Origin of the sequence: Pseudomonas sp. IT-P258 (assembly GCF_949767825.1) — a bacterium.
Taxonomy (GTDB): domain Bacteria; phylum Pseudomonadota; class Gammaproteobacteria; order Pseudomonadales; family Pseudomonadaceae; genus Aquipseudomonas; species Aquipseudomonas monachiensis.
In genome coordinates, this window is record NZ_CATKPU010000019.1 from 1 (window position 1) to 56,084 (window position 56,084).

Annotated in this window: 52 protein-coding genes and 3 pseudogenes (1 of these 55 running past the window's edge); 33 read left to right on the top strand and 22 right to left on the bottom strand. The window is 60.9% G+C overall.

All coding sequences use genetic code 11. The features are described from left to right. Positions 1-352: 352 nt before the first annotated feature. Complete coding sequence (locus ACM6G4_RS06535) at positions 353-1,108, top strand: hypothetical protein (RefSeq protein ID WP_056727421.1); 756 nt, start codon at positions 353-355, stop codon at positions 1,106-1,108. 340 nt (positions 1,109-1,448) lie between these two features. Then, positions 1,449-2,165, top strand: a complete 717-nt coding sequence (locus ACM6G4_RS06540) for a class I SAM-dependent methyltransferase (RefSeq protein WP_414913301.1) — start codon at positions 1,449-1,451, stop codon at positions 2,163-2,165. Between the two features lie 130 nt (positions 2,166-2,295). Here the strand turns inward: ACM6G4_RS06540 and ACM6G4_RS06545 are convergent, their stop codons facing one another. Both ACM6G4_RS06545 and ACM6G4_RS06550 read right to left on the bottom strand, forming a co-directional pair. Next, on the bottom strand, positions 2,296-3,135 hold the full coding sequence (locus ACM6G4_RS06545; RefSeq protein WP_414913302.1) for a 5'-nucleotidase, lipoprotein e(P4) family: 840 nt from the start codon (positions 3,133-3,135) through the stop codon (positions 2,296-2,298). Positions 3,136-3,303: 168 nt separating this feature from the next. After that, positions 3,304-3,612, bottom strand: coding sequence for a hypothetical protein (locus ACM6G4_RS06550; RefSeq protein ID WP_414913342.1), 309 nt, complete (start codon positions 3,610-3,612; stop codon positions 3,304-3,306). Between the two features lie 292 nt (positions 3,613-3,904). Between ACM6G4_RS06550 and ACM6G4_RS06555 the strand changes: the two genes are divergently transcribed. Continuing rightward, positions 3,905-4,357 (top strand): cupin domain-containing protein, encoded by a 453-nt coding sequence (locus tag ACM6G4_RS06555; protein WP_414913303.1) that lies wholly within the window; start codon positions 3,905-3,907, stop codon positions 4,355-4,357. Positions 4,358-4,370: 13 nt separating this feature from the next. On the opposite strand, the gene ACM6G4_RS06560 is transcribed toward ACM6G4_RS06555, so the two are convergent. After that, entirely contained in the window at positions 4,371-5,258 is an 888-nt protein-coding gene (locus ACM6G4_RS06560; protein ID WP_414913304.1) for a LysR family transcriptional regulator, read from the bottom strand. A gap of 215 nt (positions 5,259-5,473) precedes the next feature. Here ACM6G4_RS06560 and ACM6G4_RS06565 point away from each other — a divergent pair, with 215 nt between their 5' ends. The 6 genes from ACM6G4_RS06565 (at position 5,474) to ACM6G4_RS06590 (ending at position 12,420) form a co-directional block, all read left to right on the top strand. Then, on the top strand, positions 5,474-6,874 hold the full coding sequence (locus tag ACM6G4_RS06565; protein ID WP_414913305.1) for an MFS transporter: 1,401 nt from the start codon (positions 5,474-5,476) through the stop codon (positions 6,872-6,874). 156 nt (positions 6,875-7,030) lie between these two features. Next, on the top strand, positions 7,031-9,034 hold the full coding sequence (locus ACM6G4_RS06570) for an aminotransferase class I/II-fold pyridoxal phosphate-dependent enzyme (RefSeq protein ID WP_056727409.1): 2,004 nt from the start codon (positions 7,031-7,033) through the stop codon (positions 9,032-9,034). Between the two features lie 27 nt (positions 9,035-9,061). Beyond that, complete coding sequence (locus ACM6G4_RS06575) at positions 9,062-9,844, top strand: transporter substrate-binding domain-containing protein (protein WP_223541814.1); 783 nt, start codon at positions 9,062-9,064, stop codon at positions 9,842-9,844. Positions 9,845-9,985: 141 nt separating this feature from the next. Further along, a complete protein-coding gene (locus tag ACM6G4_RS06580) occupies positions 9,986-10,699 on the top strand; it encodes an ABC transporter permease (RefSeq protein ID WP_056727405.1) in 714 nt (237 codons plus the stop codon). A gap of 18 nt (positions 10,700-10,717) precedes the next feature. After that, positions 10,718-11,416 (top strand): ABC transporter permease, encoded by a 699-nt coding sequence (locus ACM6G4_RS06585; protein ID WP_056727404.1) that lies wholly within the window; start codon positions 10,718-10,720, stop codon positions 11,414-11,416. Then, a complete protein-coding gene (locus ACM6G4_RS06590) occupies positions 11,416-12,420 on the top strand; it encodes a DMT family transporter (protein ID WP_414913306.1) in 1,005 nt (334 codons plus the stop codon). Before ACM6G4_RS06585 ends, ACM6G4_RS06590 begins: the two co-directional genes overlap by 1 nt. Here ACM6G4_RS06590 and ACM6G4_RS06595 read toward each other — a convergent pair. Beyond that, positions 12,376-12,861, bottom strand: a pseudogene (locus tag ACM6G4_RS06595) (TetR family transcriptional regulator C-terminal domain-containing protein); the annotation flags it as partial. The gene ACM6G4_RS06590 and the pseudogene ACM6G4_RS06595 overlap by 45 nt on opposite strands. 171 nt (positions 12,862-13,032) lie before the next feature. Between ACM6G4_RS06595 and ACM6G4_RS06600 the strand changes: the two are divergent. Further along, positions 13,033-14,049 (top strand): succinylglutamate desuccinylase/aspartoacylase domain-containing protein, encoded by a 1,017-nt coding sequence (locus ACM6G4_RS06600; RefSeq protein ID WP_056727399.1) that lies wholly within the window; start codon positions 13,033-13,035, stop codon positions 14,047-14,049. A 389-nt stretch (positions 14,050-14,438) separates the two neighbouring features. Here the strand turns inward: ACM6G4_RS06600 and ACM6G4_RS06605 are convergent, their stop codons facing one another. Both ACM6G4_RS06605 and ACM6G4_RS06610 read right to left on the bottom strand, forming a co-directional pair. Then, positions 14,439-14,798 (bottom strand): DUF6124 family protein, encoded by a 360-nt coding sequence (locus tag ACM6G4_RS06605; protein WP_409078707.1) that lies wholly within the window; start codon positions 14,796-14,798, stop codon positions 14,439-14,441. Positions 14,799-15,181: 383 nt separating this feature from the next. Then, positions 15,182-15,550 (bottom strand): type 1 fimbrial protein, encoded by a 369-nt coding sequence (locus ACM6G4_RS06610; protein WP_414913307.1) that lies wholly within the window; start codon positions 15,548-15,550, stop codon positions 15,182-15,184. A gap of 263 nt (positions 15,551-15,813) precedes the next feature. Between ACM6G4_RS06610 and ACM6G4_RS06615 the strand changes: the two genes are divergently transcribed. Next, on the top strand, positions 15,814-16,272 hold the full coding sequence (locus ACM6G4_RS06615) for a hypothetical protein (RefSeq protein WP_414913308.1): 459 nt from the start codon (positions 15,814-15,816) through the stop codon (positions 16,270-16,272). 83 nt (positions 16,273-16,355) lie between these two features. Here ACM6G4_RS06615 and ACM6G4_RS06620 read toward each other — a convergent pair whose 3' ends face one another. The 9 genes and pseudogenes from ACM6G4_RS06620 to ACM6G4_RS06660 form a co-directional block, all read right to left on the bottom strand. Next, complete coding sequence (locus tag ACM6G4_RS06620) at positions 16,356-17,546, bottom strand: MFS transporter (protein ID WP_414913309.1); 1,191 nt, start codon at positions 17,544-17,546, stop codon at positions 16,356-16,358. Positions 17,547-17,641: 95 nt separating this feature from the next. Next, positions 17,642-18,040 carry a DUF5329 domain-containing protein gene (locus ACM6G4_RS06625; RefSeq protein WP_414913310.1) on the bottom strand — a complete coding sequence of 133 codons (399 nt, stop codon included), beginning with the start codon at positions 18,038-18,040 and terminating at the stop codon, positions 17,642-17,644. Positions 18,041-18,190: 150 nt separating this feature from the next. Further along, positions 18,191-19,161: pseudogene (locus ACM6G4_RS06630) on the bottom strand (IS256 family transposase); the annotation flags it as partial. Positions 19,162-19,258: 97 nt separating this feature from the next. Continuing rightward, positions 19,259-20,026 (bottom strand): phosphonate ABC transporter, permease protein PhnE, encoded by a 768-nt coding sequence (gene phnE, locus ACM6G4_RS06635; protein WP_414913311.1) that lies wholly within the window; start codon positions 20,024-20,026, stop codon positions 19,259-19,261. Next, entirely contained in the window at positions 20,023-20,850 is an 828-nt protein-coding gene (locus ACM6G4_RS06640) for a PhnE/PtxC family ABC transporter permease (RefSeq protein WP_414913312.1), read from the bottom strand. The genes phnE and ACM6G4_RS06640 overlap by 4 nt, the downstream gene beginning before the upstream one ends. After that, complete coding sequence (locus ACM6G4_RS06645; RefSeq protein ID WP_056727380.1) at positions 20,844-21,641, bottom strand: phosphonate ABC transporter ATP-binding protein; 798 nt, start codon at positions 21,639-21,641, stop codon at positions 20,844-20,846. The genes ACM6G4_RS06640 and ACM6G4_RS06645 overlap by 7 nt, the downstream gene beginning before the upstream one ends. Further along, the gene (locus ACM6G4_RS06650; protein WP_056727378.1) at positions 21,638-22,489 is read right to left on the bottom strand and encodes a putative selenate ABC transporter substrate-binding protein; all 852 of its coding nucleotides are present in this window, start codon (positions 22,487-22,489) and stop codon (positions 21,638-21,640) included. The genes ACM6G4_RS06645 and ACM6G4_RS06650 overlap by 4 nt, the downstream gene beginning before the upstream one ends. Positions 22,490-22,769: 280 nt before the next feature. Further along, positions 22,770-23,948, bottom strand: a complete 1,179-nt coding sequence (locus tag ACM6G4_RS06655) for a trans-sulfuration enzyme family protein (RefSeq protein ID WP_414913313.1) — start codon at positions 23,946-23,948, stop codon at positions 22,770-22,772. Continuing rightward, the gene (locus ACM6G4_RS06660) at positions 23,945-25,321 is read right to left on the bottom strand and encodes a pyridoxal-phosphate dependent enzyme (RefSeq protein ID WP_056727372.1); all 1,377 of its coding nucleotides are present in this window, start codon (positions 25,319-25,321) and stop codon (positions 23,945-23,947) included. The genes ACM6G4_RS06655 and ACM6G4_RS06660 overlap by 4 nt, the downstream gene beginning before the upstream one ends. Positions 25,322-25,595: 274 nt before the next feature. Between ACM6G4_RS06660 and ACM6G4_RS06665 the strand changes: the two genes are divergently transcribed. From ACM6G4_RS06665 to ACM6G4_RS06690, 6 genes are all read left to right on the top strand, one after another. Then, complete coding sequence (locus ACM6G4_RS06665; protein WP_414913314.1) at positions 25,596-26,957, top strand: flavin-containing monooxygenase; 1,362 nt, start codon at positions 25,596-25,598, stop codon at positions 26,955-26,957. After that, positions 26,957-27,367, top strand: a complete 411-nt coding sequence (locus ACM6G4_RS06670) for a RidA family protein (RefSeq protein ID WP_003201555.1) — start codon at positions 26,957-26,959, stop codon at positions 27,365-27,367. Before ACM6G4_RS06665 ends, ACM6G4_RS06670 begins: the two co-directional genes overlap by 1 nt. Positions 27,368-27,377: 10 nt before the next feature. Continuing rightward, a complete protein-coding gene (locus ACM6G4_RS06675) occupies positions 27,378-28,052 on the top strand; it encodes a DUF1028 domain-containing protein (protein WP_414913315.1) in 675 nt (224 codons plus the stop codon). Further along, positions 28,045-29,214: an acetylornithine deacetylase gene (argE, locus tag ACM6G4_RS06680; RefSeq protein ID WP_414913316.1), complete on the top strand. Its 1,170-nt coding sequence runs from the start codon at positions 28,045-28,047 to the stop codon at positions 29,212-29,214. Before ACM6G4_RS06675 ends, argE begins: the two co-directional genes overlap by 8 nt. 35 nt (positions 29,215-29,249) lie before the next feature. Continuing rightward, positions 29,250-30,290 carry an ABC transporter substrate-binding protein gene (locus ACM6G4_RS06685; protein WP_056727367.1) on the top strand — a complete coding sequence of 347 codons (1,041 nt, stop codon included), beginning with the start codon at positions 29,250-29,252 and terminating at the stop codon, positions 30,288-30,290. 240 nt (positions 30,291-30,530) lie between these two features. Then, a complete protein-coding gene (locus ACM6G4_RS06690; RefSeq protein WP_056727364.1) occupies positions 30,531-31,598 on the top strand; it encodes a GGDEF domain-containing protein in 1,068 nt (355 codons plus the stop codon). Here ACM6G4_RS06690 and ACM6G4_RS06695 read toward each other — a convergent pair. The 4 genes from ACM6G4_RS06695 to ACM6G4_RS06710 all read right to left on the bottom strand — a co-directional run bounded on the left by ACM6G4_RS06695 (position 31,595) and on the right by ACM6G4_RS06710 (position 35,753). Then, the gene (locus ACM6G4_RS06695) at positions 31,595-31,954 is read right to left on the bottom strand and encodes a cupin domain-containing protein (RefSeq protein WP_056727362.1); all 360 of its coding nucleotides are present in this window, start codon (positions 31,952-31,954) and stop codon (positions 31,595-31,597) included. The two genes, ACM6G4_RS06690 and ACM6G4_RS06695, sit on opposite strands and share 4 nt — an antisense overlap. Before the next feature lie 13 nt (positions 31,955-31,967). After that, complete coding sequence (locus ACM6G4_RS06700; protein WP_414913317.1) at positions 31,968-33,365, bottom strand: NAD(P)/FAD-dependent oxidoreductase; 1,398 nt, start codon at positions 33,363-33,365, stop codon at positions 31,968-31,970. A 70-nt stretch (positions 33,366-33,435) separates the two neighbouring features. Continuing rightward, a complete protein-coding gene (locus tag ACM6G4_RS06705; RefSeq protein ID WP_223541798.1) occupies positions 33,436-34,719 on the bottom strand; it encodes a nucleotide disphospho-sugar-binding domain-containing protein in 1,284 nt (427 codons plus the stop codon). 101 nt (positions 34,720-34,820) lie between these two features. Beyond that, on the bottom strand, positions 34,821-35,753 hold the full coding sequence (locus ACM6G4_RS06710) for an FCD domain-containing protein (protein WP_414913318.1): 933 nt from the start codon (positions 35,751-35,753) through the stop codon (positions 34,821-34,823). Positions 35,754-35,952: 199 nt separating this feature from the next. Between ACM6G4_RS06710 and ACM6G4_RS06715 the strand changes: the two genes are divergently transcribed. The 11 genes and pseudogenes from ACM6G4_RS06715 (at position 35,953) to ACM6G4_RS06765 (ending at position 46,877) form a co-directional block, all read left to right on the top strand. Then, positions 35,953-37,008, top strand: coding sequence for a spermidine/putrescine ABC transporter substrate-binding protein (locus tag ACM6G4_RS06715; protein WP_056727355.1), 1,056 nt, complete (start codon positions 35,953-35,955; stop codon positions 37,006-37,008). Between the two features lie 82 nt (positions 37,009-37,090). Then, positions 37,091-37,951 carry an ABC transporter permease gene (locus ACM6G4_RS06720; protein ID WP_056727353.1) on the top strand — a complete coding sequence of 287 codons (861 nt, stop codon included), beginning with the start codon at positions 37,091-37,093 and terminating at the stop codon, positions 37,949-37,951. Then, positions 37,948-38,754 (top strand): ABC transporter permease, encoded by an 807-nt coding sequence (locus tag ACM6G4_RS06725; RefSeq protein ID WP_056727350.1) that lies wholly within the window; start codon positions 37,948-37,950, stop codon positions 38,752-38,754. The genes ACM6G4_RS06720 and ACM6G4_RS06725 overlap by 4 nt, the downstream gene beginning before the upstream one ends. Beyond that, positions 38,747-39,826: an ABC transporter ATP-binding protein gene (locus ACM6G4_RS06730; protein WP_414913319.1), complete on the top strand. Its 1,080-nt coding sequence runs from the start codon at positions 38,747-38,749 to the stop codon at positions 39,824-39,826. Before ACM6G4_RS06725 ends, ACM6G4_RS06730 begins: the two co-directional genes overlap by 8 nt. 32 nt (positions 39,827-39,858) lie before the next feature. After that, on the top strand, positions 39,859-41,142 hold the full coding sequence (locus ACM6G4_RS06735) for a nucleotide disphospho-sugar-binding domain-containing protein (RefSeq protein WP_414913320.1): 1,284 nt from the start codon (positions 39,859-39,861) through the stop codon (positions 41,140-41,142). Next, positions 41,135-41,503 carry a cupin domain-containing protein gene (locus ACM6G4_RS06740; protein WP_414913321.1) on the top strand — a complete coding sequence of 123 codons (369 nt, stop codon included), beginning with the start codon at positions 41,135-41,137 and terminating at the stop codon, positions 41,501-41,503. The genes ACM6G4_RS06735 and ACM6G4_RS06740 overlap by 8 nt, the downstream gene beginning before the upstream one ends. A gap of 181 nt (positions 41,504-41,684) precedes the next feature. Further along, a complete protein-coding gene (locus ACM6G4_RS06745; RefSeq protein ID WP_414913322.1) occupies positions 41,685-42,029 on the top strand; it encodes a cupin domain-containing protein in 345 nt (114 codons plus the stop codon). A gap of 5 nt (positions 42,030-42,034) precedes the next feature. Then, positions 42,035-43,108: an aminoglycoside phosphotransferase family protein gene (locus ACM6G4_RS06750; protein WP_414913323.1), complete on the top strand. Its 1,074-nt coding sequence runs from the start codon at positions 42,035-42,037 to the stop codon at positions 43,106-43,108. Next, complete coding sequence (locus ACM6G4_RS06755) at positions 43,089-44,597, top strand: aldehyde dehydrogenase family protein (protein ID WP_414913324.1); 1,509 nt, start codon at positions 43,089-43,091, stop codon at positions 44,595-44,597. Before ACM6G4_RS06750 ends, ACM6G4_RS06755 begins: the two co-directional genes overlap by 20 nt. A 39-nt stretch (positions 44,598-44,636) precedes the next feature. Beyond that, positions 44,637-45,101 (top strand): annotated as a pseudogene (locus ACM6G4_RS06760) (NTP transferase domain-containing protein); the annotation flags it as partial. A gap of 297 nt (positions 45,102-45,398) precedes the next feature. Then, positions 45,399-46,877 carry an aldehyde dehydrogenase family protein gene (locus tag ACM6G4_RS06765; protein WP_414913341.1) on the top strand — a complete coding sequence of 493 codons (1,479 nt, stop codon included), beginning with the start codon at positions 45,399-45,401 and terminating at the stop codon, positions 46,875-46,877. A 471-nt stretch (positions 46,878-47,348) separates the two neighbouring features. Here ACM6G4_RS06765 and ACM6G4_RS06770 read toward each other — a convergent pair whose 3' ends face one another. Beyond that, positions 47,349-48,308, bottom strand: a complete 960-nt coding sequence (locus ACM6G4_RS06770; protein ID WP_056727338.1) for an efflux RND transporter periplasmic adaptor subunit — start codon at positions 48,306-48,308, stop codon at positions 47,349-47,351. Positions 48,309-48,311: 3 nt separating this feature from the next. Then, positions 48,312-48,683 (bottom strand): DUF3302 domain-containing protein, encoded by a 372-nt coding sequence (locus tag ACM6G4_RS06775; RefSeq protein WP_056727334.1) that lies wholly within the window; start codon positions 48,681-48,683, stop codon positions 48,312-48,314. 151 nt (positions 48,684-48,834) lie between these two features. On the opposite strand from ACM6G4_RS06775, the gene ACM6G4_RS06780 reads away from it, so the two are divergent. Both ACM6G4_RS06780 and ACM6G4_RS06785 read left to right on the top strand, forming a co-directional pair. Continuing rightward, positions 48,835-49,497, top strand: a complete 663-nt coding sequence (locus ACM6G4_RS06780; protein WP_223541792.1) for a VIT1/CCC1 transporter family protein — start codon at positions 48,835-48,837, stop codon at positions 49,495-49,497. A gap of 77 nt (positions 49,498-49,574) precedes the next feature. Continuing rightward, entirely contained in the window at positions 49,575-50,657 is a 1,083-nt protein-coding gene (locus ACM6G4_RS06785) for a sterol desaturase family protein (protein ID WP_223541791.1), read from the top strand. A gap of 168 nt (positions 50,658-50,825) precedes the next feature. Here the strand turns inward: ACM6G4_RS06785 and ACM6G4_RS06790 are convergent, their stop codons facing one another. After that, entirely contained in the window at positions 50,826-51,266 is a 441-nt protein-coding gene (locus ACM6G4_RS06790) for an Lrp/AsnC family transcriptional regulator (protein WP_007975212.1), read from the bottom strand. A gap of 139 nt (positions 51,267-51,405) precedes the next feature. Here ACM6G4_RS06790 and ACM6G4_RS06795 point away from each other — a divergent pair, with 139 nt between their 5' ends. The 3 genes from ACM6G4_RS06795 to ACM6G4_RS06805 all read left to right on the top strand — a co-directional run. Continuing rightward, complete coding sequence (locus ACM6G4_RS06795) at positions 51,406-54,453, top strand: aminotransferase class III-fold pyridoxal phosphate-dependent enzyme (protein WP_414913325.1); 3,048 nt, start codon at positions 51,406-51,408, stop codon at positions 54,451-54,453. A 171-nt stretch (positions 54,454-54,624) separates the two neighbouring features. After that, the gene (locus ACM6G4_RS06800; RefSeq protein ID WP_414913326.1) at positions 54,625-55,413 is read left to right on the top strand and encodes an ABC transporter substrate-binding protein; all 789 of its coding nucleotides are present in this window, start codon (positions 54,625-54,627) and stop codon (positions 55,411-55,413) included. 63 nt (positions 55,414-55,476) lie between these two features. Then, positions 55,477-56,084, top strand: partial view of an amino acid ABC transporter permease gene (locus ACM6G4_RS06805; protein WP_104448064.1) — the 5' portion only. It continues 40 nt past the right edge of the window; 608 of the gene's 648 nt are visible here — the first part of the coding sequence; the start codon lies at positions 55,477-55,479; the stop codon falls past the right edge of the window.

The window sequence follows — 56,084 nt, forward strand, 5'->3', positions numbered from 1 at the left end:
CCCGCGGCTTCAACGTACAACGAAATAAAAATTCGATACAGGGCTTTTGAGCGTAGTTGTGTTTTTACACACTCTGGGCCGGTTGAATCCACAGTCGTTTTCTGCCTGTCGTGACAGGCTGAAAACTGTCCGCGGCAAGCCAATTGCAGTCCTCCGCGAAAAACTACAATCGAACAGCGGTTTTCGAATATGCCTATAAATCCCTAGACGGCTCACTCCGACGGCATTTGATTGTAGATAAGAATAGGAATTTCAACTGACAACTGTGGCTTGCGGAAAAAATGCACTTCAGAAAAATGCAAATTAACCGACATAGCAGGGGGAGCTTTATCAATCATGCCAAGGAACATCCATGCGATACCCACTTAAATTCGGTGCAATTGCAGTAACAATCGCATTCATAGCGGGGTGCGGTCCGAAACCACCTGGCTGCGACAACGAAACGGTAGCAAACATTATCGGCGATGATGTCAAGAGCCAGATTCGGCAAGTACTCATCGACAACGCTAGACCTATGGTAGGCGGGCCGAAGGTAGACGAAACGGAAATTCAATCCATCCTGTCGGAGTTCAAACCCAAATTAATAAGCACGCGTACCACCAAGGTCGATGCTGCGATCAACAAAAGTTATTGTGCCGGGAAAATAGCTTTCGATGTCTCGAAAGATGCACTCTCGCGCGCGACAAAAGGAATGGACCACAACAACCTCGATAGCTCAATGAATTTGCTACTCATGGGGGTTTGGACGCATTCTCCGAATGGAGATTTCGACGCATATGGAGCCAAAGCAGGTATTAAAACCGGAGAGCGTGAATATGCTCAGGACATCGAATATACCGCACAGCCTACAGATAATGGCGATCAAATGTATGTCGAGTTCAGTAAGTCACCGACCGTTACATCCTTTTTAGCGCAGCTGTCGTCAGCAGCCATCAACGGGAACCGACCTCCGAGACTAGCTCAACCAGTACCAGTTGCTAACAGCACAGACCCCGATAAATGCGTCGAAGGTAAGGTCGCAGAATTCCGTAGGAGCCAAGGTGAGGAAGCCCCTGTGATGAACGATATGCTCGAAGAATGGGAGCAGGATTGTGCTAATGGCCGGTAACTTTTCTAGCCGGAGACAAAATCGTATCGGTTGAGTCTGCACGAAAAGAGACTTTGAGGATGATCGCCCAATCTATTGGGTAATTGTCGAGAGAAAAAAAACCTCCGCACGCTCAGCGTGTGGAGGCTTTTTCCAATATGCGTTGATACCGCTTTCTTTTAGCGGTCTGCATCATCCTTGATTTAGGTTGACTGACTTCCTCAGGGCGTGAAGCGGACTGTCGCTTGGGCGAACTCTGAGCGGTTTGGTATTCTCGACAGGAATTCAATATATGAAATTAATGAATTTCTATTATCGCTGTTTATGACCTAAGTTGATTCAAGGACATGGAGAACCGCCCTTGAAATCATTAACACTCAACTCAGCTGAAAAGTTCGATAACACACGGGCCAATGAGTACGGACGACAGAGCCGAATTGCACTGGCAGGTTATGACGCCTGTCAGGACTTGGTGGCGTGCATGCTCGCGGCAAGCCTTGGAAATATGGGCTCGGCAAAAATACTGGTAGTCGGCGCTGGCGGTACGGCGCAGGAGATAATCGCGATGGCCAGGCTTGAGCCGGGCTGGCATTTCACCGCAGTTGATCCATCTGAGCCGATGCTTGAAACCGCGAAACAGCAGTTAGCCGTAAACAACGTGCTCGAAAGAACGGACCTGCATCTGGGGCACGTTGAAGACTTGGCGGCAGATGAGTCCTACGACGCAGCCACTTTGATCGGTGTACTCCATCATCTCGACGGGAATGATGCCAAAGGACAAATTTTACGATCCATTCGGGCTCGTCTGAAACCGGGGGCTGCGCTGATTGTCGCCGGCAATCAATATGCCTATGCCAGCCAGCCGTTACTCCTCGCCGCCTGGGGGCAACGCTGGCGGCAGCACGGAGCCAGCCCGGATGAAGTGAAGGTCAAGCTTGGTAAAATTCTTCAAGGAGCTGACCCTCCACATTCTGAGGCGGCGGTGCAGAAGCTTTTGCATGACGCGGGTTTTGGGGACGCTACGCGTTTTTTCAGCAGCCTGTTCTGGGGTGCTTGGTTGACGTGTAAATCACTCTGAACAGCGATGTGATAGGCCGTTGCTGGCCGATTATGGCTGTCGCGACCGAGAAAAAGTGAGAAAGCCCGTCTCGTTATGGGGGCGAAACGATGGTTGTCGCCCCCTGAAGCCTTGACCGGATCTAGCCCTGTTATTGCTTCAGCTGCCAGGCTGTAGAGCCGGCCGCGGCCTTGAACTTCGCGCGGTTTTCCGGCGTGGCCGGTGGTTCCGAGTCGCCAAAAATCGCTTTGAGCCAGTGGCCATCGGTCGGGTTCGGGAAGATGATGAACTTGCGACCGAACTGCTCCTTGTCTTCGATCATGAGGCTATTGCGTTGTTTAACGTCAGCAACGTAGTACTTGCGCTTGAAGTCGTTGAGGTTGTCACCCAGCATCACCACGACATTGTAATCCTTGGCGATCTCTGATTGACGTGGCTCCTTGTTGGAGCTTTCACGATAAACCGTCAGGTGTTTATCATCGGCAAACGGAAGATTGTTTTTCCGAAGATTCGCCAAAGCGTATTCGAAGGTTTTTTCGCCCTGGTCACGGCTGGTGACGTAAAAAACCTCAACACCCTTTGATTGCGCATAGTTCAAGAAATCCACCGCGCCAGGCGTGGCAACCGGACCATTGTCGGCCACCCATTTATCCCATGCGGCGTCGTCGAAAAACTCTTTGTCGGCATTGATCATATAGCCCCAATAGCTGTTGCTACTGAGCACGGTGTCGTCGACATCGCTGATGATCGCTAACGGTCGGTCGCCCGCTTTGTGGGCCTGGAGGGCTCGATCCAGCTGCATTCTTGCTACGTTGAACCCTTGATAATAAAGCGCTTCAAACTCGGCGGCGGTTTGCTTCCAGGCAACGGCAGCCGTTAAAAGATTTGAAGGTGGGCTGGCGACGTCCTCGGCAAAGCTGGGAGTCCCATGAAGCATCAGCAGAGAGAGGAACAAGGGGGAGATTAGGATTTTCTTTGTTTTTATTTTCACATTCGAGCCCTTAGAACACGGATTGAACAACTGTGGAAAATGCTGCCAAGGTGTTCTATATCAGCCCGTGTTTGAGCTCAATGCGGGTGTCGCATTTCTAGATCATTCGGGCGTAATTCCTGTCATTTATCTGTAATAAATTTGCAATGAGCTGAGTCAGCACCCGTGTCAGGAATACTTGCGAGTGACCGAACGAGCGCTTTTTGGCCGATTCTGTTGAAAAAGTCGGTTCTTCCAGATCGTCTGCATACTGACCGCTGACAATGCCTTTTTTTGCGCGCCGCTACGCGAAATCTGAGCCGGGAGTCCTCCGCTCAATGCAAAGATTTTAATCTCAAGCGTGTACTTTTCTACCGTGAAAACCATGGCCGACTTTTCAACAGAATAGGCCGATCCGTGCTGCTCGACCCAGTTCGACAGTTCCAGGATGGCAGCTTCCAGGGCGAGCAGGGAAGGGAGTAGGTCAGAGTTTGGCATCGCGAATTCTCCGTGGAGATTTCAACGTAGCAACGGGCAATAGTGCATGAAGGGACTGGTGTTCGGTCGGCAGGACGCCGGAGAGGGGGGTACGCAGATATAAAGCTGTCATTGATGGTATGCCCTCGGCTGTGGGTTTGTATCCGCAGGTATCCGCAACGCCCGCCGTTACCCGGGCATACAAAACCGCCGTTTCCCGACACCCGGGCGATACACGGCGGCCTTCCAATGGAACCACCGGCATCGCGCCACTTTCGGCGCGACCTGGCGTGGTTCAACTGGAGGAAAGACAATGTTGCGTACCCACACCCGTCACACCCTCGGCAAGCTTGGTCTGGTCCTGGCAGCCGCCGGGCTAGCCACCTTCGCGGGTTTCTCTCAAGCCCAGGAAGCTCAGCCGGCCCCGGCGATGAAAAGCTGGCAGCAGGGCCTGCATCGCACCGACCTGGTACGTGAAGACCTGGGTGCCGCCAACCGCGAAGTCCTTCAGGTGCTCGTGGACTTCGATCCGGGCGTGACGTCGCCCAGACATGCTCACTCCGGTGTCGAGGTGGCGCACGTGATCAGCGGCACCTTCGAGTATCAACTGGAAGGGCGGGCACCGGTGACGCTCAAGGCCGGTGATTCGTTGTACATCCCCGAAGGCGTTGCCCATGTGGCGAAGAACGTGGGCCAGGGTAAGGCTTCGGAGCTGGCGACCTACATCGTGAACAAAGGCGAGCCGCTGCTGATCCTGAAGGAGTAGGCGGGCTACCGGGTCATTGCGAACTGCAAACCTCCCACACACAACCGCGCAGCCAGCGATGCGCCGGGTCGGCATCCATGCGCGGGTGCCACAGCATCGAAACCGTGATCGCCGGGGTGGGGAACGGCAGGGCAAAGCAGTGCATCCCCTGGCACAGGTTGCCGACGTGCCGCTGCGGTACGCTGGCGACCAGGTCTGAAGCCCGCGCCAATGCAATCGCCGAAGAGAAGCCGGCGACAATGGTGGCGATGTCCCGCCTCAGTCCCAGCTCGTTCAAGGCGTCGTCCATGACGCCTTTTTCGTGGCCCCGGCGCGAGACCAGGATGTGCCGGGCGGCGGCATAACGGACCGCTGTCATCTCGCCGCGAGCCAGTGGATGGCCCTTGCGCACGATGCCCACGAACCGGTCGCGAAACAGCATCCGGGTCCGCACTTCCGGGCTGGTGGATTCGCCGATCACACCGGTTTCCAGGTCCACAGAACCTTCGCGCAGCAGGGTGCTGTCCTTGTTCAGCTTCTGCACGAAACTCAGGCGCACACCAGGTGCGTCCTGATGGAGGCGGGCGATCAGGGGCGGTCCGAAATTTTCCACGAAGCCATCGCTGGTGCGCAGGGTGAAGGTGCGCACCAGTTGGTTGAGGTCCAGTGCCTCGGCGGGGCGCAACACGGCTTCGGCGTCCTGCACCAACAGGCCGACGCGCTCACGCAGCTCCAGCGCCCGGGGCGTGGGAACCAGTCCGCGCCCGGCCCGCACCAGCAGCGGATCGCCGGTGGTTTCGCGCAACCGCGCCAGCGCCCGGCTCATGGCCGACGGGCTCAGGTGCAAACGCTTTGCCGCGCGGGCCACGCTGCCTTCTTCGAGCAAGACGTTCAGGGTGATCAACAGATTCAGATCGGGCATCGAATCAATTCCTGTGGGAGCGGGCTTGCTCGCGAAGGCGGTGTGTCAGCCAACGTTAATGGTGAAGCTGACGGCCTCTTCGCGAGCAAGCCCGCTCCCACACTGGGTTGTGGGTAGGTGGCGTTATATGCATGTATACAGTGCAAATGCTGCGTCTTCCGCCATGTTATGGCCAGGCTTAGGCTCGGGACAACCCTTTGCGGAGTCGCGAGAAAATGAAGTCCATATCGATCCGGGGCGCCTTGGCCAGCCTGTCGTTATCCATGCTGCTGTCGTCCCTGGGCACCAGCATTGCCAGCGTGGGTTTACCGACATTGGCCGAGGCGTTTTCAGCGTCGTTCCAGGCCGTGCAGTGGGTGGTGCTCGCCTACTTGCTGAGCATCACCGCGCTGATCGTCAGCATCGGCCGGCTCGGCGACCTTCTGGGGCGGCGGCGCTTGCTGCTGATCGGCATTGCGCTGTTCACCGTCGCCTCGCTCCTGTGCGCCCTGGCGCCCAATCTGTGGCTGCTGATTGCCGCCCGGGCCTTACAGGGCGTCGGCGCGGCCACCATGATGGCGCTGACCATGGCGCTGGTGAGCGGGGCGGTGCCCAAGGAAAAAATGGGCAGCGCGATGGGCGTGCTCGGCACGATGTCGGCGATTGGCACCTCGCTCGGCCCGACCCTTGGAGGTTATTTGATTGCCAATCTGGGGTGGCAGGCAATTTTTCTGGTCAATGTGCCGGTGGGTGTTTTGGCGATGGGGCTCGCGCTCTACTTTTTGCCGAGTGATCGCAGTGAGAAGAGGGCGGATCGAGCGGGCTTCGATGTGCCCGGCACGCTGGTGCTGGTTCTGATGCTGCTGGCTTATGCACTGGCGATGACCATTGGGCGTGGCACCCTGGGGCCGCTGAACATGACGCTGTTGCTGGCGACGGTTTTCGGGCTGGGCGTGTTTGTATTCGTCGAGCACACGGCCGAGTCGCCTCTGGTTCGATTGACGATATTCCGTAACTCGCGGATGAGCGCGGGATTGGTCATGAGCATGCTGGTGACCACCGTGGTCATGGCGACCATGGTGGTAGGGCCGTTTTACCTCACTGGCGCACTGGCGTTGGATGCAGCGAGTGTCGGGCTGGTGATGTCGACGGGGCCGTTGGTGGCGGCGCTGGCAGGCGTGCCGGCGGGCCGGTGGGTCGATCGTTTGGGCACGTATCGAGCCAGCACGACTGGATTGATCGCCATGTTGACCGGCGCTTGCATCCTGCCGGCCTTGCCAATGACGTTCGGTGTGCCCGGCTACATCGTGCCGCTGGCTGTCATTACCGCCGGTTATGCGCTGTTCCAGGCGGCCAACAATACCGCCGTCATGCTGGAAATCGAGGCGCGGCAGCGAGGTGTTGTGTCCGGATTGCTCGGCTTGTCGCGCAATCTCGGATTGATCACGGGCGCCTCGGTCATGGGCGCGGTGTTCGCCTTCGGCACGGCCAGCGGCGATATCCTGCAGGCGCAACCCGAGGCAATCGCGCAGGGGATGCGGTTGACGTTTGCGGTGGCTGCGGGGCTGATTCTCGTGGCCCTGGTGCTGGGCGCGATCAGCAAAATCGTTTCACGTCGCTTGATTGCGCCGTGCTGAAAAACGGCGCGACTGTCGTGAAAACGACCTGTTTGCGCTGAACGCGAAGCCTTGCGAGTTTTCTATTGAACGAGTGTTCAGTCTGGACTATGTTGGGGCCACCTTCCCCCGGCTGGTTGCGGGCTTGCGTTTCTTCAATTCGAACGAGGCACTGGCATGCGGTTTTCACCCTTTGTTGAACGGATCAGTGGCCAAGGCGTTGCCGCCTGGGATATCCACTACGCGGCCAGCGCGGCACAGCGCAAAGGCGAGGACGTGATCATCCTCAGCGTCGGCGACCCGGATTTCCCCACCCCCGATTTCATTACCGATGCCGCGATCCACGCCTTGCGTGAAGGCGATACTCACTACACCGAAATCGCCGGTCGCCAGGCCTTGCGCGAGGCCATTGCCGGCCGCTACAGCCAACTGATCGACCGCGAACTGCAGGCGTCCAACGTCATTCTCACGGCCGGTGCGCAGAACGCCTTGTTCGCCACCTCGATGTGCCTGCTCGGTGCCGGCGACGAAGTGATTGCCTTCGATCCGATGTACGTCACCTACGAAGCCACGCTCAAGGCGTCCGGCGCCACGCTGGTGCGGGTGCCCTGTGCGGCGGACTCGGGTTTCCGCCTCGATGCCGCCGTGCTGGCCAAGGCCATTACCCCGCGCACCCGGGCGATTTTCTTCTCCAACCCGAACAACCCCACCGGGGTGGTACTGGGGCGCGAAGAGCTGCAAGCCATCGCCGAACTCGCCATCGCCCATGACCTGTGGGTGGTGGTGGACGAGGTCTATGAGAGCCTCGCCTACGAGCGTGAACACTTGAGCCTGGCGGCGTTGCCGGGCATGGCCGAGCGCTGCGTGGTGATCGGCAGCCTGTCCAAATCCCATGCCATGACCGGTTGGCGCATCGGCTGGGTCGTGGCCAATGAAGCCCTGGTCAATCATGTCGAAACCCTGGTGCTGAGCATGCTGTACGGCTTGCCCGGGTTTGTCATGGAAGCGGCGCTCAAGGCCGTGCAGTCCCATGACGACGTCACCCACGGCATGCGCGAGATCTATCGTCGGCGCCGCGACCTGGTGGTATCTGGCCTGGCGGATTGCCCGGGCATTAGCGTGCTCAACCCTGATGCCGGCATGTTCGTGCTGGTGGACGTGCGCGGCACCGGCCTGACCTCGCTGGAGTTCGCCTGGCGCCTGCTGCGCGAGGCCGGTGTCTCGGTGCTCGATGCGGCGGCATTCGGTGAGCCGGCCCAGGGGTTTGTACGGCTGTCGTTCACCTTGAGTGACGAGCGCCTGGCCCAGGCCTGCCAGCGCATTCGCGGCTTCGTCCAGGTGCTCAACGGTGAAGCGCCGCGGCCGGTGATCGGCACGGTGACCAGCACCGCCACCGTCGAACCGGTCGCCGCCAAGACCATGATCGAGGTCGATGGCCTGCACAAACGCTTCGGCAATATCGAAGTGCTCAAGGGCGTTTCCCTGACCGCCCGCGAGGGCGACGTGATCTCCCTGATCGGTGCCAGCGGCTCGGGCAAAAGTACCCTGCTGCGCTGCATCAACATGCTCGAAGTGCCGGACCAGGGGCGCATCCTGGTCGATGGCGAAAGCATTCACCTCAACCAGAATCGTCCCGGCGCTCCGCTGGTGTCGGACGCCAAACAGCTGGTGCGCATCCGTTCCAGCCTGGGCATGGTGTTCCAGAACTTCAACCTCTGGCCCCATCGCACGGTGCTGGAAAACCTTATCGAAGCGCCGACCCAGGTCCTGCGTGAAAGCCGTGCGGAGGCCACAGAGCGGGCCGAAGCCCTGCTCGAACGCGTAGGTCTTGCGGCCAAGCGCAACGAGTACCCGGCGTTTCTCTCCGGGGGACAGCAACAACGGGTGGCCATCGCCCGGGCCCTGGCCATGCGGCCCAAGGTCATGCTGTTCGATGAACCCACCTCGGCACTCGACCCGGAACTGGTCGGGGAAGTGCTGCGGGTGATCCGCTCCCTCGCCGAAGAAGGCCGGACCATGATCCTGGTGACTCATGAAATGGCTTTCGCACGCGATGTCTCATCCAAAGTCGCCTTTTTGCATCAAGGGCTGATCGAGGAAACCGGTTCGCCGGACGAAGTGTTCGTACACCCACGCAGCGAGCGTTGCCGGCAATTCGTCAACGCTCATCAGACTCGCTAACTCATCATAAAAAGACGGGAAAACAACATGGGAAATCGACGTTTTGCAAACTGGTTGACCGGTGCGGCCTGCGTAATGCTGGTCGGCATGAGTGCTGCTCAGGCGCAACCGATCAGGTTCGCGGTGGCAGCGGAACCCTATCCGCCGTACACCGAAAAGCAGGCCAACGGCGTGTGGAAAGGTTTTGAAGTCGACCTGATCCACAAGCTGTGCAGCGAAATGAAAGCCGAGTGCGAGATCAAGGAAGTGGCGTGGGACGGCATCATTCCATCGTTGCTGGCGAAGAAGATCGACGTGATTTTCTCGTCAATGTCGGTGACCGAGGAGCGGGAAAAACAGATCGCCTTCAGCAAGGCTTATTACGACTCGGTGATTGCCGTCGTCGGCCCGAAAGAAGCATCGGTGAAGAAATACCCGGATGACCTCAAGGGCAAGATCATCGGCGTGCAGAACTCGACCGTGAGCGCCAGCTACCTGAAGACCTACTACGAAAAAATTGCCGACGTTAAGTACTACGACACCCAGGACTCGGCCAACGCCGACCTGATTGCCGGGCGCATCGACCTGATGATGGCCGACGGCACCGCCATGGCCGCGTTCATCAAGACCCCGGATGCCAAGGACCTGGCCTACCTCGGCACCGTGCCTTATGACCCGATCTTCGGCAAAGGCGTGGGCGCCGGCCTGCGCAAGGACGACACCGAACTCAAGGCCAAGCTCGACAAGGCCATCCAGGAATTGCTGGCGAGCAAGGACTACGACGAGCTGTCCCAGAGCTACTTCGGCACCAGCGTCAAGCCTGCGTTCTGACGACGGGTTAAACGTAGATCCCCTGTGGGAGCGGCTCGCGAAAGCGGCGTATCAGATACATAAATGTTGACTGACACACCGCTTTCGCGAGCAAGCCCGCTCCCACAAGGGACAGTGCAGGACCGCTGACTGGAGACTGAAATGCCGGCAATGTTCGATCTGATCAATTTCACCGAGCAGGGATGGGGCAGTGCGCTGTTGAAAGGGCTCTGGATGACCCTGCAGATTTCCGCCGGGGCCTTTGTGCTCGGGCTGGCCATCGGGCTGGTGGTGGCGTGCCTCAAGCTTGGCGCGCCGAAGCCGATTGCAGCGCTGATGCGTGGCTACACCACCTTGTTCCGGGCTGTTCCGGAGTTGCTGCTGATTCTGTTGCTGTACTACGTCGGCTCCATGCTCCTCAATTCGCTGATGACCCATCTCGGCTACGGCGTGGTCGATGTCAGCGGTCCGCTGGCGGCCATTGTGGTGCTGGGGTTGGTGCAGGGCGCCTACGCCTCGGAGATTTTCCGCGCGGCGATCCAGGCGATTCCCTTCGGCCAGATCGAAGCGGCCAAGGCGTTCGGCCTCAACGGTTTCGGCCTGTTCCGCCGGGTCACGCTGCCGATCATGGCGCCCTATGCCATGGCCGGGATGGCCAACCTGTGGATCAACCTGATCAAGGACAGTGCACTGATCAGCGTGGTTGGCACCAACGAGCTGCTATACACCGCCAAGCAAGGTGCGGGGTCGACGCGCCACTATCTGTTGTTCTACCTCACGGCTGCGGCGCTGTATTACGCAGTGACGCTGGTGTCCAACTACCTTTCGGGACGGTTGGAGCGACGCATTCGTCGCTGGATGCCTCTTGTTGACTGAACCGGCAGAGAGAATGAAATGATTCCAGCGTGGATAGTTGAATACGCGGCACTATTGGGCCGGGGGCTGCAAACCACCCTCACGATTTTGTTGATCGCCAGTGTGTTGGGTTATGGCCTGGCGGTGTTGGTGGCGCTGGCGCGGATCTCGAAAAACAAGGTGATCGCCAAGGTCAGCCTGTTCTACACCAGCGTCACCCGCGGCACGCCGTTGCTGATCCAGATCTACATTTTCTACTACGGCCTGGGCAGTCTGTTTGCCCAGTTCCCGCTGATTCGCGGCAGTTTCCTCTGGCCCTACCTGCGCGATGGTTACTGGTACATCGTGTTTGCCCTGGTGGTGTCGGTGGGGGCTTATGTTGGCGAAGTGATTCGCGGTGGCCTGCTGGCGGTGCCCAAGGGTGAAATGGAAGCGGCGTCGGCCTTCGGCATGACGGCGCGCCAGTCCTTGCTGCGGGTGCGCTTGCCCCGGGCGATGCGCTTGCTGTTACCGACCCTGGCCGGGGAAACCGTGATGCTGCTCAAGTCCACGGCGCTGGCCTCGACCATCGCCGTGATCGATCTGCTCGGCGCCGCCAACGTGGTCCGCGCACAAACCCTGCAAGTGTACGAACCCTTGTTGCTGGTGGCCGGCGTCTACGTCTGCCTGACGTTCCTGATCGAGGCGCTGTTTGCCTTTGCCGAGCGGCGCGGGACGCCCGTACGCAGGTCGGCCTGATGAGTTCTCCAACCGTTGACCGCTCGCTGCAAGGCATCGGCCTGTGCACTTTGGGCTATGCGTTCCTGGCGTTGCAGGATGCGGTCATCAAGTGGCTGGTGGCCGACTATTCGGTGGTCACCATTCTGTTCTGGCGCGCCGCGGTGGTGGTCGTGGCGGTGCTGCTGGTGGGGCGCCTGCGCCTGATCCAGCGAGCCTGGCGCTCGCCGAGCCGGCGTCTGCTGGTGGTGCGCGGGTTGCTGTCGATTGTCGCCTGGGTGCTGTACTACACGGCGGCCCGGGACCTGACCCTGGCCGAGATGACCACCCTGTATTTTTCCGCGCCGATCATGGTCACGGTGCTGGCGGCGGTGATACTCAAGGAGCGCGCCGGCGGCTGGCAGTGGTTCAGCCTGATCATCGGTTTTGTCGGGGTGGTCATTGCCTGTCGTCCCGACAACATGACCGATCCGTTGCCGATCGTCCTGACCCTGCTGGCGGCGATGTGTTGGGCATTCACCTATATCCAGCTGCGTCAGGTGGATGAGCAGACCTCGGTGCTGGAGCAGATGCTGATCACCAACGTGGTGTTCGTGATTTGCATGGCGGTCGCCTTGCCCTGGACCCACACGCCATCACCGACGCCGGCCTGGCTGGGCATGCTCGGCGCCGGCCTGGTGGGCGGCATCGGTCAGTTCCTGTTGTTCGCCAGCTTCCGCCGCGCCACCGCGACCTTGCTCGCGCCGTTCGAATACACCGGGCTGATCTGGGCGTTTGCCCTGTCGAGCCTGATCTGGGGCACGCTGATGGACATGTCGCTGATGATCGGCGCCGGGCTGATCGCGGTCAGCGGCACCCTGGCGATGATCTTCGGCCGGCACCCGTCACAGGACGTCGTCGGTGCTGAATGCTCCGTGACGCAGCCCCTTTATCCAGCAACGGCAGATGTGCAGGCCGTTGGCGGCGCTGAAGGTCTCGGGGTTCAGGCACCACTCGAGCCAGAGACCGTCGAGCATCGCCGATAAGCCGATGGCGGCCAGGCGCGTGTCGTGAATCACGAAACCTTCGCTGGCGGCCAGCCCGTCGAGCAACTGGCGGATCAGGTCGAGGTAGGCGCGGTAGCTTTTTTCGTGGGACTGGCTGACGTGTTCGGAGTGACGGATCAGGCTCCAGAACACCACCCACACGCCGAGCAGTTTCGGGTCCATGACCCTGGGCGAGAACGAGCCTTCCAGGAAAGCATCGATCTTTTGCGCCGGTGTCTGGGCCTGTTCGATTTCCTGGAGCAGGGCGGTGGTCAGTTCGCTGGCGAGCCGCTGGTAGGTGTCGGCGATCAGTGCCTCGATGCTGCCGAAGTGATGGTTGAGCAACCCCACGGAGACCCCGGCCTCGGTAGCAATACGCCGCACGGAAATCCCGGCGTGACCGTCGCGGCCCAGGCAGCGCAGGGTGGCGGCCACCAGCATTTCGCGACGGTCTTCGGGTTCGGCGCGGCGGTTTTTCGGGGCATCGGTTGTCACAAGGCTGTCCTTGGGTGAGGTTCCACGATGCCGAGCTTAGTTGAACGTCTGTTCAATCACCAGCTTCGGCAGCAGCGATACAACGTTTTTCAAGGTTCATGACGGGAGGGAAAGCCAATGCCGCAGGATATTTCGTTCAGTGTTCGCAACAACAACGGTGACGCCGTGCGGGTCGGTGCCTGGCGCTATGCAGGCGACGGCAGCGGGCCAAACGTACACCTGCAGGCCGGCGTACATGCCGATGAAATCGCCGGGATGCTGGTCCTGCACCTGCTGATGCAACGGTTGCAAAACGCCGAGGCCCAGGGCCGGCTCAAAGGCAACATCACCGTGGTGCCCCAGGCCAATCCGCTGGGCATCGGGCAGTTTCGCCAAGGGCGGATCCTTGGCCGTTATCACGACGCCACCGGGCAAAACTTCAACCGCGCGTTCGACCAGTCGGCAGCCATGGAACGACCTTCGACCTGCGTCCAGCAATGGCAAAAGCAACTGGTGCAACTGGCTGCCCCGGCCGATGTGATGCTCGACCTGCACACCGATGACGAGGCCTTGCCGTACCTCTACGTGCACCGCAGCTTCTGGCCCCGTGGCCGCGAACTGGCGGCGGCGATGAAGATGGACGTGGCGATCATCTGGGATGACGGCGGCGATGGCTCCTTCGAGGAAACCATCATTGCCCCGTGGATACGCGACGGAGCCACTGCGGGGCGCATGGCGGCGACCCTGGAGTTGCGCGGGCAGGGCGATGTCAGCGACCGTTTTGCCGAGTCGGATGCCGAAGGGCTATACAACTGGCTGTGCGGTTGCGCTGTCATCGATGAATCAGTGGCGCCCACGGACTGGCCCGTCGAAGCCGTGGAAATGGGCCACATGGAAACCATCATCGCCCCGCAACCGGGCGTGCTGATCTTCGAAAAAGAGCTGGGGGATTTCGTCGAGGAAGGCCAGCGCTTTGCGCGGATTCTCGGACGCCCGGGCGACCCGTCCACCGAAGTGGTGCTGCACGCCGAACAAGCGGGACGCCTGGTGACGCGCTATCGCGATCGCCTGATCCCCCAGGGCATGGGCGTGGCGAAATTCACTGGTAGCCGGGTGTCGAGAAACTGGAGTGGCGGGTTGCTGGACCCGAACTAGAGATGGCCCAGCCAACATCAATCACACAAAACCTGTGGCGAGGGAGCTTGTCGGAACACTGCACCGTCCCGCTGGGTCGCGTAGCGGCCCCAGCTCTTCACCTGAAAAGCAGGGCCTGCTGCGCAGTCCAGCGGGAGCAAGCTCCCTCGCCACAAGGGCGGTGTTAGCTACAGAGTTAGCGTCTGCCAATGATTCAATGCGATGTATGTGTTGTTGCGCTAATTGAGCCTGCCGACATTTGTGGCGAGGGAGCTTGCTCCCGTTGGGCTGCGAAGCGGCCCCCCGCTTTTCTTCAGTCAGACGGTGCAGTCAGGTTTTGCGACGGCTTCGCCGCCGAGCGGGGGCAATGCCCCTCGCCACGGGGGTAGTGTTAGTCACAGATTCAGTGTTTATGCGGGCGGGTCGATTTGGTCCAGCACCCGATTCGCCGTGATCTCCGCCAACATCACACTGTTGGAAATCCCCAGCAGGGCATTGCGTGATCCGCCGTCCAGATGATCCACCAACTGATGCACCATCACATCGACCGAGGCCAGCGTTTCGACCAGATAAACCACCAGGGTTTCGGTCGTGGCTTCGGGGTCAACGGTAAACAGGTGGCTGGGTCTGCGCGGCGTGGCTTTGATGTCGGCAGTCGAGGGGAAGTGGAAGGCGAGCGCACGTTCGGCGGCCTCGTTGAGCGTTTTTGAATCGGGTTCGTACGGGGATGTCGGATCGGTGTCCGGCGGGTTGGGGGTGACTTTGAACATATGCTTGCTTCTCTGATTGGGTGCCAACCCTCTTGCTGCTAAACGAGAAGGAGGCAGCTGTGCGCAGGTTAGCAGACCGGGGAAGCTAGCAAAGCCGGCGCGCCCGAAGGCGCCCTGCGCACAGCCACCATCAAATGCAGGCATGGGAATACCTGACTGACAGGAGCATGTGCACCTTGCTTACAACCCCGGGCTGCTAAACCCGACCACTGATGGGCAGTGGCGTGGAAACGATAGAGACCAGGGGCAGGGCGCACAAGCCGGCGGATTCTGGCGTAACCGTAGGCAACGACGCAAGGTCTTGTAGCTCTCAGGAAATAACCTACAGCCTCTTTAAACAAGTGCTATTGCTCAGATGCAGACGCTCTGCGCGCGCCCCGTGATCAAGGCATGCTGAGGGTAACCAGATAGTCTCCGGAACGGATCGGTAAGCCTGCGTCATCCATCAACACAAACCGTTGATCGTAATATCGGCCTTCCCGACCACTGTCAGCGAGCAGTTTTACGTTGACGCTGGATTGACCGACAGCGCTCACACTGGCGGTTGGTGCGATGCTGTTTGCCTCAATCCCCATCGCACGACTCTGGGCAGGGCATTGGTAAAGTCCGAATGTGCCATCCGTCCCCACGCGTGACTGACAGCCCGGCTCGACAATGCTGCCTTGAAACCTGATGGTGCCCGGCGCCGCCAGGCACGCACCACTGAGGGCGAACAAAAGACTCAATCCCGCTGCCATACGTTTGCCGTTCATGCCTGACGCTCCTTGATTTGTAAGGTCTAGGTCGTCAACGAAGGGTAGTCGCTTGAGGCTTTTGTTGTATCGCCGTGTATCAAGGCACCACATCTTCGTACAGCCATACAAAACCAGCGCTTCACGGATACAGCCGGGATACACCACCGAGGCCAAATAGACCTGGCAAAGCGAGGTGCACAACGCACCCCGCAACCAGGTTTATCAACCCTTGTGGTACGACCAATAACGGTCCCGCCGCGCAAATGATCCGGAGTATCAACATGACTCGTATCCAGTCGAACAAAACCCGTATTGGCCTGCTCGCTGTTGCACTGGTCGGCGGTATCAACTTCACGTCCTTGGCGTTTTCCGCCGAGGCCTTGCCTCAGGGCTACCAACTGGCTTCCGCGGAAAAGACCAGCGAAGGCAAGTGTGGCGAAGGCAAGTGCGGTGCCGAAGCCAGCGCGCAAAAGACCCAGGCCGAGGGCAAGTGCGGTGAGGGCAAGTGCGGCGATGCATCTTTTGCGCGTACCGACGCCGATCATGACGGCCGCGTGTCGCTCAAGGAACTGCTGGCGGTGGCGCCCAAGGGCACTGAGGAATTCAAGGCGATGGACACCAACGGCGACGGCTTCCTTTCCGAAGGTGAGGTGTACAAGTTCCGCACCAACCAGTTCATCTCCAACGGCAAGAAAGTACCGACCGAGCTGTTCACCAAGTTGAGCCAGGCTAAAGACTGATTAGCCGCAAACAAAAAAACCTTCCTGCGGTGATGCGCAGGAAGGGTTTTTTGTGGGCAGTACTGTTTACTTTTTGTTTTTGCTTACTGCTTCTTGAATAACAGTAAGAGCAGAGCTGTTGTGGCAAGCAGCGCCCCCGTGAGGAAAGTGCTGTCTGCCCCCATGTTTTGCCAAAGCCAGCCCGCAAGTACGCTGGCGATCAGCATGCATACACCACTGACAAGATTAAAAATGCCGAAGGCCGTACCCTTGAGCTCCGTGGGAGCGTTATCGGCTACCAGCGAGGCAAGAATGCCTTGGCTGAATCCCATATGAAGCCCCCACAAGGCAATGCCAAACATCATCGTAATGACAGAGCTGGACTGAGCCAGCAGCAGATCCGCCAGGACGAGTAGTCCCATCCCCACACAGAGCAGTTTGGTGCGACGGATGCGGTCAGATAGCCAGCCGACAGGATAAGCGGACAACGTATAGAAAAGTGCCATCACCACCATCACCAGTGGAGTCCAGGTGATCGACAGGCCTGCCTGCTGTGCCCGCAATACCAGAAACGCCTCGCTGAAACGGGCGAGCGTAAACACCCCTCCAACAATGACGACCCACCAATACCCATAGGAGAAGTCACGCAGGACTCTCCAATGAATTGGAGATAGAAATTTTTGTGCACTGGGGCTGTGTGTGGGCTCTTTTACGCTTGTGACAATGAGAGCCACCGCCATCGCTGCCGGAACAACTGCAAACCACAGGACAAGCTCTATGTCTGCAAGCCATAACATGAGTACGATGGCCAGGGCAGGGCCAAGAACAGCCCCTACGGTATCCATTGACTGCCGCAGTCCAAAGCAGGCGCCACGAATTTCTGGTGGCGACACATCTGCGATTAGAGCATCTCGTGGTGCTCCACGAATGCCTTTGCCAATTCGATCCAGAAAGCGGGCGGTGAAGACCACTTCAACGGAATGAGCCAGAGGAAAAAGTGGTTTGGTCACAGCGGCTAAACCATACCCGAGCAACAGCAATCCTTTGCGCCGCCCCATATAGTCGCTGATAGCACCAGAAAATACCTTGACGAGCATGGCAGTCGACTCGGCAATACCCTCGATCACTCCGACGGCCAATGCACTCGCGCCCAATGTTGTAACCAAAAACACAGGCAGTAAACTGTGTACCAGCTCGGATGATAGATCCATGAATAGGCTGACAAAGCCAAGAGCCCAAATCGTGCGCGGAATACGAAAAAGCTCAGCGTTGGTGTTTGACCTTCCGCTACTCATATTTTCATCCTGTACTCATCGGCATCAAGACGAGACTGAAAAATCGGTTTAGTCGTGCGTGCAGGCGAACCAGGTTTGCGTCAGAGCGGCAAAAATCAATGGAGCTGCCGTTGCCTCTGTAGTTCCGTCTTCAACCAGGTGCTTGCCGGTTGTGCGCCTTCTGGACATCGCACCTCATAGGCGCGGCCAGTCATACTGCTTCTAGTGGCAGCAAGCTCGATGAAGTCTTCTGCACTGTTCACCCTATTCTTGCCTTCGAGATAATTCAGCTTCTTCTCCAGATGCGCCCGAGCCCGGGGACCTGGGAATTCGTCCCCATTACGCACAAACCGACATTCACTATGCTCGACAAAGTCCAGCAAGCCCTTTATCTCTTGTGTGGCTTGAGGTGTGGCTTGAGCCTGCGCATTGGTTACGATTGCGATAAGGCCGATACCAGCGGCCATCATCCATTGGCTGATGGGCCTGACCGCTGCTTTTATCCATATCCGCATGATTCATCCTCGTCCTGAAAGTGGAAGAACAGCCTTGAACCCCTGCCGGACAGGGTTGCGAGCATTTGAGCATTAAGTAAATACCAACAATGTCTGTTTGACGTCATTGCCCTTTGTAGCGGCGATGAGAAAAATAGCCCCCGTTTGAAACCAGGCAGCCACTACCGTCGGATACTGCTTGCCCCATGGCCCGCTTTCAAACGCATCCAGTGCCTGCTCGGCCGCTTCGGCGGTGACAGCCTGATAGATCGGTTTGAGCGCCTTGGCCAGTTCGCGACGCTTATCCCAAGCCGCGTAATCAAGACTGTTGCGGATCAGATGAACAATGCATGTTTGCAGTGTCGTTTCTGGAAATACGGCGCTGAGAGCTTCTGGCATGCCTTTAAGGCCATCGGTCACAGCAATCAACACGTCTTCGACGCCGCGTGTCTTGAGGTCGTTGAAAACCTTCATCCAGAATTTGGCCCCCTCGGTCGTTTCGATCCAGATGCCGAGAATATCGCGTGTTCCGTCAGGCAATACACCCAGGGCCAGGTAGATCGCCTTGTTGCGAACCAGCCCCTCTTCGCGGATTTTGACCCGCAGAGCATCGAAGAAAATAACCGGGTACATCGGCTCCAAAGGCCGCTGTTGCCATGCACCGATCTCTGCCATGACCTCGTCGGTTACAGAGCTGATGAAGTCGGGAGAAACGTCAGTACCGTACTGTTCGGAGAGAAACGCACGGATCTCTCTGACAGTCATTCCACGGGCATACATGGCGATGATCTTGTCGTCGAACCCGGTGTAACGGCGCTCGTGTTTGGGAATCGGAATGGGAGAAAAGCTGCCGTCCCGGTCGCGAGGAATATCCAGTCGGAGCGGGCCGTCGCCGGTTAAACCGTCTTGGCGCTTTTGCCATTGCGCTGGTTGGTTTCATCCTCTGGGCGCTGCGCGCCCGGCGGATAGCCCAGGTGGTGGCCGAGCTCAGCACTCAGGGCTCGCTCGATCAAAGCCTTCTTGAACGCCGCAGAGGCGTCCTCAATGGCTTCAGCGGTCATCGGTCCATCGCTGAATTGCTCAAGCAGCTCTTTCGGGATTTTCGGAAGCTCTCGCAACGCGGGTTTCTTTTTGGTTGGCATACATGCACCTCTTACTCATGTTATGCCCGAACACAAAATTTCTGACACCCCCCTAAGCCCGAATGCAATCACCTGACCAAATCCATCCAATCCCCCATCAAGCCTTAACCCACCGCTGCCGACTCCAACTACTCAACCCATCAACCGCAAACACCAACACCAACATCGCCAAAATCACCGTACTGGCCTGAGCCTCCTGAAACAGACTAAGGCTCACATAAAGCATCTGCCCCAACCCCCCAGCCCCAACAAAACCGAGCACGCTAGCCATGCGGATGTTGTTTTCCCAGCGGTACAGGATGTACGCCAACAGCTGCGGAAACAGGTTGGGCAGGGTGCCGTAGCAAAAGGCCCAGACCACATTACCGCCCTGCAAGCGAATGGCTTCAGCCGGTTGCGGCGGGGTGTTTTCCAGTGCTTCGGCGAACAATCGACCCAGCACCCCGGTGGTGTGCATGGCCAGTGCCAGGGTGCCGGCGTTGGGGCCGAGTCCGGCGGCGAGCACCATCAGCGCGGCCCACACCAGTTCGGGAATGGCGCGCAGGGCGTTCAGCACCAGGCGCGACGCACTCTGCAACGGCCAGCCGAAACGCCCGGCCGCCGGCAGTGCCAGCACCAGGCCGAATACCGCCGCGAGCAGGGTGCCGAGGGCCGACATGGCCATGGTTTCCACGGCGCCACGGCCGATGGCTTGCAGATGGCTGGCGCTCAGGTCGGGGCTGAGAAAACGCAGCACGTAGGCGCCCATCTGCTTCAGGTTGCCGCTGCCCGTCAGTTCGCCGAGGTCGATGCCCAGATAGCGGAATGAAGCGATGACCGCTGCGCCAATGCACAGGATCAGTAGCAGGTTGATCAGGCGATTCATGCGAACCTCCAGCGCAACAGGCGGCTGATTTGGTCGGCGAACAGCACCAGGACGAAAAAGGTCAGCAACATGCTCGCCACTTCACCGCCGGCGAACATGCGCAACGACAGGTCGATCTGCTGGCCCAGCCCGCCGGCACCGACGAAGCCCATCACCACCGAGGCGCGGATCGCGCACTCCCAGCGATATACGGTGTACGACAGCAACTCCGCCGCGACATTGGGCAGGATGCCGTAGCAGAACGCCGCCAACCGGCCGCTGCCGGCTTGCAGCAGCGAGTGGGCGGGACGCTGGTCGACGGACTCGAAGATTTCCGCGTAGACCTTGCCCAGCATGCCGCTGTAGGTGATGGCAATCGCCAGCACCCCGGCGGTCGGGCCAAGGCCGACGGCGCGCACGAACAGCAAGGCCCAGACGATTTCCGGCACGCTGCGCAGGAAGATCAGCAGCCCGCGCACCGGCCAGCGCAACAGTCGGCCCAAGGCGCTCGGGCGACCGCTGCGAGAGGCGGCGGACAACGACAGCGCCCGGCTGGCCAACAAGCTGGCGGGCACGGCCAACATCAAGGCCAGGGCCATGCCGGCGGTGGCGATGGCCAGGGTTTGCAGCGTGGCTTGCCACAGTAGCTGGAGGAACTCTTCGCCATGGGCCGGTGGCCAGAAGGCTGAGACAAACCGGCCCATCTCACTCTGGCTGTCGGCCTGGAGCAGCACACCCAGATCCAGTTCGCTGAAATGAATACCGGGCCACAGCAGGGCAAGCGCCAACAGACTGAGCAGCAGGCGGGGCAGGGTGGCCGGGTCTCGTGTATCGCGCGTCAGCATCGGGGAATCTGCAGGCTCAAGGGCGCCACCGGAACGGGCGGCGATAGCAATTGTTCGTTGGCGTAGAGCTTGTCGAGCAAATCGTGGTCGACGTCGCTGGCGGGAAGGTCGAACAGGACCTGACCTTCGCGCAAACCGATGATGCGTGAAAAGTGCGCCAGGGCCAGGTCCACCGCATGCAGGCTGGCGACCAGGGTCACCTTGTGTTCCCGGGCGTGGCGGCAGAGGATCGACAGGGTGTGCCCGGCCAGTACCGGGTCCATCGCCGACACCGGCTCATCGGCCAGCAGCACTTCGGGCGCCTGGTACAGCACCCGGGCAATGCCCACGCGCTGCAGTTGGCCGCCGGACAATTGCTGGCACTGGGCGAACAGCTTGTCTCCCAGGTCCAGTTTGGCCAGTGCCGCCCGCGCTCCGGGAACATCCACCGGATGCAGCAGGCTCAGCAGGCTTTTGGCAAAGCCCCACTGGCCCAGCTTTCCGGCCAGCACCGCCGTGACCACCCGTTGCCGCGGTGGCAGGGGTGGCGCCTGGTGCACCAGGCCGATGCGCGCCCGCAGCTGCTGACGCCGATGGGCCCCAAGCTGCCAGGCGTGCTCGCCGAGTACCTCGACCGCGCCGTTGTCCGGGCGCAGGGCGGTGGCCAGCACGTTGAGCAGGCTCGACTTGCCAGCGCCGGACGGACCGATGATCGCGACCTGCTCACCGGCAGCGATGTGCAGGTCGACCTCATGCAGCGCACGTACGCCGTTGCCGTGAGTCAGGCTGACCCGGTTCAGGTGCAAGGTCATTTCAGCAGGTCGGCAGCGCGCGCGGCTTCCTCGATGCCCTTGTAGTTCTCAGGCTTGGTCTCGATGAAACGGCTGGCGGCTTGCAGGTCCAGAATGGCCTTGTCTTCAGGTTTTGCCGGGTCGAGCGCGAGGAAGGCCACCTTGATCTTCTCGGCGAGGGCCGGGTCGAGGGTGCCGCGCACGGTCCAGTTGTAGTCGAAGTAGGCCGGCGTGGTGGCGAAGACCTTGACCTTGTCGGTGTCGACCTTGCCGGCCTTGACCAGTTTTTCCCAGACACTGGCATTGAGCACGCCGGCGTCCACTTTGCCAGCCTGAACCCAGGCGACGGTGGCGTCGTGGGCGCCGGAGTAACCGACACGGCTGAAGTAAGTTTCAGGCTTGATGCCGTCCTGCAGCATGAAATAGCGCGGCATCAAGCTGCCCGACGTCGACGAGACCGAACCGAAGGCGAACGACTTGCCCTTGAGGTCGGCCAGCGACTTGACGGCCGGGTCGGCGGTGATGAATTTGCTGGTGAACTGGGCGTCCTGCTCACGCTGTACCAGTGGAATGGCATTGCCGGTTTTCAGCCGCGCCTGCACGAAGGTGAAGCCGCCCAGCCAGGCCATGTCGATACGGTCTGTGGCCAGGGCCTCGACCACCGCCGGGTAGTCGGACACCGGTACGAACTCGACCTTCATGCCCAGTTGCTTCTCCAGGTACTCGCCCAGGGGCTTGAACTTGCGCTGCAATTCGGTGGGGGCTTCGTCGGGGATGGCGCTGACCTTGAGGGTGTCGGCGGCCTGTGCCAGCAGGGTGGAAAAGGACAGGGTCAGGCCGACGGCCAATGCCAGGGTACGTTTGAGCATGGAAGTTCTCCGGTTCAATAGCGGAAAAATGTCGATGCGCCCCGCACAAGCTGATTGCTGCACGACGCTTCGTGAGGGTAGACGAAAACGCCGCGATTATAGGGACTCCAGCGTACTTGACCAGCATGGTCTTCCAGCGCATGGAGAAGATGGGTGCAATGGCTCGTATAGATGAAGCCTTGAAAGATCGCAGCCTGCGGCAGCTCCTACATTGGGATGCACACCTTCTGTAGGAGCTGCCGCAGGCTGCGATCTTTTGACTTTGGTCCTCTCGCAAGCGTTACATCCTTGCCAACGCCTGTGCCAGATCCGCCCGCAAATCCTCCACATCCTCGACCCCCACCGACAACCGCACCAACCCATCACCAATCCCCAGTTCTGCGCGGGTATCGGGTGGGATGGTGGCGTGGGTCATGATCGCCGGGTGTTCGATCAGGCTTTCCACGCCGCCCAGGCTTTCGGCCAGGGCGAAGATCTGCACGCTTTCAAGGAAGCGTTTGGCGCCGGCCAGGTCGCTGTTGAGGTCGAGGGAGATCATCCCGCCGAAACCGCGCATTTGCCGTTGGGCCAGTTCGTGCTGCGGGTGCGACGGCAGGCCGGGGTAGTAGACCCGTGAGACTTGCGGTTGGCGCTCCAGCCACTGCGCCAGGTCCAGTGCGTTGCTGCAATGCCGTTCCATGCGCAGGGCCAGGGTCTTCACGCCGCGCAGGGTGAGGAAGGCATCGAACGGGCCGGCGATGGCGCCGACGGCGTTTTGCAGGAAGCCCAGGCGTTCGGCCAGTTCGGCGTTCTGCCCGACCACGGCGATGCCGCCGATCACGTCGGAGTGGCCGTTGAGGTACTTGGTGGTCGAGTGCAGCACGATGTCGAAACCCAGTTCCAGCGGGCGCTGGATCCACGGGCTGGCGAAGGTGTTGTCGGCCACGCAGATGATGCCGCGGGCGCGGCAGGTGCGGGCGATGGCGGCCAGGTCCGTGAGGCGCAACAGCGGATTGCTCGGTGTCTCGACCATGACCATGCGGGTGTCGTCTTGCAGGGAGGCCTCGAACGCCGCCAGGTCGGTCAGGTCGACGAAGCTGAAGCGGTGCCCGGCGCTGCGCTGGCGTACCTTGTCGAACAGGCGGAAGGTGCCGCCGTACAGGTCGTTGCCCGAGACGATGTGCGAGCCGGCGTCGAGCAGTTCGAGCACCGTGGAAATGGTCGCCAGCCCCGAGGCGAAGGCAAAGCCCCGGGTGCCGCCTTCAAGGTCGGCCACGCAGCGCTCCAGCGCCCAGCGCGTCGGGTTGTGCGAACGCCCGTAGTCCAGGCCCTTGTGCACCCCGGGGCTCTGTTGCAGGTAGGTGGAGTTGGCGTAGATCGGCGGCATCAACGCCCCGGTGGATGGGTCTGGCGCTTGCCCGGCGTGGATCACCCGGGTGGCGAAGCCCTGTGGCGGGGCGTTTTTGTCCTGTTGACTCATGGCAGGGATCTCCGCAAATGGTTGAGCATGTCGGTTCGGGTAATCAGGCCGTGGAAGCCCGAGGCATCCTGGATGATCGCCACCAGCCCACGGCCCAGCTCGGCTTCCAGCTCGGCCAGGGTGGCATCGGGGGACAGGGTTTGCAGTTTGTCGGTCATGGCGCTGGAGACGGCCTTGCGAAAGTGCGCAACGTCTTCGTGCACGCCCAGCAGGATGTCGGATTCGTCGATGACGCCGACCAGTTGTTTGCCGTTCACCAGCACTGGTAGCTGCGAGACATCCGCCAGGCGCATGCGTTGAAAAGCCGTCAGTAGCGTGTCATCCGGGCCGACGCTGATCACCCGGCCATCCTCGAAGCGCCGCGCGATCAGGTCGCGCAGGTCGCCGTAGTGCTTGCGTTGCAGCAGGCCCTGATCGTTCATCCACTGGTCGTTGTAGACCTTCGACAGGTAACGCGTCCCGGTGTCGCAGACGAAGCTCACCACCCGTTTCGGCTGGGTCTGTTCGCGGCAGTAACGCAACGCCGCCGCCAGCAAGGTGCCGGTCGACGAGCCACCGAGAATACCTTCGGCACGCAGCAGTTGGCGGGCATGGTCGAAGCTTTCTTCGTCGCTGATCGAATAGGCGTGGCGCACGCTCGACAGATCGGCAATCGACGGAATGAAGTCTTCGCCAATGCCTTCCACCGCCCAGGAACCGGGGGTGGGGAGGGTGCCGCCGCGGCTGTATTCAGCCATCACCGAACCCACCGGGTCGGCCAGGACCATTTCCAGGTCCGGCTGCACCCGTTTGAAGAAGCGGGTCAGGCCGGTGAGGGTGCCGGCCGAACCGACGCCGACGACGATGGCGTCCACATCATGCTGGGTTTGCGCCCAGATCTCCGGCGCGGTGCTGCATTCGTGGGCCAGCGGGTTGGCCGGGTTGTTGAACTGGTCGGCGAAGAACGCATCGGGAATTTCCGCCGCCAGCCGCGCAGCGACGTCCTGGTAGTACTCGGGATGGCCCTTGCCGACGTCGGAGCGGGTTATGTGCACCTCGGCGCCCATGGCCTTGAGGTGCAAGACCTTCTCGGTGGACATCTTGTCCGGCACCACCAGCACCACGCGGTAGCCCTTGGCGCGACCGACCAGGGCCAGGCCCAGGCCAGTGTTGCCGGCGGTGGCTTCGACGATGGTGCCGCCGGGCCTGAGGCGACCATCGCGTTCGGCGGTATCGATCATGGCCAGACCGATGCGGTCCTTGATCGAGCCGCCGGGGTTCTGGGATTCGAGTTTGAGAAACAGGGTGCAGGGGCCGGTATCGAAACGGCTGACGCGCACCAGAGGTGTATTGCCGATCAGTTCGAGCACGGCAGGACGGGAATTGTCGGGCATGTCATCACTCCTTGCGTAAATCCGCACTGGATGGACAGCAATCCGCGCCGGGTCTTCGCGCCGGTCGCGGGCAATGCATCGCTTGGACCATAGGCCGGGATCGGGTCGACCGCAACCTTGCACGGCCAGTCGGTCACCTCGACGCTTTTTCCTCGCCAGCGACCACAAAAAACATAATTTCGCTATTTCCCGGCTCCGAACAGAATGCGGCCAACACCCTGACACCGATAGCCGAAGCAGAAGAACAACAGTGATCAGAATCGAGGCGGCAGCCATGACCGACCTGAATCAAACCACCTTTCAGAAGTGCACAGCCATGACAGTTGATAAAACCGCAATTGATACGCTTGTTGTTGGCGCCGGCCAGGCCGGTGTGGCCATGAGCGAACACCTGAGCAAGCTCGGTGTGCCTCACCTCGTAGTGGAGCGCAATCGTATCGCCGAAGCCTGGCGCACCGGTCGCTGGGATTCGCTGGTAGCCAACGGCCCTGCCTGGCACGACCGTTTCCCGGGGCTGGAATTCGACGGTCTGGACCCGGATGCCTTCGCCGGTAAAGAGCAAGTGGCTGCGTACTTCGAAGCCTATGCCAAGAAGTTCAACGCGCCGATCCGTACCGGCGTGGATGTGAAGAAAGTCGAACGTAACATCGACCGTCCCGGTTTCACCGTTGAAACTTCCGACGGCGTGATCGAAGCCCGGCATGTGGTGGTCGCCACCGGTCCGTTCCAGCGTCCGGCAATCCCGCCGATTGCCCCCGAAATCGCCGGCATCACCCAGATTCACTCCGCCCAGTACTACAACCCGCAGCAACTGGCCGAAGGCGCGGTGCTGGTGGTGGGCGCCGGCTCCTCGGGGGTGCAGATCGCCGATGAACTGCAACGTTCCGGCAAGCAGGTCTACCTGTCGGTAGGCGCCCACGATCGTCCGCCCCGTGCCTATCGCAACCGTGATTTCTGCTGGTGGCTGGGGGTGCTGGGCGAGTGGGATGCCGAAGCCATGCAGCCCGGTAAAGAGCACGTGACCATCGCCGTGAGCGGTGCCCGTGGCGGCCACACCGTGGACTTCCGCCGCCTGGCTCACCAGGGCATGACCCTGGTCGGCCTGACCCAGGCGTTCAACGGCGCTGTGGTGAGTTTCGAGAATAACCTCGCCGACAACATCCAGCGTGGCGATGAAAACTACCTGGCGCTGCTCGACAAGGCCGACGCCTACATCGAACGCAACGGCCTGGACCTGCCGCTGGAACCCGAAGCCCGGGCCATGCTGGCGGACCCGGACTGCGTGACGAATCCAATCCTGGAGCTGGACCTGCTCAAGGCCGGCGTCACCACCATCATCTGGGCCACCGGTTACTCCACCGATTACAGCTGGCTGAAGGTCGATGCCTTCAAGGAAAACGGCAAACCCCTGCACCAGCGCGGCGTGTCGGCCGAGCCCGGGGTGTATTTCGTCGGGTTGCCTTGGCAGTCCCGTCGCGGCTCCGCGTTTATCTGGGGCGTCTGGCACGACGCCAAGCACATCGCCGATCACATCGTTAAACAGCACACCTATCTCAACTACCGGGATGCGACCCAGCGTCAAGCCGAAGCCGCCCGTGCACCTCTTCAGAAAGCCAGCCTCATGGGAGTTCGTTAATGCCTACTCATACCCGCATCCGCATGTTCAACACCAAAGACACCTACCCGAACCAGACGCTGGACAACGATTTGTGCCAGGCCGTGCGTGCCGGCAACACCGTGTATGTGCGTGGTCAGGTCGGCACCGATTTCAACGGTCAATTGGTAGGCCTCGGTGATCCGCGTGCCCAGGCCGAGCAGGCCATGCGCAACGTCAAGCAACTGCTCGAAGAGGCGGGCAGCGACCTGAGCCACATCGTCAAGACCACCACCTACCTGATCGACCCGCGCTACCGCGAGCCGGTGTACCAGGAGGTCGGCAAGTGGCTCAAGGGCGTGTTCCCGATTTCCACTGGCCTGGTGGTCAGCGCCCTCGGCCAGCCGCAGTGGCTGATGGAAATCGACGTGATCGCTGTCATCCCGGAATAAGGAGTTCGTCATGACTTTTTCCATCGTGGGTCGCTGCGCCGAGACCGGTCAGCTGGGCATTGCCATCAGCTCTTCGAGCATTGCCGTCGGCGCGCGCTGCCCGTGGCTGCGTGCCGGTGTCGGTGCGGTGTCGAGCCAGAACATCACGCTGCCGGCCCTCGGCCCGCAGATCCTCGATGAACTGGCAGGCGGCTCGGCGCCGCCCCAGGCGCTGGACCACTCGTTGACCCGCAACGGCTACAGCCAGTATCGGCAGGTGGCGGTGGTCGATGCCCATGGGCGCACGGCGGTGTTCAGCGGCAACCATGCCCTGGGCATCAATAATGCGGTGGCCGGTGACCAATGCGTGGCGGCCGGTAACCTTCTGGCCAACAGTGGGGTGATCGAGGCCATGGTCGCGGCGTTCGAAAACAGCGAAGGCTGCCTCGCCACCCGGCTGATGAGCGCGTTGCAGGCCGGGCAGGATGCCGGTGGCGAAGCCGGCGCGGTGCACTCGGCGGCGCTGTCGGTGGTGGGTGACCTGACCTGGCCGATGGTCGACCTGCGGGTGGATTGGGCGGATGAAAACCCGATCGGCGAGCTGGGCAAACTGTGGGCGGCCTACGAGCCGCAACTTCAGGATTATCTGACCCGTGCCCTCAATCCGACCCTGGCCCCCGCCTATGGAGTGCCCGGCGATGAGTGAGTTGCGCAGCCGCGCCATGCTCGCGCGATTGATCGGGTTCGCCACGGTCAGCCGCGATTCGAACCTGGAGCTGATCGAGTTCGTGCGTGACTATCTGCACGAACTGGGCGTGGATTGCGAACTGATCTACAACGCCGAGCGAACCAAGGCCAATCTGTTAGCCACGGTCGGCCCGCGTGTGGCCGGCGGCATCGTGCTGTCCGGGCACACCGACGTGGTGCCGGTGGACGGCCAGGCCTGGACGTTCGAGCCATTCAGCCTGAGCGAGGCGAATGGCAAGCTTTACGGCCGTGGCACCGCGGACATGAAGGGCTATCTGGCTTCGGTGCTGGCGGCGGTGCCGATGTTTCTCTCCAGCCCTTTGAAGCGCCCGGTGCATTTGGCGTTTTCCTATGACGAAGAGGTCGGCTGCCTTGGTGTGCGCGGTTTGCTGGAAGTGCTGCCCCAGCGCATCCCGGCTCCGGCCTTGTGCCTGATCGGCGAGCCGACCGAACTCAAGCCGGTGCTCGGCCACAAAGGCAAGCTGGCGATGCGTTGCCACGTACGCGGTGCCGCTTGCCATTCGGCCTACGCGCCTTACGGGGTCAATGCCATCGAGCAGGCCGCGCGCCTGATCGGTCGGCTGGGCGACATCGGTGCCACCCTGGCCCGGCCAACTTTGCACGACAAGCGCTTCGATCCGGCGTTCTCGACCGTGCAGGTCGGGGTGATCCAGGGCGGTACGGCGTTGAACATCGTGCCAGCGGACTGCCGTTTCGATTTCGAGATCCGCGCCTTGCCCGACTTCGCCCCGCAAGTGGTCGTCGACGAACTGCAGGACTACGCCGAGCAGACGCTGCTGCCGGCCATGCAGGCCGTGGACACCGATACCGCTATCCGCTTTGAAAAAATTTCCGCCTACCCCGGCCTTGCGACACCCGTCGACAGCGCGGCGGCCCGGCTGATTGCCCAACTGTGCGGCAGCGACGCGTTCAGCACCGTGGCCTTTGGCACCGAAGGCGGGCTGTTCGATCAGGCCGGCATTCCTTCGGTGGTCTGCGGTCCCGGCAGCATGGACCAGGGGCACAAGCCCGATGAATTTGTCAGCGTTGTCCAGATGGCGGCCTGTGACCGCTTGATGGATCGCCTGGCGGCTTACTTGAGTGAATCCGAACACCCATAACAACAACGGGCCGACAAGCCCCGAGGAAGCGATCCATGTCCAGATCCTTGCGTTGCAGTGTTCCGTTTGCCCTGGCGTTGCTCAGTGCCAGTGTGTGGGCGGCCCCCCAGGACCTCACCGTGATTTCCTTCGGCGGTGCTACCAAACAGGCCCAGGATAAGGCCTATTTCCAGCCCTTCAACGCCAGTGGCGCGGGCAACATCATCGCCGGTGAGTACAACGGCGAGCTGTCGAAGATCAAGGCCATGGTCTCCGCCGGTCACACCAGTTGGGACGTGGTAGAAGTCGAAAGCCCCGAGCTGCTGCGCGGCTGCGAGGAGGGTCTGTTCGAGAAGCTCGATCAAGGACGTTTCGGTGACTCGGCGAACTTTGTGCCCGGTGCGCTGACCGAGTGCGGGGTGGCCACTTACGTCTGGTCGATGGTCATGGCCTACGACCAGAGCAAGCAGGCCAAGGCGCCGCAGTCCTGGGCAGACTTCTGGAACGTCGCCGACTTCCCGGGCAAGCGCGGCCTGCGCAAGAGCGCCAAGTACACCCTGGAAATCGCCTTGCTGGCCGACGGGGTCAAGGCGGACGATGTGTACAAGGTCTTGAACACCCCGCAAGGCGTGACGCGGGCCTTTGCCAAGCTCGACCAGATCAAGCCGAACATCCAGTGGTGGGAGGCGGGCGCCCAGCCAGCGCAATGGCTGGTGGCCGGGGACGTGGTGATGAGCGCCGCCTACAACGGCCGGATCGCCTCGGCGCAGAAGGAAGGCATGAAGCTGAGCATCGTCTGGCCGCAGAGCCTGTACGACCCGGAATACTGGGCGGTGGTCAAAGGCACGCCGAACAAGGCATTGGCGGAAAATTTCATTGCATTTGCCAGCCAGCCGCAGACGCAAAAAGTCTTCTCCGAAACCATCCCCTACGGGCCGGTGCATCGCCAGACCCTGCCATTGCTGCCCAAGGCCGTGCAGGAGCAACTGCCGACCGCCGAGGCCAACCTGGCCGGTGCGCGGGCCGTGGACGCGGAGTTCTGGGTCGACCATGGCGAAGAGCTTGAACAGCGCTTCAATGCCTGGGCTGCGCGGTAACACAGACACCGCATAACCCCTGTGGGAGCGGGCTTGCTCGCGAAAGCGGTATTTCAGTCACATCGATGCTGGATGTGCGGCCGCCTTCGCGAGCAAGCCCGCTCCCACAAAAAAGCCGGGTGCAATACTTCGGGTGTGCCGGGTTGAAATGATTGTGTAAATCGGGATGGTCGTTTGCCGGGCGTATCGCTATGCTCAGCGAGTTTGCCAAACGCCAATGATAACAATCACAGTGAAACCATGAGCCAATCAGACACGCGAGCGACTGTTCTAGCGCTGTATCCGGAAGACTCCCGCGAGGCCGCGGCATTGCTCAAGCAGGCAGTGCCGCTGATGGTTCGTCACAACATTCCGCCCAACCCGGTGCATTACGCGCTCTGGTACACCTACAGCAAGGGCCAGGAGCCGGAGCTCAACCGGCAACTGGACCGGGTGGTCAACGACTTTGACTATTTTCCGCCGGAGTCCGCCACCAAGCTGTTTCGCGAGTACATCATCCGCGATGAACTGGCGGATGCCCGCTCCGGGCAGCAGGATGCGATCAACCTGGTCGACGACATGGAGCGCGATGTGTCGCGCAGCGTGCAAGGCAACCAGAACTTCCAGGCCAGCCTTGGCCAATACCTGCAGATGCTCGAAGAACCCGCCGACGAGCGCTTGCCGAGCATCCTGATCCAGCTGCAACAAAGCACTCGGCTGATGCAGGGGCAGCAGGAGCATTTCCTCGCCCAGTTGCAGTCGGCGCAGCATGAAATCAAAAGCCTGCGGGACAAACTCGAACGCGCCCAACTGGCGGCGACCCTCGATGGCCTGACCGAATTGCTCAACCGCTCCACTTTCAACCGCCAGCTTGAACAGGCCATGGGCAACGTGGCGACAGGTGTGGCGCTGGTGATGCTGGATATCGATCACTTCAAGCAGTTCAACGACCAGTACGGCCATCCCTTGGGTGACCGCGTGCTGCAGCATGTCGCCCGGGTGTTGCGCGATTCGCTGCCCGAAGAAGCGTTCGCGGCGCGTTATGGCGGCGAGGAGTTCTGCGTGGTGCTCAAGGATTGCCCGGATATGGCGGCCGCGGGCGCTTTTGCCGAGCGCCTGCGCCTGAAAATCCAGTCGCTGCGGGTCAAGGCCCGGGGCACCGACACGGTGCTGGACACCATCACCGCATCGTTTGGCGTGGCCCATGCGCAAACTGGCGACACACCGGAAAGCCTGCTGACCCGCGCCGACGATGCGCTGTACCAGGCCAAGCGCAACGGGCGCAATCAGGTGCGTCAGCAGCCTGACGTAGCGGTCGGGGCCGTTTAGCCGAGGATGAAGTAGACCTTGCGCACCGTCGTGAGGTTTTCCCAGGTGCCGTTGAATCCGCTGGCGACCACGAAGGAATCACCGGGGCCGAACGTGCGCGCGACGCCCTCGGCATCGGTCAGGCGCACGCTGCCTTCAAGGATGTGACACAACTCGTCGTAATCGCACTGACAGCGCTCGCGGTGCGGTCCCGCCTCCCAGATGCCGGCCACGGCGTTTTTTCCGGGCTGCACAAAGTGCCGCCAACTCTTGCTGCGGTAAGGCGCGTCAACCACGGCCGGGTCGTTGATTTCAGTTTCACGGGGAGCAAGGTCGCTGGCGAAGTCGATGACGTGCCGGGGCAGGGCTGTGGACATGGTGGTCTCCGGATCAGGAATCGAAACCGATGCCAACGGCATCGAAGGTCTTGAGCAGCAGGTCGCGGTGACCGTCGCGGTCTTCGCGCGCCAGTGAGCGCTGGGCCAGTTTCACGCCGACATAACGCAAGGGTTCGGGCGGAAAGCGGAACGGCGCCTTGGACGTCATCAGCAGTTCGGTACGTTCGGTGCGCTCGCCGGCCAGCAGGTCGAGCATGTTCAGCGCGGCGAAGCGGCTGGCGGACACCCCTTGCCCGGTGAAGCCCAAGGCATAGGCGACGCGGCCCTGGTGCTCGCATCCGGTGAACATCGTGGTGCGTGCGGAGGTGTCGATGATGCCGCCCCAGGCATGGCTGAAACGCATATCGCCCAGGGCCGGGAAGGTCTGTTGGAATTGTTCGGCCAGGCGCTGGAAGCTTTGCGGGCGCTGGGTCAGGGCTTCGTCGCGGCGCCCGCCGAAATGGTAGATGGCATCAAAGCCGGCCCAGAGAATGCGGTTGTCGGCGGTCTTGCGCAGGTAGTGGAACTGATTGCCGGCGTCGGCGATGCCGTAGCGGCCGGTCCAGCCGATGGCGGCCAGTTGTGCATCGTTCAGCGGCTCAGTGACCAGCGAGTAGTCGTAGACCGGGATCACGCTCGATGCCAGATGACCGAGCAGTGGCGGGGCGATGTTGGTGGCGAGGGCGATTTTTCCGGCGGTCACTTCGCCGCTTTCTGTACGCAGGCGCAGGTTGTCTTTGTCCGCGCTCAGTTGCAGGACCGGGCTGTTTTCGAACAGTTGAATGCCTTGCTCAAGGCAAATGCGGCGCAGTTCAGCGGCCATTTTCGCCGGGTTGAGCAGGGCGTAATTGGGCTCGAACAGGCCGGCCGCATACGCCGGTGAATCAAGTTTCTGTGCCAGATCGCTGCCTTCCAGCCACTGGCAGTCGATGTTGAACCGCGCATGGTTGCGCTGCATCGAGCGCAGCCCGTCGACCTGCCACGGCTGGCTGGCGACGTTGAGTTTGCCCTGGCGTTCGAACTCTACGTGCATGCCGAAGCGTTGCAGGTCGGCGGCCAGTTCGTCGAGGTTCTGCCGGCCGAGGCGGATCAGTTGCTCTGCTTCATTCGGCCAGCGCTTGAGGGCGTTGGAGACGCCATGGGAAATGCTCGGCGCGCAGAAACCACCATTGCGCCCACTGGCCTCACCGCCACAGCGTCGTGCCTCGATGATCGCGATGCTCAGCCCGGGGTTGCGTTGGCGCGCCAATAGCGCGGTCCACAATCCGGTAAAGCCACCACCGACCACCACCAGATCGAACTGCATGGACCCGCTGACGGCGGGCGCGGCGGGCGGTGGGGTAACGGTGTCCTGCCAAAAGGGGTGAGGCAGGGCACGGTCAAGCGCATCGAGACGCGATGGGACATTCATGCTGAAACTCCGGCGGTGTGTCGGGCAGCGACGATTGCGTTCGGTTGCCCGACGGTTTTTGTTGTTTTGGCTAGAGGTCTGGCAGCGCAAGAATCGCGCGGGCGGCAATGTCGGTGCCGCGGGTCGCTTGCATGCGCTCGCTGAACGATTTGAGGCGTTGTTTCATCGCTTGGTCGGCCAGCAGCTGTTCGAGGGCGGCGGGCAGGGCGGCCAGGGGATCGGCAAAGCGCGGCAGGTAGCGGCCGACGCCGACTTCCTCGGCGCGGGCGGCGTTGTCGTGGCCGTCCCAGCAATAGGGAATGATCAGCGACGGCAAGCCGAAATACAGCGCTTCACAGAAGCTGTTGTTGCCGCCGTGGTGGATGAACAACTGACATTCCTTGAGCACCGCCGGCTGGGCAAACCAGCTGTCGAGGTACACGTTGTCCGGCACGGTGGTGTACATGTCGCGGTAGGCGCCGACGTTGACCAGGAAGCGGTACGGCAAGGTTTCGATAGTGCTGATCAGGCGCTTCATCATTCCGGTGTCGGCGGCGCCAAGGCTACCGAAGCTGAGGTAGATCAGCGGCGCGTCGTTGTGCCGTGGAAAGTCCGGGACGATGTACGGCGCTTCGCGGCGTACGCAACCGTCGAGGTACACGTAGCGCTGCGGGTCCAGCGCTTGCTGGCGCGCATAGCGCACTGGCGTCGGTGACAGCAGCAGGTTCAGCCATGGCGAGTCAGTGAGGAACTGCCCCGCTGGGCACGGCGCGGTGCCGTTGCCGAGGAGAAATTGCGAAAAGCGTTCATGGGCCGGTGCGACAGCCTTCAGGTACTGCTCGGTGTAGCGTTCGCAGGCCTGGGGGTCGCTGGCCAGGCACCCGGACAGGTACGGTGGAACGTTGGCATCCGGCAGTTCGGTTTCGGCGCAGGACACCACTCGCACCCAGGGGCAACCGGCGTTGGCGATGGCCGGGAACATCACCACGTTGTCGAGCACGATCACGTCGGGCTTGAGGCGGCCGAGCAACTGCTGCAAGGGTTTTTCCGCTTCGATCGCGGTGTCGATGATGGCTTCCCAGGCCGGCGCCACGTAGCTGTCGATCTGTGCCAGCGGGGTCTGGTCGAAGTAGGGAATGCTGCGCTCGATGAAGCGCTCCCAGTAGTGCTGGTGTTCCGCCGCCGACAACGGGCTCGCTTGCGGAATCGGGTATTCGTCGAAACCGTATTCGGCGAACAGCCCCTGGAAATGTTCATGGCAGATGAACACCGGCCTGGCGCCCAGTTCACGCAGCGACTGAGCGATACCAATGCAGTTCAAGGCCGCGCCGAAACTGGCTTCGGGAAACAGGGCGATCAGTTTTTGTTTTTGCATGGCGAGGGACTGTCCATGGCGGGTCAGACCCGCCGCTCCTGAAGGTGTTTTTGATGCTGTCTTATTTTCAAAAAAAAATCATCATGTTTTTTGCAAGCCGGTTAGCGACGCCCGAACAGATGACTTTGCGGGATGCCACGGTTGGCGGTTTGCGGGCGTTGCGCGGCGCTCAGGCGCAGGTGCAGGCGCAGCAGGTCGGCGGCGATCTCCATCTGCCCGCGTTCGATCTGCGCGATGATCTGCAGGTGTTCGCGCAGGGCCTCTTGCAGGCGGTGCACGCTCACCGAGGGCAGCAGGTTCGGCAGGCGCCGCAGGCCCTGATGCTGGAGCAGGGCGTCGCTGATGAAGCGGTTGCCGCAGCTCTGGGCCAGCAGTTCGTGGAAGCTGATGTCCAGTTCGCGAAACTGTTGGATATCGAAATCTTCCACGGGGCGGGCGAGCAGGCTTTGGGTGGCGCTGCGCAACAGCGCCAGGCGTTGCGGGTCGGCGTTGAAGCTCGGGCTGAGCAACGCTTCGGGTTCGAGAATCAGGCGGAATTTCAGGCTTTCTTCGAGGGCGGCCAGGCTGTTCAGTGACGGGCGAAACAGCCAGGACTGGCCGGGGCCGCGCTCGATGGCCTGGTTTTCGCTCAGTTGCTGCAGGGCCTTTTGCGCCGCCGGCCGGCCGATGTCGTAGCGGCGCATCAGTTCGCTGATGCTGATGCTGTCGCCCAGGCGCCCGGCCATGCGGTCGCGCAGCACCGAGGCGGCCAGTTCTTCTTCTTCGGCCTGGGGCAGGGCGGCGTTGAAGGTCTGGCCGGCCGGGGGGGGCAGCAGGGTGTAACCCTTGCCCGCTTCATGGCTCAGCAGGTTTTCTTCGAGCAGCACTTTCAGCGCGCCGCGAATCAGCGTGCGCGAGACCTGGAAGGTCCGGGCCAGGGCCTGTTCGGCCACCGGGTCACCGGCCACCAGGCCGCTTTCCTGGGTGTGCTCGAGGATGCGCCGGGCCAGTTCCAGGTGATTGGTGCGCGGTTTTTTTTCGGCTGTCGTGCTCAAGCGTGTTTTCTCGTTGTGATCCGCTGTCGGACTCAGGTGCTCATCTTATGTCATGCGCCGGCGAAGCGTCAGGCCGTAAAAAAAGCGTTGACATCTTTTGATGCTGGTCCTAATTTCTAAAAAAAAACACAAACAATCGTTTCTCGTTTTGCCGTACTGCCTTCGAACACAACAATAAACAATCGTCGGGTGAGTATTTATGAGCAAGCTGAATGATCTTCTGTGCGTGGGATTGGCCGTTTCCCTGGCGATCGCTTCACAGGCTGCAAGTGCGAAAGATATGGTGATTTCCATCTGGGACGGCTACATGGCCCCGGATGCGCTGGAGAAGTTCAAGGCTGCCAGCGGTGTGGACGTCGACAAGGCGCTGCACGCCACCAACGAAGAAATCATGGGCAAGCTGATGGCCTCCGGTGGTGAAGGGTACGACGTGGTGTTCGTCTCCTCGCCTTTCGCCGAAGTCCTGCACAAACAGGGGCTGCTGGCGGACATCGATCCGGTCAAGGTCCCCAACCTGAAAAACCTCTACCCCGAAGCCACGCACCTGGAGTATGACCAGGGCAACCGGTTCTCCGTGCCTTACACTTGGGGCACTACCGGCATCTGCTACCGCTCCGACAAGGTGACGCCGGCGCCACAGAGCTGGAACGAGCTGCTCAATCCGAGCGATGCGCTCAAGGGCAAAGTGACGATGCTCGCCACCGACCGCTGGATGCTCGGCGCCGGTTTCCTCGCCAAGGGCTGGTCGGTCAACGACAGCGACCCCGCGCAAATCGCCGCGGTTCGCGATCAACTGATCGCCACCAAGAAACGCATTCTCTCCTTCGACGACACCACCTTCTACTCCAAGCTGGCCTCCGGCGAATCGCTGATGGCCCACGCCTGGGACGGCTGGTGCAACTACGGCACCCAGGCCAACGCGGCGATCAAGTTCGTGGTGCCCAAGGAAGGTTCCGACCTGTGGGTGGACACCATGGTCGTGTTGAAAAGCTCGAAGCACCAGGACGAAGCCTTCAAGTTCATCAACTTCATGCTGGCCAGGGAAAACCACGCCTGGGTCGCTGAAAACATCCTCTACAAAGTTCCCAACCAGGCGGCCATGGCCGGGTTGTCCGCTGACTTGCTCAAGCAATACCCCAACCTGACCATCGCCCCCGCCGAGCTGCTGAAAATGGAGCAATTGCGCGATCTGGGTGGCACCACGCAAAAGGCCTACACCCGCGCCGTCACCGAAATCATGGCGGCGCAGAACTAACGCCACGTCGATCCGAGGCATGCCCGGCATGCCTCGCCACACTCGCAAGCCGCCTCTGTCCTGAGGCGGGAGGATAGGGTTAATGAGTGCTTTGCATGCTGACAGGCGCCTGTCGGCCTGGCTTCTTGCGCCCGGCTTCGGCTGGCTGCTGATGTTCCTGGTGATTCCGTGCCTGTTGGTGCTGGTCTACAGCTTCGTTGAACGTGGCGCCTATGGCGGCATCGACTGGTTGTTCACCTGGGAAAACTACCAGCGCGCGTTCGATCCGCTGTACCTGGGCATCCTGCTCAAATCGGCGAAGATCGCCGGGCTGGCCACAGTGTTCGCGGTGTTGATCGGCTACCCGGCGGCCTATGCGATTGCCCGTGCGCCACGGCGGCGTCAGGCGGTGTATCTGTTTCTGGTGATGCTGCCGTTCTGGAGCAATTACCTGATCCGCACCTACGCCTGGATCGTCCTGCTCAACCGCGAAGGCCTGATCAATCGCCTGCTGCAAATGCTCGGCTACAGCGGCGAACCCATCAGCCTGCTGTACACCGAATCGTCCGTGGTGCTGGGGCTGGTCTACAACTACATCCCCTTTGTGATCCTGGCGATTTTCTCGTCGCTGTCGCGGATCAACAACGAATTGTGGGATGCCTCGAAAGACCTCGGCGCCTCGGGCTGGATGACCTTTCGCCGGATCATCCTGCCGCTGAGCGTGCCGGGTATCGCGGCGGGCGCGGTGTTTGTGTTCGTGCTGAGCATCGGCAACTTCATCACTGCCGACCTGCTGGGCGGCAAGCAGGTGCAGATGGTCGGCAACCTGATTTATTCGCAATTCCTCACGGCGCGGGACTGGCCGTTCGGTGCGGCGCTGAGCTTCTTCCTGATCGCGATCATGTTGATCCTGTTGTTCATCCAGGCCCTGGTGGCCCGTCGTGCAGAAGGGGCGCGCTCATGAGTCAGTCTCGTTCTGTCAGCGCCACCGTGCTGGGTTCGCACCTGGGGCTGGTGTACGCCTTCTTATATATACCGATCCTGGTGCTGATCCTGCTGTCGTTCAACAAGTCCGGATTGCCTACCGCCTGGGGCGGTGTATCGCTGAAATGGTACGCGGCACTGGCGCACAACACGGCGATTCTGTCAGCGGCGCTCAACACCCTGATCGTTGCCTTGTCGGCGACCTTGATTGCCTGCGTGCTCGGCACGTTCCTGGCGCTGGGTATCGAGTTGCGCCGCAAGGGCAACGACAAAGGCCAGGTGGTCGACACCTTGCTGATGGCGCCGATGATCATCCCCGACATCGTGCTGGCGATTGCGCTGTTGAGTTTCTTCAACCTGCTCAAGGTCGGCCTGGGGCTGCACTCGATCATCATCAGCCACGCGGTGTTCAACATTGCCTTCGTCTGCGCGGTGGTGCGCACGCGGCTCAAGCACTTTGACTATTCGATCCTCGAAGCCTCGATCGACCTGGGTGCGAGCTGGTTCACCACCTTGCGTCGGGTACTGCTGCCGGTGATTTTCCCCGGTGTGCTGGCCGGTGGGTTGCTCTCGTTCACCCTGTCGGTGGACGAATTCATCATCGCCTTTTTCAACTCCGGCTCCGGCCAGGCCTCGACCACGTTGCCCATGCAGATCTACGCCATGATCCGCTTTGGCGTCACCCCGGAAATCAATGCTCTGGCGACGCTGGTGATGCTGGTCAGCATCACCGCGCTGCTGGCTTCGCAGCGTCTCAACAAGGCTCCTCGCACCCATGAATAATTCTTCCGCGGTACTGATCCTGGATAAGGTCAGCAAGTCCTATGGCAACGGCCTGGCGGTCAACGAGGTGTCGCTGAGCATCCGCGAGAACGAGTTCTTCGCGCTGCTCGGTCCGTCGGGCTGCGGCAAGACCACGCTGCTGCGCATGCTCGCCGGTTTCGAGACCCCCAGCGGTGGTTGCATCTACCTGGACGGCAACGACATCTCGCCGCTGCCGGCCAACAAGCGCCCGCTGAACCTGATGTTCCAGTCCTACGCGCTGTTCCCCAACATGACCGTGCGCAAGAACATCGCCTACGGCCTGGAAATGGAGCGCCTGCCGGAATCCGAAATCCGCCGCCGGGTCGATGAAGTGCTGAACACCGCGCAACTGGGTGAGCTGGCCGAGCGCAAGCCCGATCAGCTTTCCGGCGGCCAGCGTCAGCGGGTGGCATTGGCCCGGGCGCTGGTCAAGCGTCCGCGGGTGTTGTTGCTCGACGAGCCCTTGGGCGCCCTCGACAAAAAGCTGCGGGAAAAGATGCAGCTGGAACTCAAGCGCCTGCAGCACGAGAGCGGCATCACCTTCATCATCGTCACCCACGACCAGGAAGAAGCCCTGGTGATGTCCGACCGCATGGCGGTGCTCGATGGCGGCAAGGTCTGCCAGTGCGGCAGCCCGACCGAGCTCTACGAAAACCCCAACAGCCGTTTTGTCGCCAACTTCATCGGCGTCAGCAATCTGCTCGAAGGCGTGCGCTCGGGCCCGCACTCGGTGCGGGTCAACGGCCACGAGTTGAGCGTCGAAACCGATGCGCCTTCGGTGAGCGGCCAATCCGTCGCCGTGGTGGTGCGCCCCGAACGCCTGCAAGTGCTGACGGAGCAGGGCGGCGATTGCGCCAATCAGGTCAGCGGCAAGATCGTCGAAATCGCCTACCACGGCCTCGACACCAACCTGCACGTGCAGACCCCCCTCAGCGACAAACCGCTGATCGTGCGCGTGCCGTCCTCACAGTTTGAATTCGCCCATTTTGCAATCGACACCACCATCCGGCTGGGCTGGCAGGCCCGGCATGCCCGCGTATTGACGCGCTGAACAATAAAAAGACCAGGCAGGAGCAGCACTCGATGAAACAGAAAGTGATCGCATTCTTCCCCGAAGCCGCCTACGGCCCGGCCCTGAACTCAGTGGGTATCGCCCAGGCCTGTGAAGCCCTGGGGCACAAAGCGGTGTTCCTCACCGACCCGGGCATGAGCGGTGTCTACGCCGGTTATGGTTTTGAAGAGCACATGGTCAACATGTCGGCACCGATGCCGGCCGAAGAGATGGCCCGCTACTGGGTGGATTTCATCAACGGCCACATCCCGAACTTCCGCAAGTCGCCGCTCGACCAGATCGACAACTACGTCAAGGAATGCTGGGCCGCCATCGTCGAAACCGCCAAGTGGGCGCAAAAGGACCTGCCGGCGGTGCTGGACAAGGTCAAGCCCGACCTGATCTGCGTCGACAACGTGATCCTGTTCCCGGCGATCAAGCAATACGGCAAGCCCTGGGTGCGGATCATTTCCTGCTCGGAAAACGAGATCGAAGACCCGGATATCCCGCCGCACCTGTCGGGCATGAGCATCGACGACAAGGCTGGCCACGCGTTATTCCGCCAGCGTTTCGAAGAAGTGGTCGGGCCGATCCACGACGACTTCAACCAGTTCCTCCAGGCCCATGGCGAGCAGCCGTATCCGCTGGGTACCTTCTTTGAAGCCTCGCCGTTCATGAACCTGCTGCTGTACCCGGATGCGGTGAAGTTCGACCGGCGCCACCCATTGCCGGCCGAGCGCTTCCATTACCTGCAGGGTTGCGTGCGCCACGACACGCCCTACGAGATTCCGCAGTTTCGCGCCCACAACGACAAGCCGCTGCTGTACGCCAGTTTCGGCAGCCTCGGTTCCGGCGATGTCGAGCTGCTCAAGCGTCTGATCGAGGCGGTGGGCAAGCTGCCTTACCGGGCGCTGTTCAACGTCGGCGAGCACCTCGACGAGTACCCGGACCTGCCGGACAACGTGCAGATTTCCAACTGGTTCCCGCAGCCGTCGGTGATCGCCCAGGTCGACGCGGTGATCCACCACGGCGGCAACAACAGCTTTACCGAGTGCCTGTTCTTCGGCAAACCGGCGATCGTCATGTCCTACGTCTGGGACGGCCACGACAACGCCATGCGCGCCGAAGAAAGCGGCCACGGCTTCAAGCTCGACCGCTACGAATGGAGCGAAGAACAGCTCGCGGAAAAACTCCACGCGTGCCTCAACGACGAGGCGATGCGCCAACGCCTGCAGCGCACCAGCGTGCAGATGCAATCGCGCAAGGGGCCGCAAGACGCGGCTGCAATTCTCGACAAGGTGCTCAACGATGCCTGATTCATCCACCACGGCGGGTATCACGCCGTACCTCGAAGCCGTCAGCAGCCGCACCGACCTGGTGGACTGGGGCGTGCAGAGCGACGCCGTCGAAGGCGTCTCGCATTCCAGCGGCCGCTTGCTGTTCAAGGGCCCGGACAACAGCCCGGAAAGCGGATTGTGGGTGTGCACCCCCGGGCGCTGGCGGTTGTCGATTCCCCGGGATGAGCTGTGCCATTTCATCGCGGGGCACGCCACTTACCGTAACGACAACGGCGAAGTGATAGAGGTCCGTCCCAACACCCTGGTGTTGTTCCCCGCCGGCTGGACGGGTGAATGCCACGTCCGCGAAACCCTGCGCAACGTGTACATGCTGGCCTGACGCTGGACTTGAAATTGAATGTGAACCTGTGGCGAGGGAGCTTGCTCCCGCTGGGCAGCGAAGCTGCCCCCAGCTTTTGATTTGAAAAGCGGGGCCTGCTGCGCAGGCCAGCGGGAGCAAGCTCCCTCGCCACAGGGTATGTGATGAACCGTCATGAACCGATTTTTTTGGAGAGCAACAGATGAAGACCCCGTTTCTGTACGACCCGCTGAGCCTCACCGACGTTAAGGATTGGGGCGTGATCCCGACCATGCTCGAAGGCGAATCCCGTGTTTCCGGCGTGGTGCTGCACAAAGGCCCCGAAGGCCAGTCCGAATGCGGTATCTGGATCTGCACCCCGGGCAAGTGGTTCTGCCATGTGACCAGCGACGAGTTCTGCCACTTTCTCGAAGGCCGCTGCACGTACGTCCACGAGTCCGGCGAGGTGATCGAGATCAGGCCGGACACCGCCGCCTTCTTCGGCAAGGACTGGAAGGGTGTGTGCACCGTCCACGAGACCATCAAAAAGGTCTACATGATCCGGTGACTGCCATGACAGATGCACTGGCGTCATTGCCAACCCGTGAAGATCTGCGCGCCGCCTTTCTGGCCCGCGCCGGTCACGCCGGGACCTTGCTGGTCGCCTTGCCGGCGGATGCTTCGACCCGGCGTTATTTCCGCCTGGAGGGCGCCGGCCTGTTGCTGATGGATTCGCCCCCCGACAGTGAGCCGATCGGCCCGTTCGTGCGCATCGCCCGGCAGTTGCAGGGGCTGGGCCTGTCCGCGCCGGCCTTGCTGGAAGTGGACGAAGCGGCGGGGCTGGCGTTGATCGAGGATTTCGGTCACGACACCTACACCCGGCTGCTGCTGGCCGGGCATTCGGAGTCGCAGCTGTATCACCTGGCGGTCGATACGCTGGTGGCCTTGCATCGCGCTGCGCCAGCCACGGAACTGGCGCCTTACGACGGGCAGCGACTGGCGAACGAGTACGCATTGTTTATCGACTGGTACGTGCCGCTGCTGATCGGCAAGGACGCGGCGCAAGACCTGCGCGATGAGTATCTGGCGTTGTTCGCCGACACTTGTCGCGATGTCGCAAAACGCCGTGAAGCCCTGGTGCTGCGCGACTTTCACGTCGACAACCTGATGCTGTTGCAAGGCCGCGAAGGTGTCGCCGCCTGCGGCTTGCTGGATTTCCAGGACGCCCTGGTCGGGGCGGCGGCCTATGACCTGATGTCGCTGCTCGAAGACGCCCGGCGCGATGTGCCCGAGGCACTGCGCGAGGCACTGATCAGCCATTACCTGTTGCAGCGCCCGGAGCTGGATGCGCCGGGTTTTCTCGAAGATTACCGGTGCCTGGCCGCCCAGCGTCACGCCAAGGTGCTGGGGATTTTCGTGCGCCTGGCCGGCCGTGACGGCAAGCACGGTTACCTGGCGCATTTGCCGCGCACCCTCGGTTTGTTTGTCCGCGCCCTGGACGCCGAGGCCTTTGCGCCCCTGCGTCAATGGCTCGAGCGGCACGTGCCGGGCTGGCGTGAAGAGCTGCCCGCCGCGACCCTGGCGACGTTGCGTGAAACCCCTTATCGATTGGTTCAAGGATCATCCCATGGCCACGTTCAACACTGACACCGCATTGCGTTTCATCAATTCTGAATTCCTGCCGCTGACCGACGGCCGTGTGCGCGAAGTGCTCGACCCGGCAACCCTGCAACCGGTCGGGCAAGTCGGCGTGTGTGGCGAAGCCGATGTGCAGACCGCCACCGATGCCGCCACCGCCGCGCAACGCCAATGGCGCCTGATCGATGCGAAAAGTCGCGCCGCGCGCTTGCATCAGCTGGCCAACGCCATCGAACAGAATGTGGCCTGCAACCGTGAAGTCGCCCGCCTGATGACCCTGGAGATGGGCAAGCCGTTTCCCGAAGCCATGGGCGAACTGGCCAACTGCGCGCCGATCTTTCGCTACTACGCGGAGATGGCCCGGGACGATGCCGGCAAGGTCGCCGGCACCACGCAGATCGGCTCCTTCCAGCATGTGCGTTACGAGCCGTACGGCGTCAGCGTGCACATCATGCCGTTCAACTTTCCTATCCTGCTGATGTGCTGGACGGTCGCCGCGTCGCTGGCGGCGGGCAATGCCTGCATCATCAAGCCGGCGGAAGCCACGACCCTGTGCACCCTCAAGTTCATGGAGCATTTCACCGCGTTGCTGCCGGGGCTGGTGTCTTGCGTGCCGGGCGATGCAGTCACCGCGCAATTGCTGGTGCAGTCGGATCAGACCCACGCGGTGGCCTTCACCGGCAGCGTGGCCGCAGGCAAGGCGGTGGCCGTGGCCTGCGCCGAACGGATGAAACCTTGCGTGATCGAGGCCGGTGGCAGCGATCCGCTGATCATCTCCAGGTATGCGCCACTGGACGTGGCGGCGGCGGGGGCGGTGACGGCGGCGTTCCACTTGAGCGGGCAGATCTGCACCTCGGCCGAACGCTTCTACGTCGTCGATGAAGTCCATGACGAGTTTGTCGCGAAGTTCGCCGAGCGCACCCGCGCCCTGCGTATCGGTCATGGCCTGGAACGCTCGGAGATCGGGCCGATGGTCAGCGAGGCGGCACGCAACAAGGTCATGCGCCTGGTCGATGACGCCGTGGCCAAGGGCGCGACAGTGGTGTGCGGCGGGCGGATTCCACCCGGGCACAGCGTCGGCTGGTTCTATGAGCCGACCATCCTCACCGGCGTGACCGGTGATATGGCGATTCTGCAGGAAGAGTGCTTCGGCCCGGTGGCGGCGATCTGCCGGGTCAGCGATTTCGACGAGGCGGTGCGCTTGGCCAACGATTCGCCGTTCGGCCTTGGCGCCTCGCTGTTTTCCACGGACCTGGCCGAAGCCATGGAAGCCGCCGAGCGTCTGGAGGCGGGGATGGTCTGGGTCAACAATCCGCTGATCGACAACGATGCGCTGCCGTTCGGTGGCTGGAAGATGTCCGGCCTTGGGCGCGAGCTCGGGCGTCAGGGGCTGGAAGCGTTCCGCCGCTCGAAAATGGTCATCATCGACCACCAGCCGAAAATCCAGGACTGGTGGTATCCCTACGCCGACGACGTGTTCTATCGCGATCCGGCCTGAAGCCGTGATGCACACAGGAGGATCGTGATGAGCGACAACATGGGATGGCCGACCCTGGCGGTGATTCTCGCGGCCGGGCAGGGCACGCGCATGCGTTCGCCGCTGCCCAAGGTCTTGCACCCGGTGGGCAACCGGCCGCTGCTCGGCCATGTGCTGGCGGCGGTGGCGACGGCGGGCATCGAGCAACGGGCGGTGGTGGTGGGCGCCGGCGGCGGGCAGGTGGCCGAGTACCTGCAACAGGTGGCACCGACGGCGCAGGTGTTTACCCAGCACGAACAACTGGGCACGGCCCATGCGTTGCTGGCGGCCCGGCCTGCACTGCAGGCTCACGAGCAGGGTTGTGTGTTGGTGCTGTTTGGCGATTCGCCGTTGATCACCCCGCAGACCCTGAACCGTTTGCGCCGGGCGCTGATAGACGGCGCAGCGGTGGCGGTGGCGGGTTTCCATACCCGGCAACCGGGACCCTATGGGCGATTGCTGGTGAAGGACGGTCGTCTGCGGGCCATCCGCGAAGCCAAAGACGCCAGCCCGCAGGAGCTGGACATCAACTTCTGCAACGGCGGCGTCATGGGCCTGCGTGCCGACACCTGCCTGTGGTTGCTGGAGCGTATCGGCAACCGCAACGCCCAGGGTGAGTACTACCTCACCGACGCGGTGGCGGTGGCCAACGAAGCGGGGCATACGGTGACGGCCGTGGAAGTGGATGAAGTCGATGTGCTCGGGGTCAATGACCGCGAGCAATTGCAGGTCGCCGAACAGCTGTACCAGCAACGTCGGCAGCGCAGGATCAAGGAGTGTCCCATGGGTGACTATCAACGGTTGTACATCGGCGGCGAGTGGGTCTTACCCGTCCAGCGCGGTGTTTTTGAAACCCTCGATCCGAGTGACGAGTCGGTTCTGGCGCGGGTTGCCTCGGCGACCGCCGAGGACATCGATCTGGCCGTGGCGGCGGCGCGCAGGGCGTTTGACGAGGGTGACTGGCCACGTTGGTCCGGGGCACGACGGGCGCAAGTGCTGAGGAACATCGCCGAGGGCATCCGCGCTCGCCAGGACGAACTGGCGGCCATCGAAGTGCGCGATAACGGTAAACCGCTGCCGGAAGCCTTGTGGGACATTGCCGATACCGCCGGGTGCTTCGATTTCTATGCCGGACTTGCCGAGCAGTCGGACCAAACCAATGAGCAATCGATCGATTTGCCGGATGCGCGCTTCACCTCGTCGGTGATCAAGGAACCGGTGGGCGTGGTCGCGGCGATCATCCCGTGGAATTTCCCGATGCTGATGGCCGCGTGGAAAGTCGCCCCGGCACTCGCGGCGGGCTGCACCCTGGTGCTCAAACCTTCCGAACTGACGCCGCTGACCGCCCTCGAACTGGCCGGCATCGCCGACCAGGCCGGGTTGCCGGCCGGGGTGCTGAATGTGGTCACAGGCTGGGGACGCGAAGCGGGAGCGCCGTTGGCCGAACACCCGCAGGTCGACAAGATCGCCTTCACCGGCAGCGTGCCGACCGGACGCAAGATCATGCAGGCCGCTGCCAGCGAGATCAAAAACATCAGCCTGGAACTGGGCGGCAAATCGCCTTTCGTGATCTTCGCCGACAGTGATATTGAGGCGGCGGTGGAGTGGATTCTGTTCGGGATCTTCTGGAACCAGGGCCAGGTCTGTTCAGCCACTTCGCGGGTGCTGGTGGAGCGCGGGTTGTACCCGGCGTTGCTGGAGCGCTTGATTGCCGCCACCGAGCAGATTCAGATTGGCCAGGGCTTCGAGGAGGGGGTGAAGCTCGGACCACTGGTCAGCCAGGGGCAACTGGACAAGGTGCTGGCGGCCATTGCAGCCGGTCAGCAAGAGGGGGCGCGGCTGGTGTCGGGCGGTGTGCGGCCGGGTCATCTGGAAAAGGGGTATTACCTGACGCCGGCGATTTTCGCCGATGTCCCGCAGGACAGCGCCGTGTGGCGCGAGGAGATTTTCGGCCCGGTGGTGTGCCTGCGGGCCTTCGACACCGAAGCCGAAGCGATCCGCCTGGCCAATGACTCGCCGTTCGGGTTGGCGGCGGCCGTCATGTCCCGGGATATCCCGCGTTGCGAACGGGTCGCTCGCGGTTTTCGCGCAGGCATCGTGTGGGTCAATTGCTCGCAACCGACCTTCGTCGAGGCACCCTGGGGCGGCTACAAGCAAAGCGGCATTGGTCGCGAACTGGGTGAGTGGGGCTACAACAGCTACCTGGAAACCAAGCAGATCACCCGCTACAACGGCGAACCCTGGGGGTGGTATCTGAAGTGACGTGAGCGCCGCAGTGGCCTGCCTGCGGACAGGGGCAGGTCATTTTTCCCGAATTGTACGGCTGTGGAACTGGAAGCCATTCTGGCAATCGAAGCCTATACGGGCGAGACGGACGTCGTAATGGTTACGCGCTGGCATTGAACGCCTTGTATGGCTGTAAAGCCGGGAGGGTTGCATGGAAAGGGACGCGATGTTCAGGTTCCTTGCGGGCTACCTGTTGATGTGTGCCCTGCTGGCATGGGGGGTGGTCCAGGCGTCTCACTGGATTGCTTCTCGCCTGCTGCTGTATTGGATTATTTAGCGCCGACCCTCGCTGCCTCGCTCCTTCCTGTCGATTCTTCCAGCACCCCAATGGTGCGACCCACTGTCTGGCCTTCTTCCTCCGATCCTTAGCCTGCGAAATCAGTCCGGTTTGCTGAACCGGCCACTGACCCAATCCAGGGATTGAGCCAGTGGCCGATGCTGCCCGGGTTAGTGGAACGGGAAGATGTAGTTCATCCAGGCGGCCATGCGCAGAAGGATTTTGCGCATCATCGCGATGTGATGGAAATGCTGGCTGTACAACGCCGCCTGGCCGTAGGCACCGCCCGGCATCTGGCCGGCGTACTGGGCATAGTCGGGGTCGGTGATCTCAATGATCACCGGGACCCGGCCGGCCGGTGGTGAACCGGTGAAGCCGATCAGCGTGCCCGACGGCTGGATCTGGCCTTCGGCGATCACCGAAACGACGGTCTTGACCTTGCCTTCGAACACCTTGCCCGGAATGCCGTCGAAAGCGACCTCGGCCTCATCGCCCTCGGTCAGGCGCAACAGGCTGTTCTGGCGCATCCACGCGGAGAAGTAATGCCCTTCCGCGGGAATGAAGACCATCGAAGGGCGCAGCGGCAACTTGGTCGCCATCATGCCCGGACGCAGCGAAACATGGGTGACGAAGCCTTTGCTCGGCGCACGGACCGTGGTGTTGTCGAGTTCGTACTGCGCGCTGTCCAGTTGTGCCTTCAGGTCATCGCTGCGCGCGACCACCATGTCCAGTTCCCGTTGGGTACTGAAATTACGCTTGATCAGCTCGGTGATCCGCGCGCGATCGGCCTGGGCGGCAATCAGTTGCGCCTTGAGGGATTTCAGTCGGTATTCGAACGGCGCCGGGTCGATGCGAAACAGCACATCACCTTTTTCCAGGGGCTGGTTGGTTTTCACCGGTACATCGATCACCTGGCCGCTGACCACGGGAATCACCGGAACCGACACGAAATAGGAACGCGCCACCTCGGAGTAGGGGTGGTTGTAGTTCATCGTGAAAATCAGCGCGCCGATAATCACGACTCCGCCCAGCACCGCCGTGGGTACTGTCCATTTGTTCAGGGGGATGCGGAAGATCTTGAAGATGGCTACGCACAGAGCGGCATACGTCAGAATGAGTAAGAGATCCATGGCTCAAATGCCCTCGCCGAGATTGTCCGTTGGCACCCGGTTCTGGGTCGTGCCCGTCGCTGCCTCCAGCCGCTCGATCCGGCCTTGCAGCTCGGCGACCTGTTGTTCGAGGTGAACCACATGACTTTTGGGTGAATGTCCGTCACTGAAACCCCAGCCCCGGTCCTCTCGATAGGCCATGGCCCAGATCCACAGGAACGGCCACAGCGCGTGCAGGGTGAAGAGGCTGACCCAGCCGGTGGCGTGGATTGCATCCTGGTGAGGGTGGTTGCGGTGGACAGCAATTTCATAGGGGATGTCGTGGAGCAGGATGATCCCGTAAAACAGCACAAGCCCGACAAAGACCAGCAGGCCCAGGGCGAAGTAATCAAGCATGAACCACTCCTCTTGAAGCAGATAACGTGTGCGCATGAGTGTAGCCGTTCAATCTACACTTGACGGGGATGCGGCTATCCAGCCGGAGCAACCGGTGCCTGGCCGACGCGTCGACCGAAATCGTGCAAGCACACTCCGACGAGGTGAGTTCATGCCAGACAATGGTCAATTCGAAAGGGCGCCTGTACTGGACCCTGTCGAGCGCATTACCGAGGTGATCTTCGGCCTGCTGATGGCCATGACGTTCACCGGCACCATCAGCGTGGCCACGGCGGACCAGGCAGCCGAACGCACGATGATGATTGCCGCGCTCGGCTGCAATCTCGCCTGGGGACTGGCCGATGCGGTCATGTACCTGTTGCGCGCACTGGTCGAGCGCACGCGCAGGATCAAGCTGTACATGGCCTTGCGCAATGGCGCGGACGCCGTGGCCGGCCAGGCGCTCGTTGCGCAGGTATTGCCGTTGCAGTTCGCGACGGCGGCCGGCAGCGAGGGCCTGGAGTTGTTGCGCCGGCGGCTGCTCGAGCAGCCCTCCTTGCCGATCAGGGCGGGCCTGGGCTGGAACGACTTCAGGGGCGCCCTCGGGGTTTTCCTGTTGGTCGTGGGCTCGACGTTTCCGCTGGTGGTGCCGTTCATACTGCTGGATCAGACGGCACTCGCCATTCGCCTGTCCAACCTGATCGGGCTCGTGGTGCTGTTCATCGCCGGCTGGATGCTCGCCAGATACGCTGGCGCCACGCAATGGCAGGGTGGGGTGATCATGGCCGCTACGGGGGGTGTGCTGATCCTTGCGATCATTGCGCTGGGCGGCTGACAGCCGGTCATAAATCAACACACTAAAGACTCATTCTCATTTACAATTGCCCTTCCATTTACGTTGGGCAGCCTGGTATGGATGTTCTTGCCACAATCCATCTTTATTTATCCCAATGGGTGATCGAACCGGTCACCCGGCAGTTCCTGGGCATTTTCGACTTCAACGGCAGACTCGGTCTAGCCTTTCTCTGCATGTCTTACGGCGTCGCCTACTGCCTGTTCCGCTACCGAGAATCCCGGGGCCTGACCGACGCTCGCTCATTCGGGCAGTTCATCGGCGGCCGCCGGGTGTACCTGCATCGCTCGGCACTGCTGGACTACCGCTACTACTTCGTACTCGCCATCCTCAAGGTTGCCCTGGTGCTGCCCATCGTCGGTCTGGTGGATCCGTACGTCTTGCGTTCAGCCGACTACATCGCGTTCTTCACCCAACTATGGGGCGCGCGTACGCAAGTGGAGGAGCACCTGGCGTTGACCCTGCTCTATGGGCTGGGCGTATTTCTGGTCAAGGATTTCAGCCATTACTGGGGCCATCGCGCTTTCCATTCGCGGTACCTGTGGGCCTTCCACAAAGTCCATCATTCGGCGCCCGTGCTGGTGCCGGCGACGGCCAGCCGCGTGCACTTTCTGGAAGAAGTGGTCGAAAAGCTCACGGACATCATCTGCGTCGGCGCGTTTGCCGGTGTCTTCTGGTACGTCTGTGGCGGGGAGATCAGCCGCTATACCTTGTTTGGCGTGACCTACATCGTATTCATCTTCAATGCCCTGGCGGCCAACCTGCGTCACAGCCATGTCTGGTTTTCCTTCGGGCCGGTGCTGGAGCGGGTACTGAGCAGCCCGGCGCAACACCAGATTCATCACAGCGATGCACCGCGACACTTCAACAAGAACTTCGGCATCAACCTGTCACTGTGGGACTGGATGTTCGGCACGCTGTACGTCACCCGGTCCACACCCGAGGCCATCCATTTCGGTACCGGCGAACAGGATCACGAGCGTTACCTGACGCTGCAGGGCTTGATCGTCACGCCTTTCGTGGATATCGCGCGCAAACTGCTTCCTGGGAAACCCTTGAAAGCACAGCCTGAAAGCGGATCTGATCCGTATTTTTCAGCGCAATCTGCATCTGTAACGAATACAGCCGTCAGCCCACAATAAGTCTTCGGTACGACGCTCGGGCAGCACACGCCGCCCCTGTACCGCCAATTCATAGTGTGGGAGGCCCCATGGCCAAGATGACGATTTTTCTCGGCGGTTTTCTGCTGTTGACCATCCTGATCGGTATGCTGGCGACGATTCCGCCGGCGTGATTACACCCGTTGCAAATCAGGAACTCTGCCGATCGATATCGCGCCGCAGCACGACGGCGGTGGTGATGTCTTCAACGTAATCGTGACTGGCGACGGCATCTCTGACCCGATTCAGGTCATCGATGGTTCGCGATTCGATCTCGATGACCAGGTCGAGTTGGCCACTGACCGAGGACACGCGTCTGACCTGCGAGTTTTGCGCAAGCAGGTCGAGCAGGCCCATTGCAGGCGTGCGCTTGAGGCAGACCAGCAGGATTGCGCGAATCACGTTGGCGTCGATTTCACCGATATCAGCGCGGTAGCCCCGGATCACGCCATTGCGTTCAAGGTTGATGACCCGTTCGCTGGTCGCGCTTCTTGAAAGCCCGATTCTCGCCGCCAGAGCCTTCAGGGCAATGCGGGCTTCCTTGGAAAGAATTTCGAGTATTTCGCGATCTTTCGTGTCCAGGTCGCGCATCAGAACTCCCTAATTTTGCTGCCGAAATTGTGCCGGTCGATTCCGGCAATATGCAGGCGCAAGCCGACCGTATACCTACTGCCGTCCCGGGCGTTGCGTGCCAAGCTATCTGAAAAAAATGGCTTGGAAAACAATTACCATGACAAATCTCTCCCATCCTGCCCCCCAGTTCTCGACCGGGGATGCCGAAAAACTCAGTGAGCAGCTTTTCAACGTTATTGGTACGGCCACGCCTCTGGATGGCGAGCGCGACCGCAACTACCGGTTGAACACCGGAACCGATGCGGGATGGATTCTGAAGGTCGTCAACTCGACCGAGCCGCGCGTTGAAAGCGAGTTTCAGACGGCCATTCTCAGTCATCTCGCCACTCACAATCCCGAGCTTACCGTGCCTTTTCTCAAGAAAAGCCTCGCCGGTGAATACCTCGCCACTGCGCTAGCGCCCTCGGGCGAAAGCCATGCGGTGCGCCTGGTGAGCTGGTTGCACGGAACGCCGTTGGCCGAGGTCAGGCGTACCTTCGAATTGATGCGCAGCCTTGGCCAGTCGTTCGGTGAGATCGACCGTGCGCTTCAGGGCTTCATTCATTCGGGCGCGGTGCGGGATCTCGACTGGGATTTGCGTCACGCCGCACGTTCGCGATCACGCCTGCATTTTGTGAAAGATCCTGGCAGAAGAGCGATTCTGGAACGCTTCATTGAAAGCTTCGAACAAAACGTCCAACCGAGGCTTTCGCGCCTGCGTGCACAAGTCATTCACAATGACGGCAATGACTGGAACATTCTCGTCGACTCGCACAATCACCAGAAAGTCTCGGGCATCATCGATTTTGGCGATGCGGTCCATACGATTCTGATTGCCGAAGTAGCCATCACCTGCGCCTATTCCATACTCGACATGGAAGATCCAATCGGCGCGGCCGCCGCCCTCACGGCCGGTTTCCATGACAAGTACCCTCTGCAGCCGGAAGAGCTTGACGTCCTCTTCAATCTCATTGCGATGCGCCTGGTCACGAGCGTCACCTTGTCGGCATCGCGATCCGACCGAACGCAAGACAATCCCTACCTTGGCATCAGCGAAGCGCCGGCCTGGCGTCTTCTGGAAAGGCTGGATCGCATGAACCCTCGACTGGCGACGGCGATCCTGCGCAAAGCCTGTGGTTTTGACGCGATCGAAGGCGCGGGTGCGGTTCGCCGCTGGGTTGCCGAAAACAGCAAGTCCTTCGCCGATATCGTGCGTCCATCTGCTGCAACCATGAACAAGGTCATTGCCCCGTTCGGAGATGCTTCCCATGTGATGACTATTGCTTCAGCCGAGCAGCGTCCAGCAGAGGCAACGAAGTGGTGGAATGATTTTTCTGCCGAACACAAGGTGCCGCTCGGTATCGGGCCATGGGGTGAGGAAAGGACCATCTACACCGACACGGCGTTTGAGTCGCGATTCATTGAAGGGCAGCGTCGGATCATTCACGTCGGTGTCGACTTGATCATGCCCGCAGGAACGCCTCTCTATACGCCTGTTGCCGGTGTGGTACAGAGCGTCGAGATCGAACATGAGCCGCTTGGCTATGGTGGTTTGATCATGCTCAAACACTCGCCGGAAGGTTGCCCGCCATTCCTGACATTGTGGGGGCACATGGCTCATGAGGCTCTCGCTCGCCTCAAGCCTGGTGACTGCCTGGAGGCTGGCGCGCTTGTCGGATACATGGGGGAGGACACGGAAAATGGTGGGTGGATTCCCCATGTGCATTTTCAGATGTCCACTGACACCGGATTGAAAGCGGGTGAGTTCATCGGCGTCGGTGAACGGGCTTATCTTGAGGTATGGGCCGACATTTTTCCCGATGCATCGACTCTCGCGGGGATTCCTGCGGAAACCTACAGCCAGGACGGGCGCACCAAGGCAGAGATTGTGGCCAAGCGCAAGGAGCTGTTGCTGCCAAACCTGTCGATCTCCTATTCGGACCCGATCAAGTTCGTTCGCGGTGACGGGGTCTGGTTGATCGACAACTTTGGCAGGGCGTATCTGGACTGCTTCAATAACGTGTGCCATCTCGGCCACTCCCATCCAGATGTAGTGCAGGCGCTTTCGCGGCAGTCTGCACGCCTGAACACCAACACGCGCTACCTGCACGACAATATCGTCGAGTATGCAGAGCGGCTCACCGCCACTTTGCCTGAAGGCCTGGCGGTCGCTTCCTTCGGTTGTTCGGGAAGTGAAGCAAACAGCCTCATGCTGCGTATGGCGCGCAATCACACAGGGCGTAACGATGCAATTGTGCTGGATTGGGCTTACCACGGCACGACACAGGAACTGATTGACCTCAGCCCTTACAAATACAAGCGTAAAGCCGGTAAAGGGCGCGCAGATCATGTGTTCGAGGCGGTCGTTCCGGATGCCTACCGTGGCGTGGATCAGTGGGCGTTCGAGGAACTTGGCAAGCGTTACGCCGAGAGCGTGGCGGATCAGATCGAGCTCATGCGCAAGCAGGGCAGAGCGCCGGCGTTCTTCCTGGCGGAGTCCATTCCAAGTGTCGCCGGGCAACTGTTCTTCCCGGAAAACTACTTGAAAGAAGTCTATGCGATGGTCCGAGCAGAAGGCGGTCTTTGCCTGGCTGACGAAGTCCAGGTCGGCTTTGGTCGTGTTGGCAGCCACTGGTGGGCTTTTGAAACCCAGGGTGTGGTGCCCGATGCAGTGTCCATGGGCAAGCCCATTGGCAACGGCCATCCGATGTCGGCGGTGGTGACCACGCGGGAAGTTGCCGACAGTTTCAACAACGGCATGGAGTACTTCAATACCTTCGCCGGCAGCCCGGTTTCATGTGCTGTAGGGCTCTCGGTACTCGATGTGATCGAGCGCGATAACTTGAAACTCAACGCACTGACCATTGGCAACTATCTGCTCGACGGCTTCCGTAAATTGCAGCAGCGCTACGAGGCAATAGGCGATGTGCGTGGGCAGGGTCTTTTTCTCGGGATAGAACTTGTCACGGACCGCAAGACCAAAGTTCCGGCTACGCAGTTGGCCAAACAAGTAGCCGATGGTGCCAGGGAACGGGGCATTTTGATCGGTACTGAAGGCCCCCATGACAATGTCCTGAAGATGCGCCCATCGATGATTTTCAGTCAGGCAAATGCTGACTTTCTGCTCGAGGTCCTGGACGAAAGTTTCAAGGCCGCACTCCGCTGACCTGGCTGGACAATATGACTGCCCGGCATAGTGTCGGCCAACTCCGGCAATGTGTCAGGCAGGCTGACACCTTGCCGGGTGCTTTCCAGAAGTGCCTATGCAAGACTTTTCATGAAGGCCGGGTGAATAACCCCAAGAAAATAATAAACAATTCTTCCAAGGTGCCATCCAATGCTAACCAAAAAGCTCAAGGGTTTGATTGTCGCTTCTACCGTGGCGGCCGCAGCGCTACTTTCTACTGCGGTTGTTCATGCTGATGATTTGAAGTCGATCCAGGATTCCAAGGAAATCCGTATCGCAATGAGCGGTCAATACTCGCCCTTCAGCTTTGCCAACGAGCAGAACCAGATTGTCGGATTCGACGCTTCCATCAGCGAGGCACTGGCTGAGCGGATGGGGGTAAAAGTGAAGATCATCACCACGCCGTTCGACGGGATCATTGCCGGTCTTCTGGCGAAAAAATATGACGCCATTATCGCTTCCATGACCATTACCCCGGAACGGCAGAAGGCAGTGGATTTCGTCGGGCCCTATTACCATGCCGGCCGCACGATCGTAGTGAAGGAAGATTCTTCGATCAAAAGCCTCGATGATCTCAAGGATGTGAGTGTCGGCGTGACCCTCGGCGATGCTCACGATAAATGGGCCAGGGGCCGCGGCAATCTGAAGGTCAGAACGTACAAGGGTCTTCCGGAAATGCTGGTCGACCTGGAGGCCGGGCGTATCGATGCGATAGTGATGGACAGTGTTCCGGTGCTGGTCGCCATCAAGGAAACCGGGCAGAAGGTGCGCATCATTACTCCACCGGATAGCGATGGCGGCATCGAAGGCATGGGCATTGCCCTGCGCAAGAACAACCCCGAGCTCAAGGCGACCCTGCAGAAGGCGCTGGAAGACATGCTCGCCGACGGCACCTACGAAAAGATCTCGATGAAGTGGATTGGCAACGATATCCGCTGATTGCTGTTCAGCATGGCTCGACGGGTCGTCGGGCCAGTCAATCCGACTTTTCCGAGCGTGCTCATGGATCTGACTCTCATACAACGCACATTCCCGTTTTTCCTGGAGGCGGCCTGGATTACGGTGCAGATTTCTGTACTTGCTCTTGTGCTTGGGTTTCTGGTCGCAATCGTGCTGGTGGCTGGCCGGTTGTCCACGGTTCTCGCCTTTCGATGCCTTGCCAGACTCTACATCAGCGTTTTTCGTGGCACTCCCTGCCTGGTTCAACTGTTCATCATCTACTTTGGCGGGCCGCAGATCGGACTTGAACTGGAGCCGTTTGCGGCAGGCGTAATCGGCCTGGGCCTGAACATCGCTGCCTACATGGCCGAATCCATTCGTGGCGCTATCAGCAACGTTGATCCTGGCCAGGAAGAAGCTGCGCGTTCGATTGGTTTCGGGCGTGGCCAGACCTTATGGTTTATCACGCTGCCACAAGCTGCAAAGTTGATGATCAGGCCGCTGGGAGTGAACGCTGTCGCTCTTATCAAAGGTTCTGCGCTGGTGTCGACGATCTCTGTTGTTGAGCTTTCATATACAGCGCAACGCTTTATCAGTTCAACGTACAAGCCTTTCGAGATCTTCATGGTGTCTGCACTGCTTTACATCGTGATGGTCTACTCGGTCAGATT

Coding starts and splice junctions, on each gene's coding strand:
- ACM6G4_RS06535 (WP_056727421.1), top strand. CDS start 353: ATGCGATACCCACTTAAATTCGGTGCAATTGCAGTAACAATCGCATTC.
- ACM6G4_RS06550 (WP_414913342.1), bottom strand. CDS start 3,612: ATGCCAAACTCTGACCTACTCCCTTCCCTGCTCGCCCTGGAAGCTGCC.
- ACM6G4_RS06555 (WP_414913303.1), top strand. CDS start 3,905: ATGTTGCGTACCCACACCCGTCACACCCTCGGCAAGCTTGGTCTGGTC.
- ACM6G4_RS06560 (WP_414913304.1), bottom strand. CDS start 5,258: ATGCCCGATCTGAATCTGTTGATCACCCTGAACGTCTTGCTCGAAGAA.
- ACM6G4_RS06565 (WP_414913305.1), top strand. CDS start 5,474: ATGAAGTCCATATCGATCCGGGGCGCCTTGGCCAGCCTGTCGTTATCC.
- ACM6G4_RS06570 (WP_056727409.1), top strand. CDS start 7,031: ATGCGGTTTTCACCCTTTGTTGAACGGATCAGTGGCCAAGGCGTTGCC.
- ACM6G4_RS06575 (WP_223541814.1), top strand. CDS start 9,062: ATGGGAAATCGACGTTTTGCAAACTGGTTGACCGGTGCGGCCTGCGTA.
- ACM6G4_RS06580 (WP_056727405.1), top strand. CDS start 9,986: ATGCCGGCAATGTTCGATCTGATCAATTTCACCGAGCAGGGATGGGGC.
- ACM6G4_RS06585 (WP_056727404.1), top strand. CDS start 10,718: ATGATTCCAGCGTGGATAGTTGAATACGCGGCACTATTGGGCCGGGGG.
- ACM6G4_RS06590 (WP_414913306.1), top strand. CDS start 11,416: ATGAGTTCTCCAACCGTTGACCGCTCGCTGCAAGGCATCGGCCTGTGC.
- ACM6G4_RS06600 (WP_056727399.1), top strand. CDS start 13,033: ATGCCGCAGGATATTTCGTTCAGTGTTCGCAACAACAACGGTGACGCC.
- ACM6G4_RS06605 (WP_409078707.1), bottom strand. CDS start 14,798: ATGTTCAAAGTCACCCCCAACCCGCCGGACACCGATCCGACATCCCCG.
- ACM6G4_RS06610 (WP_414913307.1), bottom strand. CDS start 15,550: ATGAACGGCAAACGTATGGCAGCGGGATTGAGTCTTTTGTTCGCCCTC.
- ACM6G4_RS06615 (WP_414913308.1), top strand. CDS start 15,814: ATGACTCGTATCCAGTCGAACAAAACCCGTATTGGCCTGCTCGCTGTT.
- ACM6G4_RS06620 (WP_414913309.1), bottom strand. CDS start 17,546: ATGAGTAGCGGAAGGTCAAACACCAACGCTGAGCTTTTTCGTATTCCG.
- ACM6G4_RS06625 (WP_414913310.1), bottom strand. CDS start 18,040: ATGCGGATATGGATAAAAGCAGCGGTCAGGCCCATCAGCCAATGGATG.
- phnE (WP_414913311.1), bottom strand. CDS start 20,026: ATGAATCGCCTGATCAACCTGCTACTGATCCTGTGCATTGGCGCAGCG.
- ACM6G4_RS06640 (WP_414913312.1), bottom strand. CDS start 20,850: ATGCTGACGCGCGATACACGAGACCCGGCCACCCTGCCCCGCCTGCTG.
- ACM6G4_RS06645 (WP_056727380.1), bottom strand. CDS start 21,641: ATGACCTTGCACCTGAACCGGGTCAGCCTGACTCACGGCAACGGCGTA.
- ACM6G4_RS06650 (WP_056727378.1), bottom strand. CDS start 22,489: ATGCTCAAACGTACCCTGGCATTGGCCGTCGGCCTGACCCTGTCCTTT.
- ACM6G4_RS06655 (WP_414913313.1), bottom strand. CDS start 23,948: ATGAGTCAACAGGACAAAAACGCCCCGCCACAGGGCTTCGCCACCCGG.
- ACM6G4_RS06660 (WP_056727372.1), bottom strand. CDS start 25,321: ATGCCCGACAATTCCCGTCCTGCCGTGCTCGAACTGATCGGCAATACA.
- ACM6G4_RS06665 (WP_414913314.1), top strand. CDS start 25,596: ATGACCGACCTGAATCAAACCACCTTTCAGAAGTGCACAGCCATGACA.
- ACM6G4_RS06670 (WP_003201555.1), top strand. CDS start 26,957: ATGCCTACTCATACCCGCATCCGCATGTTCAACACCAAAGACACCTAC.
- ACM6G4_RS06675 (WP_414913315.1), top strand. CDS start 27,378: ATGACTTTTTCCATCGTGGGTCGCTGCGCCGAGACCGGTCAGCTGGGC.
- argE (WP_414913316.1), top strand. CDS start 28,045: ATGAGTGAGTTGCGCAGCCGCGCCATGCTCGCGCGATTGATCGGGTTC.
- ACM6G4_RS06685 (WP_056727367.1), top strand. CDS start 29,250: ATGTCCAGATCCTTGCGTTGCAGTGTTCCGTTTGCCCTGGCGTTGCTC.
- ACM6G4_RS06690 (WP_056727364.1), top strand. CDS start 30,531: ATGAGCCAATCAGACACGCGAGCGACTGTTCTAGCGCTGTATCCGGAA.
- ACM6G4_RS06695 (WP_056727362.1), bottom strand. CDS start 31,954: ATGTCCACAGCCCTGCCCCGGCACGTCATCGACTTCGCCAGCGACCTT.
- ACM6G4_RS06700 (WP_414913317.1), bottom strand. CDS start 33,365: ATGAATGTCCCATCGCGTCTCGATGCGCTTGACCGTGCCCTGCCTCAC.
- ACM6G4_RS06705 (WP_223541798.1), bottom strand. CDS start 34,719: ATGCAAAAACAAAAACTGATCGCCCTGTTTCCCGAAGCCAGTTTCGGC.
- ACM6G4_RS06715 (WP_056727355.1), top strand. CDS start 35,953: ATGAGCAAGCTGAATGATCTTCTGTGCGTGGGATTGGCCGTTTCCCTG.
- ACM6G4_RS06720 (WP_056727353.1), top strand. CDS start 37,091: ATGAGTGCTTTGCATGCTGACAGGCGCCTGTCGGCCTGGCTTCTTGCG.
- ACM6G4_RS06725 (WP_056727350.1), top strand. CDS start 37,948: ATGAGTCAGTCTCGTTCTGTCAGCGCCACCGTGCTGGGTTCGCACCTG.
- ACM6G4_RS06730 (WP_414913319.1), top strand. CDS start 38,747: ATGAATAATTCTTCCGCGGTACTGATCCTGGATAAGGTCAGCAAGTCC.
- ACM6G4_RS06735 (WP_414913320.1), top strand. CDS start 39,859: ATGAAACAGAAAGTGATCGCATTCTTCCCCGAAGCCGCCTACGGCCCG.
- ACM6G4_RS06740 (WP_414913321.1), top strand. CDS start 41,135: ATGCCTGATTCATCCACCACGGCGGGTATCACGCCGTACCTCGAAGCC.
- ACM6G4_RS06745 (WP_414913322.1), top strand. CDS start 41,685: ATGAAGACCCCGTTTCTGTACGACCCGCTGAGCCTCACCGACGTTAAG.
- ACM6G4_RS06750 (WP_414913323.1), top strand. CDS start 42,035: ATGACAGATGCACTGGCGTCATTGCCAACCCGTGAAGATCTGCGCGCC.
- ACM6G4_RS06755 (WP_414913324.1), top strand. CDS start 43,089: ATGGCCACGTTCAACACTGACACCGCATTGCGTTTCATCAATTCTGAA.
- ACM6G4_RS06765 (WP_414913341.1), top strand. CDS start 45,399: ATGGGTGACTATCAACGGTTGTACATCGGCGGCGAGTGGGTCTTACCC.
- ACM6G4_RS06770 (WP_056727338.1), bottom strand. CDS start 48,308: ATGGATCTCTTACTCATTCTGACGTATGCCGCTCTGTGCGTAGCCATC.
- ACM6G4_RS06775 (WP_056727334.1), bottom strand. CDS start 48,683: ATGCTTGATTACTTCGCCCTGGGCCTGCTGGTCTTTGTCGGGCTTGTG.
- ACM6G4_RS06780 (WP_223541792.1), top strand. CDS start 48,835: ATGCCAGACAATGGTCAATTCGAAAGGGCGCCTGTACTGGACCCTGTC.
- ACM6G4_RS06785 (WP_223541791.1), top strand. CDS start 49,575: ATGGATGTTCTTGCCACAATCCATCTTTATTTATCCCAATGGGTGATC.
- ACM6G4_RS06790 (WP_007975212.1), bottom strand. CDS start 51,266: ATGCGCGACCTGGACACGAAAGATCGCGAAATACTCGAAATTCTTTCC.
- ACM6G4_RS06795 (WP_414913325.1), top strand. CDS start 51,406: ATGACAAATCTCTCCCATCCTGCCCCCCAGTTCTCGACCGGGGATGCC.
- ACM6G4_RS06800 (WP_414913326.1), top strand. CDS start 54,625: ATGCTAACCAAAAAGCTCAAGGGTTTGATTGTCGCTTCTACCGTGGCG.